At 70.2% G+C, this 57671-nt stretch carries 47 protein-coding genes (1 of these 47 running past the window's edge); 16 read left to right on the top strand and 31 right to left on the bottom strand.

Going from position 1 to position 57671, the window contains the following annotated elements; all coding sequences use genetic code 11:
- Positions 1-1996 carry the 3' portion of a DEAD/DEAH box helicase gene (locus ACIQMX_RS15730; protein WP_402478268.1) on the top strand. The gene continues 197 nt to the left of window position 1, outside the view, so the window shows 1996 of its 2193 coding nt (coding positions 198-2193); its start codon lies off the left edge, out of view; the stop codon is at positions 1994-1996.
- Between the two features lie 73 nt (positions 1997-2069).
- On the opposite strand, the gene ACIQMX_RS15725 is transcribed toward ACIQMX_RS15730, so the two are convergent.
- Positions 2070-3083 (bottom strand): multicopper oxidase domain-containing protein, encoded by a 1014-nt coding sequence (locus ACIQMX_RS15725; RefSeq protein ID WP_363074310.1) that lies wholly within the window; start codon positions 3081-3083, stop codon positions 2070-2072.
- Between the two features lie 199 nt (positions 3084-3282).
- Between ACIQMX_RS15725 and ACIQMX_RS15720 the strand changes: the two genes are divergently transcribed.
- Positions 3283-5775, top strand: a complete 2493-nt coding sequence (locus ACIQMX_RS15720; protein ID WP_402478264.1) for a ThuA domain-containing protein — start codon at positions 3283-3285, stop codon at positions 5773-5775.
- A gap of 74 nt (positions 5776-5849) precedes the next feature.
- Entirely contained in the window at positions 5850-8009 is a 2160-nt protein-coding gene (locus ACIQMX_RS15715) for an OmpL47-type beta-barrel domain-containing protein (RefSeq protein WP_402478490.1), read from the top strand.
- A 15-nt stretch (positions 8010-8024) separates the two neighbouring features.
- On the opposite strand, the gene ACIQMX_RS15710 is transcribed toward ACIQMX_RS15715, so the two are convergent.
- Both ACIQMX_RS15710 and ligD read right to left on the bottom strand, forming a co-directional pair.
- Positions 8025-9128, bottom strand: coding sequence for an ABC transporter permease (locus ACIQMX_RS15710; RefSeq protein ID WP_363074304.1), 1104 nt, complete (start codon positions 9126-9128; stop codon positions 8025-8027).
- On the bottom strand, positions 9125-10135 hold the full coding sequence (gene ligD, locus ACIQMX_RS15705) for a non-homologous end-joining DNA ligase (protein ID WP_363074442.1): 1011 nt from the start codon (positions 10133-10135) through the stop codon (positions 9125-9127). The genes ACIQMX_RS15710 and ligD overlap by 4 nt, the downstream gene beginning before the upstream one ends.
- Before the next feature lie 97 nt (positions 10136-10232).
- On the opposite strand from ligD, the gene ACIQMX_RS15700 reads away from it, so the two are divergent.
- A complete protein-coding gene (locus ACIQMX_RS15700; protein ID WP_402478261.1) occupies positions 10233-11297 on the top strand; it encodes an ATP-dependent DNA ligase in 1065 nt (354 codons plus the stop codon).
- A gap of 19 nt (positions 11298-11316) precedes the next feature.
- Here the strand turns inward: ACIQMX_RS15700 and ACIQMX_RS15695 are convergent, their stop codons facing one another.
- The 17 genes from ACIQMX_RS15695 to ACIQMX_RS15615 form a co-directional block, all read right to left on the bottom strand.
- A complete protein-coding gene (locus tag ACIQMX_RS15695; RefSeq protein ID WP_402478258.1) occupies positions 11317-12573 on the bottom strand; it encodes a lytic murein transglycosylase in 1257 nt (418 codons plus the stop codon).
- A 21-nt stretch (positions 12574-12594) separates the two neighbouring features.
- On the bottom strand, positions 12595-13368 hold the full coding sequence (locus ACIQMX_RS15690; RefSeq protein ID WP_402478255.1) for a hypothetical protein: 774 nt from the start codon (positions 13366-13368) through the stop codon (positions 12595-12597).
- Between the two features lie 39 nt (positions 13369-13407).
- Complete coding sequence (locus ACIQMX_RS15685; protein ID WP_363074441.1) at positions 13408-13905, bottom strand: nuclear transport factor 2 family protein; 498 nt, start codon at positions 13903-13905, stop codon at positions 13408-13410.
- Between the two features lie 90 nt (positions 13906-13995).
- On the bottom strand, positions 13996-14700 hold the full coding sequence (locus ACIQMX_RS15680; RefSeq protein WP_402478252.1) for a hypothetical protein: 705 nt from the start codon (positions 14698-14700) through the stop codon (positions 13996-13998).
- Positions 14697-15218 carry a hypothetical protein gene (locus tag ACIQMX_RS15675; RefSeq protein WP_402478250.1) on the bottom strand — a complete coding sequence of 174 codons (522 nt, stop codon included), beginning with the start codon at positions 15216-15218 and terminating at the stop codon, positions 14697-14699. Before ACIQMX_RS15675 ends, ACIQMX_RS15680 begins: the two co-directional genes overlap by 4 nt.
- The gene (locus ACIQMX_RS15670) at positions 15215-16477 is read right to left on the bottom strand and encodes an MCE family protein (protein WP_402478247.1); all 1263 of its coding nucleotides are present in this window, start codon (positions 16475-16477) and stop codon (positions 15215-15217) included. Before ACIQMX_RS15670 ends, ACIQMX_RS15675 begins: the two co-directional genes overlap by 4 nt.
- Positions 16477-17667, bottom strand: a complete 1191-nt coding sequence (locus ACIQMX_RS15665; protein ID WP_402478244.1) for an MCE family protein — start codon at positions 17665-17667, stop codon at positions 16477-16479. Before ACIQMX_RS15665 ends, ACIQMX_RS15670 begins: the two co-directional genes overlap by 1 nt.
- Positions 17664-18779, bottom strand: a complete 1116-nt coding sequence (locus ACIQMX_RS15660; RefSeq protein WP_363074289.1) for an MCE family protein — start codon at positions 18777-18779, stop codon at positions 17664-17666. The genes ACIQMX_RS15665 and ACIQMX_RS15660 overlap by 4 nt, the downstream gene beginning before the upstream one ends.
- Before the next feature lies 1 nt (position 18780).
- Entirely contained in the window at positions 18781-19800 is a 1020-nt protein-coding gene (locus ACIQMX_RS15655) for an MCE family protein (protein WP_402478241.1), read from the bottom strand.
- The gene (locus ACIQMX_RS15650; RefSeq protein ID WP_363074285.1) at positions 19797-20828 is read right to left on the bottom strand and encodes an MCE family protein; all 1032 of its coding nucleotides are present in this window, start codon (positions 20826-20828) and stop codon (positions 19797-19799) included. Before ACIQMX_RS15650 ends, ACIQMX_RS15655 begins: the two co-directional genes overlap by 4 nt.
- Positions 20825-22150 (bottom strand): MCE family protein, encoded by a 1326-nt coding sequence (locus ACIQMX_RS15645; RefSeq protein WP_402478237.1) that lies wholly within the window; start codon positions 22148-22150, stop codon positions 20825-20827. Before ACIQMX_RS15645 ends, ACIQMX_RS15650 begins: the two co-directional genes overlap by 4 nt.
- On the bottom strand, positions 22150-22953 hold the full coding sequence (locus tag ACIQMX_RS15640; protein ID WP_363074281.1) for an ABC transporter permease: 804 nt from the start codon (positions 22951-22953) through the stop codon (positions 22150-22152). The genes ACIQMX_RS15645 and ACIQMX_RS15640 overlap by 1 nt, the downstream gene beginning before the upstream one ends.
- A 3-nt stretch (positions 22954-22956) precedes the next feature.
- Entirely contained in the window at positions 22957-23823 is an 867-nt protein-coding gene (locus tag ACIQMX_RS15635) for an ABC transporter permease (protein WP_363074279.1), read from the bottom strand.
- On the bottom strand, positions 23820-24818 hold the full coding sequence (locus ACIQMX_RS15630; protein ID WP_363074277.1) for an ATP-binding cassette domain-containing protein: 999 nt from the start codon (positions 24816-24818) through the stop codon (positions 23820-23822). The genes ACIQMX_RS15635 and ACIQMX_RS15630 overlap by 4 nt, the downstream gene beginning before the upstream one ends.
- 703 nt (positions 24819-25521) lie before the next feature.
- Positions 25522-26472: a hypothetical protein gene (locus ACIQMX_RS15625; protein ID WP_402478231.1), complete on the bottom strand. Its 951-nt coding sequence runs from the start codon at positions 26470-26472 to the stop codon at positions 25522-25524.
- 77 nt (positions 26473-26549) lie between these two features.
- On the bottom strand, positions 26550-28058 hold the full coding sequence (locus ACIQMX_RS15620; RefSeq protein ID WP_402478228.1) for a DUF6801 domain-containing protein: 1509 nt from the start codon (positions 28056-28058) through the stop codon (positions 26550-26552).
- Positions 28059-28148: 90 nt separating this feature from the next.
- Positions 28149-28757 carry a hypothetical protein gene (locus tag ACIQMX_RS15615; protein ID WP_402478225.1) on the bottom strand — a complete coding sequence of 203 codons (609 nt, stop codon included), beginning with the start codon at positions 28755-28757 and terminating at the stop codon, positions 28149-28151.
- Positions 28758-29781: 1024 nt separating this feature from the next.
- Here ACIQMX_RS15615 and ACIQMX_RS15610 point away from each other — a divergent pair.
- From ACIQMX_RS15610 to ACIQMX_RS15595, 4 genes are all read left to right on the top strand, one after another.
- Positions 29782-30999 (top strand): helix-turn-helix domain-containing protein, encoded by a 1218-nt coding sequence (locus tag ACIQMX_RS15610; RefSeq protein WP_363074269.1) that lies wholly within the window; start codon positions 29782-29784, stop codon positions 30997-30999.
- Positions 31000-31217: 218 nt separating this feature from the next.
- Complete coding sequence (locus ACIQMX_RS15605) at positions 31218-31481, top strand: hypothetical protein (protein ID WP_219567130.1); 264 nt, start codon at positions 31218-31220, stop codon at positions 31479-31481.
- Between the two features lie 87 nt (positions 31482-31568).
- A complete protein-coding gene (locus ACIQMX_RS15600; protein WP_363074267.1) occupies positions 31569-32042 on the top strand; it encodes an SCP2 sterol-binding domain-containing protein in 474 nt (157 codons plus the stop codon).
- Between the two features lie 5 nt (positions 32043-32047).
- Entirely contained in the window at positions 32048-33262 is a 1215-nt protein-coding gene (locus tag ACIQMX_RS15595; RefSeq protein ID WP_363074265.1) for an acyl-CoA dehydrogenase family protein, read from the top strand.
- Between the two features lie 39 nt (positions 33263-33301).
- Here ACIQMX_RS15595 and ACIQMX_RS15590 read toward each other — a convergent pair whose 3' ends face one another.
- On the bottom strand, positions 33302-34558 hold the full coding sequence (locus ACIQMX_RS15590; RefSeq protein ID WP_402478221.1) for a cytochrome P450: 1257 nt from the start codon (positions 34556-34558) through the stop codon (positions 33302-33304).
- Positions 34559-34636: 78 nt separating this feature from the next.
- On the opposite strand from ACIQMX_RS15590, the gene ACIQMX_RS15585 reads away from it, so the two are divergent.
- On the top strand, positions 34637-35464 hold the full coding sequence (locus ACIQMX_RS15585) for a hypothetical protein (protein WP_402478219.1): 828 nt from the start codon (positions 34637-34639) through the stop codon (positions 35462-35464).
- Between the two features lie 55 nt (positions 35465-35519).
- Positions 35520-37592, top strand: coding sequence for an MDR family MFS transporter (locus ACIQMX_RS15580; protein WP_402478216.1), 2073 nt, complete (start codon positions 35520-35522; stop codon positions 37590-37592).
- Positions 37593-37607: 15 nt separating this feature from the next.
- On the opposite strand, the gene ACIQMX_RS15575 is transcribed toward ACIQMX_RS15580, so the two are convergent.
- On the bottom strand, positions 37608-38048 hold the full coding sequence (locus tag ACIQMX_RS15575) for a YchJ family protein (protein WP_402478213.1): 441 nt from the start codon (positions 38046-38048) through the stop codon (positions 37608-37610).
- A gap of 236 nt (positions 38049-38284) precedes the next feature.
- Here ACIQMX_RS15575 and ACIQMX_RS15570 point away from each other — a divergent pair, with 236 nt between their 5' ends.
- Positions 38285-39370: a M48 family metallopeptidase gene (locus ACIQMX_RS15570; RefSeq protein ID WP_402478210.1), complete on the top strand. Its 1086-nt coding sequence runs from the start codon at positions 38285-38287 to the stop codon at positions 39368-39370.
- A gap of 48 nt (positions 39371-39418) precedes the next feature.
- Here ACIQMX_RS15570 and ACIQMX_RS15565 read toward each other — a convergent pair whose 3' ends face one another.
- The 3 genes from ACIQMX_RS15565 to ACIQMX_RS15555 all read right to left on the bottom strand — a co-directional run bounded on the left by ACIQMX_RS15565 (position 39419) and on the right by ACIQMX_RS15555 (position 41403).
- On the bottom strand, positions 39419-40225 hold the full coding sequence (locus tag ACIQMX_RS15565; protein ID WP_363074253.1) for an SAM-dependent methyltransferase: 807 nt from the start codon (positions 40223-40225) through the stop codon (positions 39419-39421).
- An 81-nt stretch (positions 40226-40306) separates the two neighbouring features.
- Entirely contained in the window at positions 40307-40543 is a 237-nt protein-coding gene (locus ACIQMX_RS15560) for a DUF397 domain-containing protein (protein ID WP_219567121.1), read from the bottom strand.
- On the bottom strand, positions 40543-41403 hold the full coding sequence (locus tag ACIQMX_RS15555) for a helix-turn-helix transcriptional regulator (protein ID WP_363074251.1): 861 nt from the start codon (positions 41401-41403) through the stop codon (positions 40543-40545). The genes ACIQMX_RS15560 and ACIQMX_RS15555 overlap by 1 nt, the downstream gene beginning before the upstream one ends.
- 205 nt (positions 41404-41608) lie before the next feature.
- Here ACIQMX_RS15555 and ACIQMX_RS15550 point away from each other — a divergent pair, with 205 nt between their 5' ends.
- Positions 41609-42067: an ATP-binding protein gene (locus ACIQMX_RS15550; RefSeq protein WP_363074249.1), complete on the top strand. Its 459-nt coding sequence runs from the start codon at positions 41609-41611 to the stop codon at positions 42065-42067.
- Positions 42061-42501: a hypothetical protein gene (locus tag ACIQMX_RS15545; RefSeq protein WP_363074247.1), complete on the top strand. Its 441-nt coding sequence runs from the start codon at positions 42061-42063 to the stop codon at positions 42499-42501. Before ACIQMX_RS15550 ends, ACIQMX_RS15545 begins: the two co-directional genes overlap by 7 nt.
- Positions 42502-42563: 62 nt before the next feature.
- Here ACIQMX_RS15545 and ACIQMX_RS15540 read toward each other — a convergent pair whose 3' ends face one another.
- The 5 genes from ACIQMX_RS15540 to ACIQMX_RS15520 are packed head-to-tail and all read right to left on the bottom strand — an operon-like array spanning position 42564 to position 50176.
- Positions 42564-45257 (bottom strand): carbohydrate-binding protein, encoded by a 2694-nt coding sequence (locus ACIQMX_RS15540; protein WP_402478204.1) that lies wholly within the window; start codon positions 45255-45257, stop codon positions 42564-42566.
- Positions 45254-47023 carry a DUF2264 domain-containing protein gene (locus ACIQMX_RS15535; protein WP_402478201.1) on the bottom strand — a complete coding sequence of 590 codons (1770 nt, stop codon included), beginning with the start codon at positions 47021-47023 and terminating at the stop codon, positions 45254-45256. Before ACIQMX_RS15535 ends, ACIQMX_RS15540 begins: the two co-directional genes overlap by 4 nt.
- Positions 47024-47028: 5 nt before the next feature.
- Entirely contained in the window at positions 47029-47895 is an 867-nt protein-coding gene (locus ACIQMX_RS15530; protein ID WP_402478199.1) for a carbohydrate ABC transporter permease, read from the bottom strand.
- Positions 47896-47921: 26 nt separating this feature from the next.
- Positions 47922-48863 (bottom strand): sugar ABC transporter permease, encoded by a 942-nt coding sequence (locus tag ACIQMX_RS15525; RefSeq protein WP_363078811.1) that lies wholly within the window; start codon positions 48861-48863, stop codon positions 47922-47924.
- 8 nt (positions 48864-48871) lie between these two features.
- Positions 48872-50176, bottom strand: coding sequence for an extracellular solute-binding protein (locus ACIQMX_RS15520; RefSeq protein WP_363078813.1), 1305 nt, complete (start codon positions 50174-50176; stop codon positions 48872-48874).
- Positions 50177-50258: 82 nt separating this feature from the next.
- Here ACIQMX_RS15520 and ACIQMX_RS15515 point away from each other — a divergent pair, with 82 nt between their 5' ends.
- The 3 genes from ACIQMX_RS15515 to ACIQMX_RS15505 all read left to right on the top strand — a co-directional run bounded on the left by ACIQMX_RS15515 (position 50259) and on the right by ACIQMX_RS15505 (position 56151).
- The gene (locus ACIQMX_RS15515; protein WP_402478195.1) at positions 50259-51356 is read left to right on the top strand and encodes a LacI family DNA-binding transcriptional regulator; all 1098 of its coding nucleotides are present in this window, start codon (positions 50259-50261) and stop codon (positions 51354-51356) included.
- A gap of 164 nt (positions 51357-51520) precedes the next feature.
- Positions 51521-52576 carry a hydroxyacid dehydrogenase gene (locus ACIQMX_RS15510; RefSeq protein WP_402478192.1) on the top strand — a complete coding sequence of 352 codons (1056 nt, stop codon included), beginning with the start codon at positions 51521-51523 and terminating at the stop codon, positions 52574-52576.
- Positions 52577-52701: 125 nt separating this feature from the next.
- A complete protein-coding gene (locus tag ACIQMX_RS15505; RefSeq protein ID WP_402478189.1) occupies positions 52702-56151 on the top strand; it encodes a DUF4132 domain-containing protein in 3450 nt (1149 codons plus the stop codon).
- Positions 56152-56186: 35 nt separating this feature from the next.
- Here ACIQMX_RS15505 and ACIQMX_RS15500 read toward each other — a convergent pair whose 3' ends face one another.
- Positions 56187-57527 (bottom strand): 6-phospho-beta-glucosidase, encoded by a 1341-nt coding sequence (locus tag ACIQMX_RS15500; RefSeq protein ID WP_402478186.1) that lies wholly within the window; start codon positions 57525-57527, stop codon positions 56187-56189.
- Positions 57528-57671 lie beyond the last annotated feature (144 nt).

Genomic DNA, 57671 nt, shown 5'->3' with positions numbered 1-57671 from the left:
GTCCCGGCTCAAGGACGTCACCGAGGGCCGGCTGCGCCTCGGCGCGGTCGAGCAGGCCGGGTTCACGACGGTGGAACAGGTGTACGGGGCAGGCCGGTACGAGCTCCGCCAGATTCCCGGCGTCGGTGCGCAGACGGCGGACCAGACCCTGGCCGCCGCGGGTCAGATCGCGCACGCGGTGCGGGACACGGTCGCCCTGCGGATAGACGTGGACGCCCCGGCCGCGGGCACGACGGCCCTGGTCACCGCGTTGTACCGGCTGGTCGAGGCCGGGCCGGACGTGCGGCGGGCCGTGGACGGGGCCCGGCGGCTGGCCACCGGTCTGGAGCCGCTGCTGGCCGCTGCCGGACCGGCCCGGGGCCGGTTGCGGATGGTCTTCACCCGGCGGGAGGCCCGGGCGGGGGTGCTGGAAGCCGTCGCCTCCGTGCGGGCGGCCGTCGCCGATGCGGTGGAGCGCGGACTTCCTCCGCTCTTCGCCCAGGTGTCGGTGGACCTGCTGCGGGATCCCGGGTCCGATGTCGCCGCCTGGGTCGACTTCGAGCTGCGGTCAGCGGAGTACTACAGCCTGCTGGCGGAGATGTCGGGCACGGGCCCCGACCGGGACGCGGCCGAAGGGTTCCTGCCGTCCGGGATCGCCGACCGGGTCCGCGGGCTGCGGCTGGACGACGCCCGGCTGCGGGTCTCGCTGCGCGGTTACCAGTCCTTCGGCGCGCGCTTCGCGCTCGCGCAGAAACGGGTGATCCTCGGGGATGAGATGGGGCTCGGCAAGACCGTCCAGGCCATCGCCGCGCTGGCCCATCTCGCGGCGCGCGGGGAGACGCACTTCCTGGTGGTGTGCCCCGCGAGCGTGCTGATCAACTGGACGCGGGAGGTGCGTGCCCGCTCCACGCTGCGACCGCTGCCGGTGCACGGTCCGGAGCGGCAGGGGGCGTTCGCCGAGTGGCGCGAGAGCGGCGGGGTCGCGCTGACCACCTTCGACGCCCTGCACACGCTGCCCGGCGCGGGCGAGAGCGGGGTGCGGCCCGGCATGCTCGTCGTCGACGAGGCGCACTACGTGAAGAATCCGGCCACCCGCCGCGCCCGCGCCGTGTCCGGCTGGTCGGAGGGGACCGAGCACGTGCTCTTCCTCACCGGCACACCCATGGAGAACCGGGTGGAGGAGTTCCGCAGTCTGGTCCGCCATCTCCAGCCCGAACTGGCGCCGTCCGTCAGCACCACGCACGGCGTCGCCGGCTCGCACGCCTTCCGCCGGGCCGTCGCCCCCGCCTATCTGCGCCGCAACCAGCAGGACGTGCTCACCGAACTCCCCGCGCTCGTGCAGGTCGACGAGTGGGAGGAGTTCAGCGAGGCCGATCAGCAGGCGTACCACGAGGCGGTGGCCGACGGGCATTTCATGCGGATGCGCCGGGCCGCGTACGCGTGCCCGGCCACGTCCGCGAAGCTGAACCGGCTGCGCGAACTCGTCGCGGAAGCCGAGGACAACGGCCTGAAGGTCGTCGTGTTCTCCTACTTCCGCGAGGTGCTGGACACGGTCCGCCAGTCCCTCGGGGAAGGCGTGTTCGGCCCGCTGTCCGGAAGCGTGCCGGCCCCGCGGCGCCAGCGGCTGATCGACGGTTTCGCCGCGGCCGACGGTCACGCGGTGCTGCTCAGCCAGATCCAGGCGGGCGGGATCGGGCTGAACATGCAGGCCGCCTCGGTCGTCATCCTCTGCGAACCGCAGATCAAGCCAACGATGGAGCACCAGGCCGTGGCCCGGGCGCACCGGATGGGCCAGATACGCACGGTCCAGGTGCACCGGCTCCTCGCGGCGGACAGCGTCGACCAGCGGATGCTGGACATCCTGGCCCGCAAGGAGCGGTTGTTCGACGCGTACGCACGGCGCAGCGACGTCGCCGAGACGACGCCGGACGCCGTGGACGTGTCGGACGGTTCGCTGGCCCGCCGCATCGTCGAGGAGGAACAGCAGCGCCTCGCCGCGGCGGCGGACAGCCCTTAGGGCCTCTTGTCCGGATCATGCCGGGCTCGCGGGGCCGGGCGCCGTGACCCCGGCCGTGATCCTCTGCCGGCGCCTAGTGGCCTTCGTGCGCCGACTCCTTCGCCGAGGCTTTCGCCTCCGGCGCCGACGGCATGGCGTGTCCGTCGTGCCCCGGCACCGTCCCGTCCGCCTTGGCGACCAGCAGCATTCCGGCCATGCCCATGTCGGAGTGGCTCTGCACATGGCAGTGGTACATCCAGGCCCCGGCGCCCACGTGCTCACCCGCGATGACCTGGAAGCCGAAGGAGTCCGCAGGCCCGACGATCTTCGTGTCGATGACCCGGCTGGGGTCGTCGGGCCCGGTGAGCAGGCCCGTGCGGTTGTCCGCCCAGCGGTGACCGTGGATGTGGAAGGTGTGGTAGTACTCGCCGTGCGTGATCATGACGACTTCGAGCCGGTCCCCCACCGTGGCCTCGAAGTCGGGGCTCTTGTCGGCGGGCTGGTTGTTGATCGTCATGTCGTTGAAGACGATCGTGATGGTCTTGTCGGGCAGGATGTCGCCCTTGCGCCGGACGATCACCGGCCCGTACAGCCCCTTGCGGATGCCACCCGTGCCGTGATCCGTCCCGACGACGTGGTCGTGGTAGTGCCAGTAGCCCGCGCTGCCCGGCTGCCAGGTGCCGTCCTTGCGCCGGCCCGGGGCGTGGGTGCGCCAGGTGTACGTACGGGTCTCGCCCGGTTCGACGATGCTCCGGTTCATCCGGGTGCCGTCGCTCGCGATGTCGTAGTCGACGCCGTGCGCGTGGAGGCTGGCCGCCACGTCCATGGTGTTCTCGAACTCGATGTGCAGGGTGTCGCCCTCGTTGATCTCGATCAGCGGTCCGGGGACCGACGCCTTGCCCTTCTCGAACCCGTAGCCCATCCGGCCGTCCGCCAGTTTCTCCGCGTACAGCTTGAGATGGCGGACCACGCCGCCGGCGGGCGCCGTCCGGGGTGGGTTCTCCGCCGAGGTGGCCTCGATCGCGCCGAGGGACAACGATGTCACCCCGGTCGCAGCCGCCACCCCACCGCCCATCAGAACCCGCCGGTTGAAGCTCCTTCGGTTCATGTCGAACTCCCCACTGTGGGATGGATGTTGCGGAGATCGGGCCACACGGTAGCCCGGGGAGCTTCGTTTATCCACACTAAGGACAAAGTTGGTGTCATTGCTGCCATAGCTATTGGCGAGTCGCGAAAAGAGGTCTAGCTTCATGCGCTGTTGCAGTGACCGAAGCTGTTGCAGCGACCAAAGAGGGGTGGGTGACCACATGCAGCGCACACCACATCACAGGTCCGGATCACGACGCGGGCTTGCGGCGGCCGTGGCGGCCGGCGCATTGACCGCGTCCCTGCTCGGCGGCAACGCCGCCAGCGCCGGAACGAATCCCGGCGCGCCGGAGTCCATGGCGACAACGTTGTCCCTGCCGTCGCCACCGGGCGGCGCCAACGTCAAGGTGCTCGTCTTCCACGCCTCCGCCACCGAGGAGTCCCCGACGGTCGACGCCGGGATCGCGGCGATCGAGAAGATCGGGCTCAGCGGGCCGGAGGCGGGCAGATTCAGGACGGTGGCCACCGACGACGCCTCCGTCTTCACCAACGGCAAGCAGCTCGGGAAGTACAACGCCGTCGTCTTCCTGACGGGTGGCGGCGATGTGCTGGACCCGGAGCAGGAGGCCGGTCTCGAGGCGTACATGGAGGCCGGCGGAGGCTTCCTCGGCATCCATGACGCGGCGCGCACCGAGCCGTACTCGGACTGGTTCACCGGACTGGTCGGAGCGCGTCCGGCGGCCGGCAGCCCGACCTCCGTACAGCGTGCGACGGTGGAGATCGGCGACCGGCAGCATCCGGCGACGAAGAACCTGCCGCTGGAGTGGAAGCGTCCGGACAAGTGGCTGAACTGGAAGGACAATCCGTCCGGGGACGTCCACACCGTGGCCCGGGTCCGGGAGATCACGTACAAGCCGGGCACGAGCGCCAACGGCTGGGACCACCCGGTCTCCTGGTGCCGCGACTACGACGGCGGCCGGTCCTTCTACACCGCCATGGGCGGCACCGTCGACAGCTTCGCCGAGGCGGACTTCCGCGACCACCTGCGCGGCGCGCTCGACTGGACGACCCGGATCTCGCAGGCCGACTGCAAGGCGACGATCACCTCCAACTACACGGCGGAGCGGGTCACTCAGCCCAACCAGCCCGGCAAGAACGACCAGATCGGCGAGCCGCACGGCCTGGTGACCGCCCCCGACGGGCGCGTCCTGTACATCGGCCGGGGCGGCGCGGACAGCAGCGTCCCGATCGTCACCGACTGGGCCGACCCGAACGTCGGCAAGGGTCTGGGCCAGATCCACGTCTACGACCCGAAGACCAGGAAGGTCACTCTCGCCGGTGAGCTGACGGTCTTCGGCAACAAGGGCGGCGGCGACGAGACGGTCAAGGTCGAGGAGGGTCTGCTCGGCATCGAGCTCGACCCGGACTTCGAGAAGAACGGCTGGGTGTATCTGCACTACACGCCCCACGACAAGCTCGACCGCGACAAGCAGATGGCGGTCCGCCAGGTCTCCCGTTTCACCCTCGACCTGACCACGGACAAGCTGGATCTGTCCTCCGAGAAGGTGCTGCTCCAGTGGCCGGTCCAGGTCCACAGCTGCTGCCACGCCGGCGGCGGCATGGCGTGGGACTCCAAGGGCAACCTGTACATCGCGACCGGTGACAACAACTCCTCCGGTTTCAGCGACGGTTACTCGGGCAACAACCCGCAGCCCAACTACAAGGGCGTCTCGTTCGCCGACGCCCGCCGGACCGCGGGCAACACGAACAACCTCAACGGGAAGATCCTGCGGATCCACCCCGAGGACGACGGCACGTACACGCTGCCGGCCGGCAACCTCTTCACGGGCAAGGAGCCGGACGAGGGCGGCGGCAAGACCCGCGGCGAGATCTATGTGATGGGCGTGCGCAACCCGGCCCGGATCTCGGTCGACAAGTCGACCGACACGCTGTACGCGGGCTGGGTCGGTCCCGACGCGGGCGCCCCGAGCACCACCTGGGGTCCGGCCAAGTACGACACGTTCGCCGCGATCACCCAGGCGGGCAACCACGGCTGGCCGTACTGCATGGGCAACAAGCAGCCCTACCGGGACCGCAATCTGCCCGATCCCACCAAGCCGCTCGGCTGGTACGACTGCGACCACCCCAGGAACGAGTCGCCGAACAACGACGGTCTCGTGAAGCTGCCGCCGGTCACCTCCAACACCATCTGGTACTCGCCCCAGGGCGGTGGCGTGGACTACCCCCGCGACGCCAACGGCATCCCGAGCTACAAGGTCGAGGACCAGAAGGAACTCCTGCCCTGGCTCAAGGGCGGCGGCCAGGCCACCATGAACGGCCCGGTCTACCGGTACGACGCGGCGAGCACCAGCGCCGACAAGTGGCCGTCGTACTGGGACGGCAAGTGGTTCGTCGGTGACTTCTACGACGACACCCAGCCGCGGCACGCCGTGCTCACCGACCCGAGGACGGTCGGCAAGGGCGGTCTGCCCACGCACGCCGAGTCGCTCAAGAAGATCATCCCGGTGGGCTCGGACGGCATCCGCAATCTGATGGACTGGAAGTTCGCCCCGGACGGTTCGCTGTACGTCCTGGACTACGGGCGCGGCTTCTTCACCTCCGACTCCAAGTCCGCGCTGTGGCGTGTGACGTACAAGGGCGGCGGAGCGACCCCGGCCGTCAAGGACCTGGCCAGGAAGGCGGCAGTGCAGTGAGCCACCGTTCGATCTTCTCCCGAAGGCGGCTGAGGCCCGCGAGGCTGTGGCTCGCGCTGCTGGGGTCGTTCCTGATGGTGCTGGGGCTGACGTCGACGGCGGCGTACGGCCGTACGGCGGCGCCGGCGGACGCGGCGGCCGACCAGGTGCTGACCTGGACGGCGGGCAACCCCATCGACCACTACCTCTCGGCACCGAAGACGGCGGTGGCCGGCAAGGCGACCATCGTCTTCGAGAACAGTGAGGCGACCGGCAACACCACGGGTATGCCGCACACGCTGACCTTCAGCGTGTCGGACCCGGAGTTCAACAACGACGTCCCGCTGAACCTGCTGGCCAACCCGGGCGACGACCAGGGCGGCAAGCAGACGGCGGAGGTCACCCTCTCCCCCGGCCGGTACTTCTACCACTGCACGATGCCGGGGCACGAGGCGATGCAGGGCATCCTGACCGTGACCGAAGGGGGCGGCGGTGAGGACACCACCGCGCCCGAGACCTCGGCGAAGGTCGACGGCGACAAGAACGCCGACGGCGCGTACATCGGCCAGGCCACCGTCACCCTCGCCGCCACCGACGAGGGTTCGGGCGTCGACACCGTCGAGTACGCGGTCGGGGCGGACGGCGCCTGGCAGCCGTACACCGTGCCGGTCGTCGTGAACGAGGTCGGCTCGCACGCCATCCGGTACCGCGCCACCGACAAGGCGGGCAACGCGGCCGCGGAGAAGACGGCCGAGTTCGCGGTCGCCGCTCCGCCGACGGACGACACGACGGCACCCGAGACCTCGGCGACCGTGTCCGGGGAGAAGGACGACCAGGGCCGGTACCTGGGCATGGCGACCGTCACCGTCACCGCGTCCGACACGGGTTCGGGCGTCAACACCATCGAGTACGCGGTCGGGGCGGACGGTGCCTGGCAGGCGTACGCCGGTCCCGTGATGGTCCACGCGGTGGGGGCGCAGAAGGTCCGCTACCGCGCCACCGACAGGGCGGGCAACGCGGCCGCGGAGAAGGCGGTGGACTTCACCGTCGTCGAGCCGCCGACCGAGGACACGACGGCACCCGAGACGTCCGCGAAGGCCGAGGGCGACAAGAACTCGGACGGCGCCTACCTCACCAGTGCCAAGGTGACGGTCACCGCGACCGACGCCGGCAGCGGGGTGGACAAGATCGAGTACTCGCTGGACGGCGGCCCGTACCTCGCGTACACGGCCACCGTCATCGTCGACCGGATCGGCTACCACACGGTCGCCCATCGGGCCACGGACAAGGCGGGCAACACGTCCGAGGCGCGGCAGGTGTCGTTCACCGTCGCCCGGAGCGGCGGCGTACCGGCGCCCAACTGCCCGGAGTTCGACGAGCGGCTCACCGTCATCGTGGGCACCGTCGACACCGGGGTCCCCAACCGCATCACCGGGAACCGCTGCACCATCAACGAGCTGATCGAGGACGAGAAGGACTGGTCGTCGCACGCGCTGTTCCTCAAGCACGTCGACAAGGTCCTCGACAAGCTGCTCGCCGCCGGGGTGATCGACGCCCGCGAGCACAAGAAGATCTACCGGGCGGCCAAGCAGTCCGGCATCGGCAAGCCGGGCCAGGACGAGGGCTACACCAAGCTCTTCGACGGCACGGCCGCCTCGCTCGCCAAGTGGCAGCAGGTGGGTGGCGGGCAGTTCGCGCTCAACGAGGCGGACAGCGCGATCACCAGTTCCACCACGGTGGACGGCATGGGCATGCTGTGGTTCCCGGGCCGCCAGTACGGGGACTTCTCGCTGAAGCTCCAGTGGCGGGACGACGCCCCCGGCACGGGCAACGCCAACGGCGGCGTGTTCGTACGCTTCCCGAACGTCCACGACAATCCGGAGGAGCCGAATCCGGAGTGGGTCGCCATCAAGTACGGCCATGAGATCCAGGTCAACGACCGGCCGGACGGCGACATGTACAAGACGGGTTCCGTGTACGGGTTCGACCGGGTGGGTCTCGCGGGTGCCGGGGTCACGCCCAAGGGGACCTGGAACGACTACGAGATCCGGGTGGTGGACCAGCACTACTCGATCTACCGCAACGGTGTCCTGCTCAACGAGTTCGACAACACCGGCGGCCAGCTCTTCGAGCCGCCCCGGGGTGACGACCCGGGTACCGACGGCCGGCGGTACGCCTCCGGTTACATCGGGCTCCAGGTCCACAGCACCTCGGACGTGATCTCCTACCGGGACATCCGGATCAAGGAGCTGTAGCCGTACCGTTCGGCATCAGGTGGCCGCGGCCGCATGCTCGGGCATGCGGTCGCGGCCTCCGGGGTGCCGGTGGCGCCACACCCAGAAAACCGTGATGGAGACCAGGCACCAGACCGCGAGCACCAGGAAGGGAAAGAGCTTCTGGTGGCCCTGGTAGTAGACGGCGGTGTGCTGCGCGTTGACGGAGGCGCCCGGCGGCAGCCAGCGTCCGATGTGCCCGAGCAGGGAGGGCAGCAGCGGCCAGGACACGGCCCCGCCGGAGGACGGGTTGCCCAGCAGTACCATCACGCCCCAGGTCGGGAGCATGGCCCAGCGCCCCATCAGGGTGTTGAACATGGTGAAGACCATGCCCGAGGTGAACATCGTGAACGCCAGGATCAGCCAGGACTCGGCGAAGGGCAGATCGACGGCGCCCAGCAGCCAGTCCACCACCGCCGCGATGGCGAAGGCGCCCAGCAGCGAGTAGGCGACGGTGAACGCGATCCGCTCCAGGGGGATCAGGCTCCTGGCGTGCACGCTCAGCTGGATGGAGCCGACGAAGCCCACGATCACGGCGGCGAGCGAGATGTAGAAGAGCGCGAGCCCTCGGGGGTCGCCCTTCTGGAGCGGCTTGACGTCCACGACGGCGACCGGGATACCCAGCCGGTCCCCCACCTTCACAGCGGATTCGGCGAGCAGCTGGGCGACGGCGGCGCCGGAGGCGCTCGCCACGTCGAGCTCCACCCCGCGGCTGCCCGAGCGCACGATCGTGAAGACCTCCTGCTCCTCCAGCGCCTCACGCGCCGCGGCCGGCGTCCGGTAGACGTGGATGACGAGCGAGGCGTCGAGGGCCTGGTCCATCGCGGCGACGAACTCCTTGCCGCGGGCCGTGTCCGGCTGGCTGACCACGGCGGCCGGAATCCGGTGGGGGGTCGGATTGGCCATCGCATACGTGTACGAGCCGGCGAAGAGCCCCGCGGCCGCGGCGAGGATGAACAGCAGGACCGTCGCCGGGAAGTAGGGCGACTCCTTGAACGCCGCCCACTTCTCGCCCCTGGTCAGCGGCCTGCCGTGCGCCCCGTGGGGCGCCCCGTGAGGTCCCTCGGGCCGCGCCTCGGGCTCCTGGCCGGATGTGCTCATGCGCCACTGCCCTCGTCGTGGCGGGCGCGGCTGGGCTGCACGCGTTTCGGTTCGCCCGGCATCTTCGGGTACTCCGGCGGGTAGGGCAGGTCGCCCGGGCCGCCGTCGCTCTCGTGGCGGTCGGCGAGCTCCAGCAGCGAGTCGAGCCGGAAGGCCTCCTGGTCCATGTCCTCGTGCACGTCGCCCAGTTCCGCGTAGCGCACGGGCATGGTCCGGATGTCGAAGTCGCGCGGCTCGGCGTCGTCGATCTCGTCCCAGCGCAGCGGCGCGGAGACCGGGGCGTGCGGGCGGGGGCGTACCGAGTAGGCGGAGGCGATCGTGCGGTCCCTGGCCGTCTGGTTGTAGTCGACGAAGATCCGCTCCCCGCGCTCCTCCTTCCACCAGGCGGTCGTCACCCGGTCGGGCATCCGGCTCTCCAGCTCGCGTCCCACCGCGATGGCCGCCCGCCGGACCTCGGTGAACGTCCAGCGGGCCTCGATGGGCACGAAGACGTGGATGCCCCGGCCGCCGGACGTCTTGGGCCAGCCGCGAAGTCCGTGCTCGTCCAGGACCGCACGCAGCTCGTGGGCGGCCCGGACGGCGTCGGAGTAGTCGGTGCCGGGCTGCGGGTCCAGGTCGATGCGCAGCTCGTCGGGGTGGTCGGTGTCTCCGCCGCGGACCGGCCAGGGATGGAAGGTGAGCGTCCCCAGGTTGGCGGCCCAGACGACGGCGGCGATCTCGGTGGGGCACATCTCGCGGGCGGACCGGCCGCTGGGAAAGGAGATCTCGGTCGTGGGGATCCATTCGGGAAGGTTCTTCGGGGCGCGCTTCTGGTAGAAGAACTCGCCCTCGACCCCGTCCACGAAGCGCTGGAGCGTGGTGGGCCGGTTGCGCAGGGCACGCAGGATCCCGGGTCCCACGGCCAGGAAGTACTCGGCCACGTCCCGCTTCGTGTAGCCCTTCTCCGGGAAGTAGATCTTGTCCGGATTGGACAGCCGTACGGCCCGTCCCGCCGCTTCCAGCTCCACCGCTTTGCCCGCTGCTGCCATGTCGGCCACGGTAGGCGGGGCACACATATGCCGCATATCGGAAGACTCCGGTCGCCACACGGTTCAGAATCGGGACATGGACCTGCCGGTGATGCCGCCCGTGAAGCCGATGCTCGCGAAGTCCGTGAAGCGGATCCCGCCCGGCATGAGCTACGAGGCGAAGTGGGACGGCTTCCGGGCGATCGTGCACCGGGACGGCGACGAGGTGGTGATCGGCAGCCGTACCGGCAAGCCTCTGACCCGCTACTTCCCCGAAGTGGTCGCCGCGGTCCGGGAGAATCTTCCGCCGCGCTGTGTCGTCGACGGCGAGATCGTGGTGGCGTACGACGGCCGGCTGGACTTCGACCGGCTGAGCGAGCGCATCCACCCCGCCGACTCCCGGGTACGGCTGCTGGCCGGGCAGACCCCGGCGAGCCTGGTCGTCTTCGATCTCCTCGCGCTGGGCGACGACTCGCTCCTGGGCACCCTGCAGTCGGACCGGCGGACGGTGCTGGAGGCCGCGCTCGCCGATGCCTCACCACCGGTCCATCTCGCTCCGTCGACCACCGATCCGGCCGTGGCGCAGGAGTGGTTCGAGCAGTACGAGGGCGCGGGCCTGGACGGGGTCGTCGCCAAGCCGCTCGATCTGCCGTACCGGCCGGACACCCGCGCCATGTACAAGATCAAGCACGAGCGCACCGCGGACTGCGTGGTGGCGGGGTACCGCTTCCACAAGAGCGGCCCGGTCGTCGGCTCACTGCTGCTCGGGCTCCACGACGACCAGGGCACTCTGCAGCACGTGGGCGTCTGCGCGGCCTTCCCGATGAAGCGCCGCGCCGAGCTGGTCACCGAGCTGGAGCCCCTGGTGACCGATGTCGCAGGGCATCCGTGGGGTTCGTGGGCGGACGCCGAGGCGCACGCGGGCTCCCGGATGCCCGGCGCCCCGAGCCGCTGGTCGGGGAAGAAGGACATGTCCTGGGTGGCGCTGCGTCCGGAGCGGGTCTGCGAGGTGGCGTACGACCACATGGAGGGCGACCGGTTCCGGCACACGACCCAGTTCCGCCGGTGGCGGCCGGACCGCACCCCCGACAGCTGCACCTACGCGCAGCTGGAAGAGGTGGTGCGGTACGACCTGGCCGAGGTGCTGTCGGCGGGCGGCTGAGGCCACCGCACGCCGGTGCTCAGTCCGCGGTCGGTGGCACCGATGCCGTGGAGCACGGCTCCTCGGTGTCCGTCGGATCGGGCTCGGGCGTCTGTGTGGGGTCCGTCGTCTCCGTCGGGTCCGGGGACGCCGGGTCCGTCGGGCAGCCGGGCTCGCCGGGGTCGGGCGGCGTGGTGCCGGGGTCGGGCGTGGCGCCCGGGTCGGGAGTCGTCGTCGGGCCGGGGTCGGGGGATCCGGTGTCGGTGGGGTCGGGCGTGGTGCCCGGATCCGGGGAACCGCCGGGGTCCGGGGAGCCCGTGTCGCCCGGCGACGGGCTCGTGCCCGGGCCGACGGTGCCCGGCGCGGTGGGGCGCGTGGAGTGGCTGGGCTGTGGGCCGATCTCGATGCCGCCACCACTGTCGCCGTCGCCGCCCCCGCCCGGCCCGCCGACGGGACGCCTGGCCTCGTTCGGGCTGCCGGCGCCGGGGCTCCTGGGCACCGTTCCCTGGCCGTCGGGCACCACGTGGACGCCGTTGCGGTAGAACGACAGCCACAGGAGCACGGTGCGCAGATAGGTGTCCGAGTGGTTGTAGCTGAGGATCGCCCGGTCCAGGTCGGCGCGCACCGCCAGATCGCGGGTTCCGGCGCAGAGATAGGCTCCGGCGGCCAGGGAAGCGTCGTAGATGTTGCCCGGGTCCCTGCGTCCGTCGCCGTTGCCGTCCTTCGCCCAGTTCGCCCAGGTCGACGGGATGAACTGCATCGGGCCGACCGCCCGGTCGTAGGTCCTGTCCCCGTCGTACGCGCCGCCGTCCGTGTCGGGGATGTTCGCGAACCCGGCGCCGTTGAGCACCGGTCCCAGGATCGGGGAGAGCGTCGTGCCGTGGCGGTCGACCCGTCCGCCGGCCGCGTGCCCGGACTCGACCTTGCCGATCGCCGCCAGTAACTGCCACGGCAGCCGGCAGCCCGGGTCACTGCTCCTCAGCGAGCTCTCCGCCTTGCGGTACGCGGCGAGCACCGTGGAAGGGATTCCCGCCTCGGCCCAGGACTGGACGGCGGCCTTGCTCTGCTTGACGCCGGGCTCGGGCGGCTCGGGGCTCTTCAGGGGCGGGAGTTCGGTGTGGTAGGAGTCGTCGTTGGTCACCTGCGACCACGTGACCTCGTCCGTCTCCGTGTTCTGCCGCTGCGCCTCGTCGTGCGCGACGAGCCCCGGTGCCTGGGACGCGGTGAGCGCTGCCATCGCGGCGACGGCGGCTGCGGTGCCGCCGATTCCGCGGCGCATGGTGCCGTTGAACCTCATGCGTGCTCTCCTCTCCCCGGATCACCGGGTGAACGTATCGATGGCCGATATCCGCCAGCTGCCGCCCCGGCGCACAGCGTCCACGGTGAACATGGCCGCGGCGTAGGTGGTCTCCTGCGACTTGCCCGTACGGGTGTTGCTCTGGTCGGCGAAGATGATCAGCCGGGCGCGGTCGCCGTCGAGCAGCTCCACCCCGCTCTCGGTGACGGTCGTGGTGAGCACGAGCTTCTGCTTCGGCGCCTGCGCCCGTACCTCGGCGAGCATGTCCTCGTGCTGCTGAACGGCCTTGCCCGTCAGGTACTTCTTCACCGCGGCGTCGGCCTTGGCGGGCGAGGCGTAGTTGTACGAGAACACCGCGCCGACTGCCTCGGTGACCTGCCCCTTCACCTCGCTGGTGCGGGCGATGTCGGTGAGCGCGGTGTTCTGCCGGCTCGGTTCGTCGTTCAGGGCGGCGGCCGAGGTGAACGCCCAGGCCGCGAAGGCGCCGAGGAGGACGGTGAGGGCGCAGAGCACGGCGGGCAGGGTGATGCGGAGACGGTCGCGGGGACGGGGCGGCCGGCCGGAGGCCGGATCCTTCTCCTCCTCCTGCTCCTTCGTCTCCTCGTCCGCCTCCGGCTTCTGCTCCTTCTTCTCCTCGTCCGCCTCCGACTCCTGCTGCTCCGGTTCGTCCGGTGATTGCCCCGCGGGCGTCTCGGGGTCGACGGGCTTGCGTGCGGTCGTGGGCGTGGCGGTGCGTTCGGCGGCGACGGTGGCCAGGCGGCGCTGCCGGTTGACGAGGTGACGGGTCGTCGACATGTCCGGGGTCCTCTCGGTGCGGGGTGGGAGTCGGTGGCGTCAGCCGGCGGTGTTGCCGACGGGTGCCTGGCCGAGGGCGCTGAGCTTCCACCCTTCGGGGGTGCGCGTGAGCTGGCCCAGCATCCGGCTCTCCTTGACCGCCGGCTTGCCCTGGGGCGCGGTCACGGTCACCCGAAGCGCCACCATCACGCCCGCCTTGCCGGCCCGGTCGTCGAGCTCGGTGACCGCACCGGACAGCACCTTGGCCGTGCTGACGGTCTTCGCCTCCTGGATCTGCTTCACGAACCCGTCCCGTCCGTCGACGAGTTGCTGGTGCAGGTCCCCGGTGGTGGAGTCCTCCCAGCTGTCGAGCCCCTTGGCGAGCTGCTCGTGATCGAGCGTGTTCATGTTCTGCACGGCCTGCTCACCGGCGGCCAGCGCGTCGTCGCGGACCTGGGCGTACGCCGCCGAGTCGTCGTGCGCCGCCTGGTACCGGGCCACTCCGCCCCAGCCCGCGGCGCCGGCCGCTGCGACGGTCAGCACGATCGCTGCCGCCACCAGCGGGTTCCTCGTCATCCGTACCCGTGCCATCGCTGCCTCTCCCTGCCGTGCCTGTTGCCGTGTCGTGCGGTCGTGCGGGCGGGTGCGCTAGCGGGCGTCGATCTCCACGATCGTCCACCGGCCTTCCCGGAGTTGCGCCGTGACGGAGAGCTGCGCCGCCGCGGTGCTCGGCGCCTTGCCCTGGCGCTCGTACACCTGGTCCATGAAGACCAGGAGGTGCGCGCTGTCGTCGGTCAGCCGGGTCACCCCGGCCCGTACGACATGGGTGGTGAGGGTCAGCTTCTGGTCGGCGGCCTGTTTCTCGACCTGGCCGAAGAGCGCCGCGTACTGCTGGAGGGCCTTGCCCGCCAGCAGTTGCTGCGCGGACGCCTTGGTCGCGGCGGTGTCGCCGGGTCCGTAGGAGAAGACCTTGCCGAGGGCGTTGGTGACGTCTCCGGCGACCTGCGTGGTCCTCGCGCTGTCCGTCAGCGCCTTGTTGGAGCCCGCGGGGGTGTCGCGGAGCTGCCGGCCCGCGACGTAGAGCGCACCACCGGCGGCGAGCAGGACGACGACGAGCACTCCGGCCAGCACGCGGGGCCACCGCCGGCCGGACCCGGTTCCCGTCGGGTCACCCCCGGAGGAACCCGAACCCGAGCCCGCATCCGCACCCGCACCTGAACCGGCATCGGTGTCCGTGCCGGTGCCGGTCTCGCTCGCGCCCGCAGCGGGTCCGGGCACGACGGCTTCCCCGTCGGCCTCGACGTCCGTCTCGTCGGTCACGACGTCCGTCGTGCTCCCGCTGCCCGGCTTCATGCGCCGCCTCCTGTGCCGAGCGCCGTGAGCGCCTTGATCTTCCAGCCGTTCCCGGTCCGGACGAGCGTGGCCTCGAAGCGTTTGCGCTCGGTGCCGGCCCTTCCGGTACGCGGGGTGACCGCGACGTCGACGGTGGCGATCATCAAAGCGGTGCCCGTCCGTTCGTCGACTTCGGTGAGCGCCGCGTCGGTGACCTTTCCGCGCGCCGTGGTGCCGGACTTCCTCAGCTCGGCGGCGTCCTTCTCGCGGGTGCGCTTGAGCTGGTCGTGCAGCGGGCCGGTGGACGCGTCCAGCCAGGCGGCGAGACCGGCGTCGACGCTCGCGCCGTCCTTGCCGTCGAGGCTGTTGAGCCGGGCCAGGTCCACCCTGCCGTCGGCCAGCGCGGCGTCCCGGCTCTTGGCGTACGCCAGGTCGTCGTCGCCCCGCGCCTGCGCGTACGACCAGCCACCGAGGCCGCAGACCAGCGCGGCGACGAGCAGCACGGCCCAGCCGCTGAATGTGCGGGTACGGGAGGTCATGCGCCGCCCTCCCGTCCCAGGCCCAGCAGTCCGGCCATTCCGTCGGCTGCGGGGGCGTCGTCCGCCACCACGCCGAGCACTCCGGGCAGCCGGTCGCCCGTGCCGTCACCGAGGAGCAGCGTGCCGGGCTTCGCGGGTGCGGGCAGGGCGCCGCCCTTCGGGGCGTTCGCGGCGCCGCGGACGTTGATCCCGGTGCCGGGCGACGAAGTGCACCGGGCCTTGGCGTTGAGCGCGGGCGCGGGTGCGAGATCGAGCCCGTTGCGGTACTTCGTGGCGCCGTAGCCGGCGGTGCACGGCAGGGGTTCGAAGAAGGTGACCGACATGCCGAACCGGGCGCCGTCCCCGTCGACCGCGCTGGCACCGGCGGCCGCGACGGCCGGGAGCTTCACCAGGAGTTCCTCCAGGCCGCGCTGGCGGGTGACGGCGACGTCCGAGGTGGTGAGGAGGTTGGCGACGACGACTCCGAAGTTCGGGTCGAGGTCGCGCAGCAGCCCGCTGATCTGTCCGGTCGCGTCGGGTGCGGCGGCGATCAGTCTGCGCAGGTCGGTGTCCGAGCCCTTCAGCTGGGCGGCCAGTTCCTTCGCGCCGGAGGCGAAGCCCTTGAGCGCCTCGCCCTGTTCGGCCTGGGTGCGCAGTACGGTCTCGCCGTCGGCCATCAGCTTGGTGTTGACAGGCAGTGCCTCGTCGGCCGCCTCGACGAATTCGCTGCCGGTGTCCAGGAGGACCTGGAGGTCGTCGCCGCGTCCGGAGAACGCGGTGCCGAACTCGTCGACCACGGTGCGCAGCGACTCCAGGTCGACCGAGGAGGCCAGGTCGTTGACGCTGGTGAGGACATTGGTGACCGGCGCCGGGACGGTGGTCTCGGCCTGGTCGATGACCGAGCCGTTGGCGAGGTAGGGGCCCTCGGTACGGGTCGGCCGCAGGTCGACGTACTGCTCACCGACCGCGGAGAGGCTGGCCACGACGGCTTGCAGGTCGTCGGGGATGGAGGGCGCGGACTTCTTGATGCGCAGTTCGGCCTCCACGCCGTCGTCGGTGAGCTCGATGGGGCCGACGCGACCCACGGACACGCCGCGGTAGGTGACGTTGGAGTGGGTGAACAGGCCTCCGGTGCGCGGGAGTTGCATCTTCACGGTGTAGTAGTCGCGCATGCCGACGTAATGGCCGAGGTCGGCGTACCGCACGCCCAGATGGCCGAGCACCAGCACCGCGATGATCAGGAAGGCGATGTTCTTCAGCCGGATGGCGAGAGTGATCATCAGCTGCTCCCCTCGCTGGCCGGAGTCTCGTTGGCCGGATTCGCAGGGGCAGAGGTCGCGGGCGCCGAGGTCGCGGGCAGCGGCAGCGGCAGTCCGGCACCGGCGACCGCCTTCGCCCCGGCCGGGGGCTGCGCCTCCTCCGGTTGCAACGCCGGAATGATCTGTGTGCCGGGTGCGGCCGTCATGTCCAGATACACGTTGAGGTAGTCGCCCTTCACGCCGCGCAGCACCTCGTCCGTGAACGGGTAGGTGAGCAGCACCTGGAGCGAGTCGGGCAGGTCGTCGCCGGAGTCGGCCAGGGCCCTGAGGGTGGGGGCGATGGCCTTCAGGTCGGCGATCGTGTCCGCCTTGCTCTTGTTGATGGTGGTGACGGCGACGGTGGAGAGCGTGTCCAGGGACCGCAGCATCGTCAGGAGCGAGCCGCGCTGCTTCTCCAGGACCTTCATCCCGGGGCTGAGTCCGGTGAGGACCTTTCCGACGTCCTGCTTGCGGGTGGCGAGCGTGGTGGAGAGCCGGTTGACGCCGTCGAGCGCCGCTGTGATGTCGCCGCGGTGGTTGTCGAGGTTGGTGACGAGTGTGTCGACCCTGCGGAGCATGGACCGGACCTGCGGTTCCTGACCGGTGAGCGCCTTGTTGAGTTCGGTGGTGATGGTCTTCAGCTGGTTGATGCCGCCTCCGTTGAGGAGCATCGACAGGGCGCCGAAGACCTCCTCGACCTCCGGGTTCCGGTTGGTCCGGGTGAGCGGTATCCGGTCGCCCGAGGCGAGGGTTCCCACGGCGTTGCCGCTCGCGGGGGGCGAGAGCTGGATGTACTTCTCGCCCAGCAGGCTCGACTGCTCCAGGTGCGCGTAGGCGTTGGCGGGCAGTCTGATCTTCCCGTTGACCTTCATCGTGACCCGGGCCTGCCAGGTGTCCGGGGCCAGGGAGATCTTGGTGACGCGGCCGACGGCGACGTCGTTGACCTTCACCGAGGACTGCGGGGCGAGGCTGAGTACGTCCCCGAAGTCCGCCGTGATCTCGTACGGATGGTCGCCGAGGTCCGCGCCGCCGGGCAGCGGCACGTCCTCGATGCCCGAGAAGCCCGGGGCGCCGCATCCGGTGACGAGGAGCGTGCAGCAGAGGCCGAACGCGATCAGGGTGGATGCGCCCGTGGTCGCGAGGGCGCCGGGTCTGCGCAGGGTCCGGCTCACTGGTTCGCCCCCTTCTTGTCGTTCCTGCTGTCCCGCGTCGTGCCGTAGACGGTGCCCACGGCCGGCAGAGGCAGCGAGGGCAGCGCCTGCTGCTGTTCCGCGTCGACCGGCGAAAGCCCTTCGAGGGCGCTGGACGCGGCCAGCAGCGGACCGCCCATGCTGAGCTCGTTGAGGTTGGTCCGGCCGTTGAGTGTGCGGTGGGCCGGGTCGTACGCGTTCAGGACGTTGCCCGCCGACAGCGGCAGCGTGTCGAGCGATTCGGCCAGTGAGGCCCGCTGGTCGACGAGCGTCTGCGTGATCGGCATCAGGGCGTCGACGTTCTCCTTGAGCGCGCCCCGGTTGTCCTTGATGAACGTCTTGACCTGGCCGAGGGCGGTGCCGAGTTCCTTGAGCGCGGCCCCGAGGTTCTTCTTGTCGTCCGCCAGGAAGCCGGTGACGGAGTTCAGCTGGTCCTCGGCCGTCCGCACGTTGCTGTCGTTGTCCTTCAGCATGGTGGTGAACGTCTGGAGGTAGGACAGCGTGTCGAAGAGGTTCCCGCTGCTCCTGTCGAGGGTCTTCGTCGCCTTGCCGAACTGCTCGATGGAGTCGCCGATGTCCTTGCCGTTGCCCTTGAGGTTCTTGGCGCCGGTGTCCAGCAGCCCGGCGAAAGCCCCCTCCGCGTTCGCCCCGTCCGGGCCGAGCGCGGCGGAGATCTCGGTGATGGACTCGTAGAGCTGGTCCACCTCGACCGGTGTGGCGTTCTTCCCGGCGGGCAGTTCGGCTCCGTCGGCGAGGACCGCTCCCCCGGTGTACGCGGGGGCGAGCTGTACGTACCGGTCGGCGACGAGGCTGGGGGCGACGACGACGGCGTGCACGTCCTCGGGGACCTGGATGCCCTTGTCGACCCGCAGGACGACCTTGACGTCCTTTCCTCGTGGTTCGACCGACTCGACGGTGCCGACCTGGACACCGAGGATCCGCAGGTCGGATCCGGCGTAGATGCCGGTCGCCCGGTCGAAGTACGCGGTGACGGTCGTCGTGCCCTCTTCCTCCATGGCCATCACACCGGTGGTGGCCGCGACGGCCACGACCGCGAGGCCGGCCCCGATGCCGATGATGCGGGTGAGTCTCATCTCAGCTCCCGCCTTCCTGCTTGGGAGGCATGCATCCGGTCGCCGGCGGGGTGTTGGCGGGCAGGTAGTTCTTCGGGACGACGCCGCAGACGTAGTTGTCGAACCAGCGGCCGTTGCCGAGGGTGTTGCCGACGAGCCTGTTGTACGAGCCGGAGAGCGCGAGCACCTTGTCGAGGCTCTTGCGGTTCTTGTTCAGCACCGCGGTGACCCGGCCCAGCGCCTTGAGCGTGGGCTTCAGCTGCTTGTTGTTGTCGGTGACGAGCCCCGTGAGCTGGATGCTCAGGTCGCGGGTGCCGGTGAGCAGCAGGTGGATGGAGTCGCGGCGGGCCTGGATCTCGCCGAGGAGCAGGTTGCCGTCCTCCAGGAGGGTCTCGAAGCTGCTCTTCTTGTTGGCGAGGGTCTTGGTGAGCTGCTTGCTGCCCTTGAGGAGGGTCGCCAGCTGGGCGTCACGCTCGGACACGGTCCTGGAAAGGGCGGAGAGTCCCTTGGCGGCACTCTTCACGTTCGGCGGGGAGTCCTTGAACGTGGCGGAGATCGTCTCGAAGCTCTTGGCGAGCTGCGCGGTGTCGATCTCCTCGATGGTCTCGCCGAGCCCGTTGAAGGCCTGCGTGACGTCGTACGGGGAGGTGGTGCGGCCGGCCGTGATGCGCTCGTCCGGGTTCTGCGGCGATTCGCCGAGCGGGTCCACGGCGAGGTACTTGTCGCCGAGCAGCGTCTTGATGGCGATGCCGACGGTGCTGGCGTTGCCGATCCAGGCGTCCTTGACCTTGAAGGTGACCTTGACCTTGGCGCCTTCGAGGGAGACACCGGTGACCTTGCCGACCTTCACTCCGGCGATCCGCACCTCGTCGCCCTCGTCGAGCCCGGCGGACTCGGTGAAGTCGGCGCTGTACGTGGTGCCGTCGCCGATGAAGGGCAGGGAGTCGGCGCGGTAGGCCCCGTATCCCAGGAGGGCGAGCACGAGCAGTCCGACGATGCTGACGGCGACGGGGTTGCGGTCGCGTACGGGCTTGATTCTCATGACAGGCACCTCGGCTGGGTGATCTCGATGCCGGTGGGCGGGGTGCTGCCGTCGCTCGTCGTCACTCCGCCGACCTTGGCTTCGCAGAGGTAGAGGTTGAGCCACGAGCCGTACGAGGCGAGGCGGCTGATGGCCTCCATCTTGGCCGGGGTCCTGTCCAGGAAGTTCTCGATCTTCGGAGAGTTGTCGGCGAGCCGGTCGGAGAGCCGGCCGAGCTGCTTGATGTCCTCCTTGAGCGGCTTGCGCCCGTCCTTGAACAGGTCGGCCGTGACGGTGGTGAGCGCGCCCATCGCCGTGACGGCCTCGCCGAGCGGCTTGCGGTCGCCCGAGAATCCGGTGACGAGCGCCTGGAGGGTGTCGACCAGGTCGTTGAAGCCGGCCTCGCGGTCGTTGACGGTCTTGAGGACCGTGTTGAGGTTCTTGATCACCTCGCCGATCACCTTGTCCTTGGCCGCGACTGTGCCGGTCAGCGATCCGACGTGCTGCAGGATGCTGTCGACGGTGCCGCCCTCGCCCTGGAGCACCTGGACGATGGAGCCTGCCAGCTGGTTGACGTCGGGCGGGGAGAGCCCTTCGAAGAGCGGCTGGAAGCCGTTGAAGAGCTGGGTGAGGTCGAGGGCCGGGGTGGTGCGGGAGAGCGGGATGGTGGCGCCCGCGGTGAAGCTCTTGCCGACGGGGCCCGCACCCTGGTCGAGGTCGATGTATCGCTGGCCGACCATGTTGAGGTACTTGATCGACGCGGTCACCGACGCCGGCAGTCTGCGGCTCTTCTCCACGTTGAAGCGGACCTCGGCGAGGCGCCGGTCGGCCACCTCGACGGACTCGACCTGTCCGACCTTGACGCCGGCGATCCGGACGCTGTCGCCGACGATGAGGCCGGTCGCGTCGGTGAACCGGGCCCGGTACGAACGGGTTTCTCCGACACCGGTGTTGGCGATGGACAGCCCCAGCACCGTGGTGGCGAGGACCGTCACCAGAATGAAGACGATCGATTTCGCGAGCGGTCCCGCGAGGGAGCGGCGCTTCACTTGAGCTTCACCTCCACACCGCGGAAGGCCGGCCCGATGAGCACGCTGCTCCACTCGGGCAGGGCCTGCGGCCGGACTTTCAGTGAGGGAGCGACCAGTTCGTTGACGAGCCGGCTCTCCTGCGGGGAGTTGGGCATGCCGAGGGATGCCCCGGCCGCCGGTGCTTCTTCGGGGGCGGCCGTCTCCGGATCCGCCGTGCCGCTGTTGTCCACGGTGGTCCGGGCGTCGGCGGTCGGCACGGTGTCTCCGACATAGGGGACGGAGTAGCAGTGCGGTCCGCCGGTCGCGTTGTAGACCGGGGTGTCCTTGCCCGCCACGTACTTCCCCTTCGAGGGCACGGCCTTGATCGTGACGTGGAGCCCCGGCCGGTCGGTTCCCTTGCCGAGTGCCTTGTCCATGGCCGGCACGAACCCGGCGATGGTGCGCAGCGTGCAGGGGAACTCCGAGGAGTACTTCGCGAGGGTCTCCAGCGTCGGCCTGCCGGAGGTCGCGAGCCGGATGAGGTTGTTCTTGTTCTTCTCCAGGAACGCGGTGAGGTCCCTGGCGGATGCGGTGGTGGAGCCGTACAGGTCGGCGAGTTCTGCCTGCTGTTCTGCGACGGTTCCGCTGGTGACGGTGAAGTCGGTGAGCGCGTCCAGGACGTCGGGGGCGGCGTCCGCGTACAGCGCGCTCACCTTGACGAGCTGCTTGATGTCCTCGTTGAGCGTGGGGAGTTGCGGGTTGAACTTCTTCAGGTGGGCGTCGAGGGTGACGAGGGTGTCGCCGAGCTTCTCGCCGCGGCCCTGAAGTGCCTGGGAGACCGCGTTGAGGGTGGCGGAGAGCTTCTCCGGCTTCACCGCGGTCAGCAGCGGGAGGACGTTGTCGAGGACCTCTTCTAGTTCGAGCGCGTTGCTGGAGCGGTCCTGCGGGATGACGGCGCCGGCCCGCAGCGACTGCGCGGACGGAACGGCGGGCGGCACGAGGGCCACGAACCGTTCGCCGAACAGCGTGGTCGGCAGCATCTGCGCGGTGACGTCGGCCGGAATCCGGTCGAGCTTGTCCGGCTTGATCGCCAGGGTGAGACGGGCGCCTTCGCCGTCGGCCGCGATGGTGCGGACCTGCCCGATGACGACGCCGCGCAGCTTCACGTCGGCGTTGTCGTGCATCTCGTTGCCCACACTCGACGTCTGTACGGTGACGGTCGCGTCGTGGACGAAGTCCTTCTCGTACACGGAGACCGAGACCCAGATGAGTACGGCGGGCACGAGGAAGAACGCGACCCCGGCGGTTCTGCGGCCGGCGGTCCTCGCGGCCCTGGTGCTCCTTGTGGTCCGGGATGTCATCAGCCGGCCACCTTCACGGTCGTCGTGGCGCCCCAGATGGCGAGCGAGAGGAAGAAGTCGGTGACGCTGATCAGCACGATCGCGTTGCGCACCGAGCGGCCGACGGCCACGCCCACTCCGGCCGGTCCGCCGGTGGCGTGGTAGCCGTAGTAGCAGTGCGCGAGGATCACCATCACGCTGAAGATCAGCACCTTGAGCACCGACAGCAGGACGTCCTGCGGCGAGAGGAAGAGATTGAAGTAGTGGTCGTACGTGCCCGCGGACTGCCCGTTGAACAGGACGGTGACGTAGCGGGAGGCGACGTACGAGGAGAGCAGCCCGATCGCGTACAGCGGGATGATGGCGACGACCCCGGCGATGATGCGGGTGGTGACGAGGTAGGGCATGGAGCGCACCCCCATCGACTCCAGACCGTCGATCTCCTCGTTGATCCGCATGGCTCCGAGCTGTGCGGTGAAGCCGGCGCCGACGGTCGCGGAGAGAGCGAGGCCGGCGACGAGCGGGGCGATCTCACGGGTGTTGAAGTACGCGGAGATGAAGCCGGTGAAGGCGGCGGTGCCGATCTGGTTGAGGGCGGCGTACCCCTGGAGTCCGACGACGGTGCCGGTGGCCAGGGTCATCGCGATCATGACGCCGATGGTGCCGCCGACGACACCGAGTCCGCCGCTGCCGAAGGCGACTTCGGCGAGGAGCCGCTGCACTTCCCTGAGGTAGCGGCGCAGGGTCCGGGGGATCCAGACCAGGGCCCTTACGTAGAAGGTGAGCTGGTCACCCGACCGGTCCAGCCAGCTGAGCATCGACATCGGTCAGCTCCCCTTCGCGGGGACGATCTGGAGATAGATCGCCGTGAGGACCATGTTCACGAAGAACAGCAGCATGAAGGTGATGACGACGGACTGGTTGACCGCGTCGCCCACGCCCTTCGGTCCGCCGCGCGGGTTCAGTCCGCGGTAGGCGGCGACGATGCCGGCGATGAAGCCGAAGATCAGTGCCTTGATCTCGCTGACGTAGAGGTCCGGCAGCTGGGCCAGGGCGGAGAAGCTGGAGAGATAGGCGCCCGGGGTGCCGTCCTGCATGATCACGTTGAAGAAGTAGCCGCCGAGGGTGCCGACGACGGAGACGAGACCGTTCAGCAGGACGGCGACCAGCATGGTGGCCAGCACGCGCGGGACGACGAGGCGCTGCACGGGCGAGACGCCCATGACCTCCATCGCGTCGAGCTCCTCGCGGATCTTGCGCGAGCCGAGGTCGGCGCAGATCGCCGAGCCCGCCGCCCCGGAGACCAGCAGCGCCACGATGATCGGGCTGGCCTGCTGGATGACCGCGAGGACGCTGGCGCCGCCGGTGAACGACTGGGCGCCGAGCTGCTGGGTGAGCGAGCCGACCTGGAGGGCGATGACCGCGCCGAACGGGATGGAGACGAGGGCGGCGGGCAGGATCGTGACGCTGGCGACGAACCAGAACTGCTCGATGAACTCGCGCACCTGGAAGGGCCGTCGGAAGGTCTCGCGGCACACGGTCCCGGCCAGCGCGAACAGCCGGCCGGTCTCACGCAACGGGGCCAGCGCCTTGCTGGGACGCGGCGCCTCGGGCGCCTTCTGCGGGACCGGGGCGGGGGCCGGGGGCCGGTCCCCCGGCTGCCCCGGGGGTATCACCGGCATGGGGGCCGTCATGGGCGCCCACCGCCCGCGGCTGCCGGGCCGTAGCTGTTGAGGATGGCGGTACGGGCCGCCTCCGGCAGCTGCCCCATCATCGACATGACCCGCTCCCGGCGGCGCAGGGCGCCCTGGCGCACGGGCAGACCCGGAGAGGGCTCCAGCTGCGGGACGACGGTGCGCGGGGCGTTGGCCGAACTGATGCCCTGCCCGTAACCGTTGAGTTCCTCGGCGGCCAGGGTGGCGGCGTCCTTCTCCTCGGACATCCCGATGGGGCCTTCGCGCCGCCCCGCGAGGAACTGGGAGACGACGGGCAGATCGCTGGTGAGCAGCACCTCGCGCGGCCCGAAGGTGACGAGGTTGCGGCAGAAGAGCATGCCCATGTTGTCCGGGACGGTGGAGGCGATGTCCAGGTTGTGGGTGACGATCAGCATCGTCGCGTCGATCTGCGCGTTGAGGTCGATCAGCAGTTGCGAGATGAAGGCGGTGCGGACCGGGTCGAGTCCGGAGTCGGGTTCGTCGCAGAGGATGATCTGCGGGTCCAGCACGAGTGCGCGGGCCAGGCCGGCACGCTTGCGCATGCCGCCGGATATCTCACCGGGCAGTTTGTCCTCGGCGCCGAGGAGACCCACGATGTCGATCCGCTCCATGACGATCCGGCGGATCTCCGATTCCCGCTTGCGTGTGTGTTCACGCAGCGGGAAGGCGATGTTGTCGAAGAGGGACATCGACCCGAAGAGCGCACCGTCCTGGAACATGAGACCGAACAGCTTCCGGGTCTCCATGATCTTGCGCTCGGGGCTGTTCACCATGTCGACGCCGTTGATGAGCACCCGCCCGTGCTCGGGCTTGAGCAGGCCGATGATGGATTTGAGGAAGACGGTCTTTCCGGTGCCGGAAGGACCGAGCATCACGCTCACTTCGCCGGCGGGCAGGGTGAGGCTGACGTCCTGCCAGATGTTCTGCTTACCGAAGGATTTCGTAAGGCCTTCAACGACTACTTCGATTCCCATCGGCCCTCCCTCGACGTATCGGTGAACGAAGTCATCTGTCAGCGCTCCGGCTCTGAGAAATCCAATGGCGGCTCGTCACACATGCACCAGGAGGCGCACGTTATGTCCGTCGAAACCGCCAGGACAAGCCGTTGAACAGCGGAGATCGACGAACCATGTGCTCGATGTGGATCACTTGTCACCGAGTGACAAACCCGCTCACGGGCTTTGTCGGAATCTGCGCAAGATCTCCGGTGTGCGGATCGGGACCCCGGGTCCGTGGGGGCTGGAGCCATGGGGACCCGACAGTGGGAGCGCCGCCCCCAGGACAGAGACTTCGGAGGCTGACGCATTCCCGGCGCGGAATTCTGGTCAAGGGGGGCAGGACCTGGACTCCGCAGGCGTCGAACGAACAGCCGCGGACAGGTTTCCGTGCTGCTCACCTGGGACGCTACGGGTCGGTAACCTTCCTTCGCAATAGCGGTTCCCGAACTTTCTGCACGGCACTTCGCACGACGGGAATTCTTGTCCCCGAGTGAGTATTCGGCGCGCGAAACCTATACGAAGATGAGCCTCCCGGTCCTCGCGCGAAGTGGCCCCCGCACATGCCGCGACATGCCAAAGCCCGCCCCGACCAGGAAATCTCCTGATCGGGGCGGGCAGGGGCCTGTGCACCGGGAACACGCACGGAGTGACAAGGACGGATGCGTCGTCCCGGCCGGCGCTACTTCGCCGCGGAGTGCCAGTACTGGGAGAGCACCTTGCCCGCGTTGGGCAGGACGAGCCCGGGGGCGGTGAGCGCGGCGCTGTACGTCGAGGCGTTGTTGAGCGTGAGGTGGTTGTCACCCGAGAGGGACGGCAGCCCCTCCTTCAGGTTCACCGCCCAGCTGAGGACTCCGCCCAGACCGCAGCCCGTGGCCTTGGGCGCGGCAAAGGTGGTGTCCTGCTGGGTGTTCCCCGTCAGGGCGAACCTCAGCATGGCGCCGCCGGTCGCGTTGCGTGTGCCGTCACCGTCGAAGCGCTGAATGGCGACGGCGGGTGCCGTGGCGTTCTGCGGGCGCAGGATCACCGGCGAGGCGGTGCTCCCTATGTAGCAGTTGGAGCCGAGGAGCGAGTTCTCCAGGTGGATTCGCACCGGCAGCTTCACGATCGGCTGACCGACGCTCAGACCGGCCGGGAGGTTGAACTCCGTGGGCGCGCCCGCCGATTCCACCGTTGCCGTCACCCTGTTCAGGGCGACGCTGGTTATCTGGCCGCAGACCGCGCTGACGACGGGGATGTCGCTGGGGCACATGAGTCCCAGCAGCCCGCCGGGAATCTCCGTCGGCGCGCTCACGAGCGCCCCGCCAGCAGGCGGAATCACCTTGAAGGTCCCGGCCGCGGTGTCCTGGATGACGCCGAACTGCATGTCGTTGGAGCCGGTGGTCGCCTCCGTCGTGCCCAGCTTGAACTCACCGCTGGGTGAGTACGAGGAGACACAGGAGGCGACGAAGTCCTGGCCGTCCGCCGCAAGCATGGCGGGATCGTCGACGGGACAGCGGGAGAAGGGCGCCCAGTCCCCGTTGAGGTTCGCGGCGGCGGCGGAGGCGGGCAGCGGAGTCAGTGGAATCGCGATCACCGCAGCGGCGGCGGCGGCGAACAGTCCGTTACGCCACTTCTTCGGGACAGCTCTCATTACTCCCTCAATTCATGGTGGTCCGAGCGAATGGGATGATCTCGTGCCGGCATGGAGAGCGGCGGACGGCCGCGGCTTCAGCGTTGCGGCTTGGGAACCCGCACCGGCTGGCCGTCCTCCGTGCACACGTTCGGGTCGTGCTGCGCGGCCGCGCAGGGCGCCGCCTGGATCTGTTTCACGTCACCGGGGACTCCGGAGATGGAGGCGGTGAACAGGTCGTCGAGGTCCTCGCCCACACCGCATCCCGAGAAGGGCGGAATGGTGACCTTGCCGGCGAGAGCGCCGCCCGTGACCAGCGTGTAACCGGTCTGGACCCCGTCCTTCAGCAGCATCTCCCCCCGCAGCGGGAGCGCGAAGGGCTTCGCCGTACGGCAGTTGGGACCCACGTCCAGCGGGACGCCGTTCACCTTCACGTCGTACAGACGGAGCTGGAGCTGCATGTCGATGGTCGTCGTGCCCACGCTGTTGCCGGGGCTGAGGATCGTCAGGTCGGAGTGGATGTTGGGCAGCGGCTTTCCGTCGGGGCCGGCGGCCGGAGGGATCTGGGTCATCTCCATGGTCGCGGTCGTCGGCATGAAGCCGAAGGTCAGGAACGTGCCGGTGGCGGGGGGCAGTTTCGGCTGCCCCTGATAGTCCAGCATCGCCGTCGACTCCTGGAACACATGCAGATGACCGTCCTGGAACTTGATGGACGTCGCTCCCTGGTGGATCTGCGTGCAGGCGACGGGGAAGAGAGTGGCGCTCTTGAGCTTGGCGACGTTCGCGTACCCGGTGACATAGGCGTTCAGGCTGAGCTGGTCCTCCGCGTCACCCACACAGCGCGGCGCCTTGCCGTCCTGGAGGGTCGGCTCGGCCGCATCGCCCACCTCGGGCTTCACGCCGCCGTTGCGGGCGACGCCGCCGGCCGGCGCCTTGCCTTCCCGGGACCCGGAGGGCTCGGGCGAGGACCATCGGGGGCCCGCGCCGACCGGCACGGAGACGAGGGACAGGTCCTGGTCCGGCGCCGGAGTGCAGGTCAGCTGTACGGCCGGCGGCTCGGCCGATGCACCGTCCGATGCCGGCGGGGTGATCGACGCGGTGAGCTTCGCCGCGGTGAAGGTGAGGTCACCGGAGGCTCCGGCGGTCACCGTGGGGACCTCACCCGCGGAGGAGAAGGTGAGCTCCTCCGATTCCGGGACGGCCACCGGGTTCTCGGCGGTTCCGGCCCATGTGGTGACGGCGGTCCGGTCGCCCTGCGCCACGTCGACGGTCAGCTGCGTCTTCGCCCTGGAACCTGCCGCTCCGGCATCCGGCAGATCGGCCAGCGCCTCCCCGTCCAGCGTCAGCTCGGTTCTCACGTTCCTCAGCTGCACGGGCTGGTCGACCGTCGCCTTCTCCGGAACCGTGGCGGACACCCGGACCGTGACCGGCTTGGAGCCCGAAGGGAAGTCACAGCCGTACGTCAACTCGGACTGGACCTCGCGGTCGCCGCCGGCCGATGCCTGCGCACCCGGAATCATTCCGGCCATGAGGACCGCGGCCAGAACGGCTCCGCCCCGTGCTGCCAGGTGCCCACGGCTCCGCCCCGTCGTACCGCGCATCATCATCCCTCGTGATTCCCTTCTGTCGGGGCCGCAGACCGCACGGCGGGAATCCCGCCGTGCGGTCTGCCGAGCTCTCGGTTACCCGGCGGCCCGTCAGGTTCCGATGATGCTCGTGATTCCGGTGACGGAGTAGTCACCGGTGAAGGTCGGGTGGTCGCCGACGGCCACGATCCCGGCACATCCCGCGGTGGCCGTCGAGACGGTCAGCACACGCGTCGAGTTGGAGACGGCGAGCTTCTTCGTGCTGTTGGTGAACTTGGCGTTGACCTCACCGGTGACGTTGAAGGTGCAGGTGAGGACGGTGAGCTTGGCCTGGATGTTCTTGATGTAGCCGGTCGTCACGCCGGAGGTGTAGTCCTGCGCCACGAGCTGCCAGGCCGGCGAGGTGGTGGCGACGGGCGTCACCGGGCCGAGTGCGCTGGTGCAGGGGCTGGCCGTGGTCCCGAAGGTGGCCGAGGTGATGCTTCCGACCGTGGCGGGGTTGCCCGTGGCGCTGGCCGCGGAACCGGCCGCGCCCGCGGTGGGACAGGTGAGCGGCAGGCCGTTCACCGACAGGACCGTGTTCGTCGACACGGCCGTGAAGGCCCCGCCCGTGACGGTCCACGTGGTGGCGGCGAAAGCCATCGCCTGGGTGGCAGTGAGTACGACAGCCGCAGAAGCAACGCCGGTTGCGACGGCGATCTTCTTGAGGGTATTACGCACAGTTAGTTCCTCCGATTCGACAATGCGGGTTGCACTGCTTGCGGGGACGCGCTTCACGGCTGCCCAAGGGGCACGAAGCACGGCTATGAACCACTTCTCCGAAGGGGAGACGTACACTCTCGGCCACACACAATCTGTGACAGGCCGTGACGTTACTTGCGGGAAACTTGGAGCACAATCCCGCCAGCCGAAATTGCTCGGACCGAGTTCTTTTCTCGTACCCGGCTTACTAACTCCCCCAGGTGTACTTGTCACTTGCTGCGCAAAATCGCAGCAGGGCCGGGGCACGGGCGAGGTACCGGCCCGCCGCCGGACAGCAGCGCCGGCACCGGTTCCCCGTGACGCGCCCTCGCGGCAGACTCGGCCGCCGGTGACCGCGCGGCGACAGCGCCCCCGCCAGCGGAGATCACCTGGAGCCGCCCGGCGAGGCCCGGGCTCCACTCCTTACGGCCTCCCCTCTCGACGGAACGCTCTTCGCCGCCCGGGGTCCGACGCGGGCGGACGAATGCCCGGCACGGAGCGAGCAGGATTCCGTCGCCGGATATCTCCACCGGATTTCCTGTCCCGAGTCGGGGACCGGACCTTGTCAGTTCCTGAGCAGGTGAATTCGCGTTGCCGTAAGCCCGATTCCGCCACCCACGAACGGATTGCGTCGAGAGCGGGCGAGGCGGCAGCCCCGAGGTTTCCGCGTCGTCGGCCGCTCGCCGGCGGAGGGCGGCCTCGGCGAAGGGCGCACGGCGCCTGCCCCGAACAGGCGGACATCGGTTGCCACCCCTCTCACCCGCTCAGGATCGAACGGCCGAAAATATTGTCCGGAAGTGAGCACTCCCGCCCTACCTGCACCGGAGCGCCACGACAAGGCCAAGTTGTGTGGCCCTTGCACTTCGATCTTGCACAAGTGGTGGGCACGGCCACTGACTTGGTCTATCTTCATCGCGAACTTGGTACGCACCTGTCGGTTCGTGGGAGCGCTTTCCCCCACTGCCTCACCCCCACCGGGCGCCGGAGAGCGAGGGGACACGTCATGCCGAGAGTCATTTCGCCACTGGACACAGGGGACCCGCTGGGACCGCTTCCCCAGGAATTCGCCGCCATCATGCGGCCCGAACTGCCGAGCCTCATCAAGGAGATAGGCGTCGAGGTCACCCGGGCCTATCCGGAGTACGCCCGCCTGCTCAGCGGCCCCAACGGCCAGGCCATTCGGGTCGGCGTCGAGCAGAGCCTCGCCTCGTTCGTGGATCTGGTCGCCGAACCGTCCACGTCGACCTCGTTGCGCGACGACATGTGCCGTCGCTTCGGGCGGTTCGAGGCCTACGAGGGCCGCACCATGGAAACGCTCCAGGGCGCGTACCGGCTCGGCGCCCGTGTCGCGCTGCGGCGGGTGAAGAAGGTCGGCCGGAGTTACAGCTTCTCGCCGACCCTGATGCTCAGCTTCGCCGACGCCCTCTTCACCTACATCGACGAGCTCGAGTCCCTCTCGCGTGAGGGGTTCCTCGAAGTGCAGTCGCAGAGCGGCGAACAGACCGAAGCCATGCGCAGGCGCCTGCTGCACCTCATCCTGGCCGGGCGCCCCGTCCCCCGCTCCGCCATCGCCGAACTGTGCGAGCAGACGGGGTGGACACTCCCCGAGGAGGTCACCCTCGTCGCGACGCGCGCGCCCGCGGGGCTCGACCGGGTGAGCGCCGACCGCGACATCCTGGTCGATCTCAGCGATCCCCAGCCGCATTTACTCATCCCGGGACCGCTCGACGACGCACGAAGAACCATGCTCGACCAGACACTGCTCGGCACCCGTGCGGCGATCGGGCTCACCGTTCCCACCGCCCTGGCCGCGGACTCGATCCGCTGGGCCAGGAGGGTCCTCGAACTCGTCGACGCGGGCGTCATCGACGACGCACCGGTCATCCTGTGCGAGGACCACCTCATCACCCTGTGGCTGCTCTCCGATCCGGTCCTCCTGGACCAGCTCGCCCAACGCGAACTCGCGCCCATCTCGGGCATCAGCGCCACCCGGAGGGAGCGGCTGATCGAGACGCTGCGCATCTGGCTCGACACCCGGGGCACCGCCGCCCACATGGGCGAACTGCTGGACGTGCATCCCCAGACGGTCCGTTACCGCATGCGCAACCTGGAGTCCATTTTCGGTGAGCAGTTGATCGACCCCGAGAGCAGGTTCTCCACCGAGGCGGTTCTGCGAGCACTTCAGCTGCGGGCCCGCACCGGGGACTCCACCACTCCGTAGTCCGCACACAGAACGGCTTCCGGCCGGATCACGGCCTTCACTGCGCGTCAACTTACTTACGAGTAAAGGGAAATACCCGGTCACTCCCAAACGGTTGCCACACGGAGACGTTCTCAACGAGAAACCTGGAACTGCGTCCCGTACATATGGAGGAGTCGGCCGCCCACCCGGCGGCCGCGACGCCCGACCTCCTGGCCACCATTCGAGAGGGAACCCCCATGACCGCCTCACACCTGCTCGTCCCCGTACCGATCCCGGACCGCATCGCGGCGCTGATCGGCTCCTGCATCCCGGCGCACATCCTGGAGGCGGAGTTCGACGCCGAGTGCGCCGCGCGCGAGGTCCGCAGCTTCCGCGGCCCGCGGCTCGACATCGAGGACCAGGCCGACCGGGAGCAGGCCCTCTCCGAGCTGGCCCGCGCCAACAAGGTGCTCGCCGCCCACCACCCCCGGCTGGCGGTGCGCCCCGGCAGCTCCTGGTGACCTCCCCGCAGCGCCTCCGCCTTGCGGAGGCGGCGCCATGCGCTTACCTTACTCGGAAGTAAGTTTACTCCAGAGTAAGGAACTGGCGTGGCCGACAACAGCAGCGGCAACCTCACCGACGAACTGACCGCACTCGACTTCGCGGCCGTCTCCCCGCAGGAGTTCGCGCGCATCGTGAAGGGCCTGTCCGCCAAGCAGCTCGGCGAGGTCATGCACGGCGAGCTGCGCGCCCGGGTGCTCGGCGAGGTCTTCGGCCGGATGAAGCAGCAGTTCCGCCCGGAGGCGGCGGGACAGCTCAAGGCGCTGATCCGCTGGAAGATCACCGGTGACTCCGACACGGTCTACGAGACCGCGATCGCGGACGGCGCCTGCACGATCAGCGAGGGCCGCTCCGGCACCGAGCCGCGCACGACGCTGGTGATGGCGGACGCCGAGTTCCTCAAACTGGTCTCCGGCAACGGCAACCCCGTGACGATGTTCATGATGCGCAAGCTGAAGGTGGCCGGCGACGTCGGCCTCGCCTCCGGCCTCACCCGCTACTTCGACATCCCGAAGGCCTGAGGCCGATGAGCTACTTCTCCCTCGCTCTCACCGAGGAACAGCAGGATCTGCGCAACTGGGTGCACGGCTTCGCCGCCCAGGTGGTGCGCCCGGCGGCCGCCGAATGGGACGCCCGCGAGGAGACGCCCTGGCCCGTCATCCAGGAAGCGGCCCGTATCGGGTTGTACGGATTCGAGTCGCTGGCCGACATGTACGGCGACCCCTCGGGCCTCTCGCTCCAGATAGCCAACGAGGAGCTGTTCTGGGGCGACGCCGGAATCGGCATGGCACTCTTCGGCACCTCCCTCGCCGTCGCCGGCATCTTCGCCTCCGGCACCCCCGACCAGCTCGCCGAGTGGGTGCCCCAGTGCTACGGCGACGAGGACGACCCGAAGGTGGCGGCGTTCTGCGTCTCCGAACCGCAGGCCGGCTCCGATGTCTCCGCCATGGCCACGAAGGCGCGTTACGACGAGGCCAAGGACGAATGGGTGCTCTCCGGCCAGAAGGCGTGGATCACCAACGGCGGGATCGCCGGGGTCCATGTCGTCGTCGCCTCGGTCGACCCCTCGCTCGGAGCCCGCGGACAGGCGGCGTTCATCGTGCCGCCCGCCACCAAGGGTCTGGAGGCGAGCCGCACCATCAAGAAGCTGGGCCTGCGCGCCTCGCACACGGCGGACGTCTTCCTCGACGACGTCCGGGTGCCCGGACACTGTCTGCTCGGGGGCAAGGAGAAGCTGGACGCCCGCCTCGCCCGTGCCCGCGAGGGCGGCAACGCCAAGGGCCAGGCGGCGATGGCGACCTTCGAGGTCAGCCGCCCGACCGTCGCCGCCCAGGCGCTGGGCATCGCACGCGCGGCGTACGAGTACGCACTGGAGTACGCCGGACAGCGCGAGGCGTTCGGCCGGCCCGTCATCGAGAACCAGTCGATCGCGTTCGCGCTGGCCGACATCCGTACGGAGATCGAGTCCGTACGGCTGCTGATCTGGCAGGCCGCCTGGATGGCCCGCAACGACCGGACCTTCGACGCCGGACAGGGCTCCATGTCCAAGCTGCGCGCGGGTGAACTCGCCGTCGCCGCGACGGAGAAGGCCGTCCAGATCCTCGGGGGCGCCGGGTACAGCCGCGAACATCCGGTGGAGCGGATGTACCGCGACGCCAAGATCTACACGATCTTCGAGGGAACCAGCGAGATCCAGCGCCTGGTCATCGCGCGGGCGATCTCGGGTCGGCACATCCGCTGACGCGGGGTCATGGGCCGACGACCGGGCACCGACGCGCGGTCAGGGCCCGGCGACCGGGGTGAACCGCACCGGCAGCGACGCCGGTCCGCGGGTGAACACGCCCTGCTCGGACGGGATGAACCCGTCGGCGAGCCGCACATCGGGCATCGCGTCGAGCAGCATGTTCACCCCGGTCCGCACCTCGGCCCTGGCCAGCAGCGCGCCCACGCAGAAGTGCCGGCCGAGGGCGAACGCCAGATGGTCGGCGGCTGCGGAGAACGCCGTGGTGCTGGTCAGGTCGGTGCGGAAGAGGTCGAAGCGGTCCGGGTCGCGGTACCGGGCCGCGTCCCGGTTGGCCGAGCCGATCAGACAGGTGACGGTCGACCCGGCCGGCACCCGGCCGCCGCCGAGCTCCACGTCGACGGCCGTCTGCCGCATGATCATGTGCACCGGCGGGGTGAGGCGCAGCGTCTCGGCGAAGGCCCGGTCGATGAGGCTGCGGTCCTCCCGTACGGCGGCGAGCTGCTCGGGGTGGGTGAGCAGATTGGCGAAGATCGAGGCGATGGCCTTGTCGGTGGTCTCGCCACCGGCGGCGAGCAGCAGGCTGCAGAACGCCTTCATGTCCTCGTCGCTCATCCGGACGCCGTCGACCTCGGCCGCGCAGAGCGCGGAGAGCAGGTCGTCGCCGGGTGACTTCCGGCGTTCCTGGATGACCGGGATCATGTACTCGGCGAATTCCTGCCGGGTCCGGTCGCCGGCCGCCGCCACCTCCGGGTCGCCCGCGAGGTTGCCGAGGAAGGCGATGACGGTGGTGTACCAGCCGTGGAAGCGGTCGTGGTCGGCCTGGTCCAGGCCGAGCATGTCGGCGATGACGAGGACGGGGAAGCGGGTCGCGAACGCGTCGACGAGGTCGGCCTCGCCGGTGTGCCGGAAGGTGTCGATCAGCTCGCGTGCGTTGCGCTCGATGACCGGGAGGAACTTCTCCTGGAGGTCGGTGCCCCGGAAGGCCGGGGCGACCAGGGCCCTGCGCACGGAGTGCTCGCGGCCGCTGAGCTGGAGGATGGTCCTGCCGTGGACGGGCTCGATCTGCCAGTCGTAGTTGTCGGTGGTGAACTCCCCCGCCTTGTCCTTGAAGACCCGCTCGACGTCCTCGTACCGGGAGACGACGTAACTGTTCGTGGCCTCGTGCAGGATCAGCGGGTGGCTCTCACGCATGATCCGGTAGGCCCCGTAGGGATCGGCGGCGAAGGCGGGCGAGAGAATGTCGGGCACGGGTGGTGCTTGCGAGGCGAGTGACTCTTGTGGGGCAGATGTCATGACGCTCCAGGGTCGTTGACGGGCAACGCCGCCCAGGTTATTGACCCACCGTCCGACCTGACACCCCCTGGGGGAACCATGCCCGCCGGCCCGCGCCCGTCCGTTCTCTTCGTCACCGATCTCGCCTACGAAGCGCGTGGACGCCGCTACTGCGACGAGGACATCCATCTGACGGCCCGGCTCCGCGAGGACTTCGACGTCGCTCTCTGCCATCCCCGCGACGCCGCCGCGCTGCTGGAGGGCTTCGACGCCGTCGTCGTACGCAACAGCGGCCCGGTGCTGCACTACCAGGAGGCGTACGACGCGTTCTGCGCCCGGGCCCGGGAGCTGGGCACGCGGGTCTACAACCCGCTGACGGGCCGCGGCGACATGGCGGGCAAGCAGTATCTGGTCGATCTGAGCCGGGCCGGGTATCCGGTGATCCCGACGGTGGACCGGGCGGCGGATCTGGGGCTGCTCCCCGAGGCCGAGGGCTACGTCATCAAGCCGAAGCTGGGCGCGGACTCGGTCGGGCTGCGGTTCGTCCGTACCCCTGAACTGCCGCCCGAGGCGGACGGTACGCAGCTGGTCCAGCCGCGGATCGACTTCCGCTACGAGGTGTCCTTCTACTTCGTCGACCACGACTTCCAGTACGCGCTGAACGCACCGCACCCGGAGCAGCGGTGGGTGCTGGAGCCGTACGGGGCGAGCGCGGCGGATCTGGCGTTCGCGCGCGCGTTCGTCGACTGGAACACCCTCGACCACGGTATACAGCGGGTCGACGCGTGCCGGACCGCCGAGGGCGAGCTGCTGCTGGTCGAGCTGGAGGACCTCAATCCGTATCTCTCGCTGGACCGGGTGGGTGAACCGGTGCGGGAGGCGTTCGTCGCGCGGATGAAGGCGTCGCTGAAGGACCTGCTGGGCTGACACGTCCGGCCGTCCCCCGCATGCGGGTGACAGGGGGCGGTGTGAGGGTGCAAGGGTGACCACTGCCAGCGAGACCGCCCCCGCCGCGCAGGTTGCCGGCGCACCGCCCCTGCTCGATCCGCGCCGCCGGAACATCGTCTTCGCGACGATCGTGCTGGGAATCCTGCTGGCCGCTCTCGACCAGACGATCGTCGGCACCGCGCTGCCCACGATCGTCTCGGACCTCGGGGGCGCCGCCCATATGTCGTGGGTGGTGACCGCGTATCTCCTGGCGGAGACCGTGGCGACGGTCCTGGTCGGGAAGTTCGGCGACCTGTTCGGCCGGAAGATCGTCTTCCAGCTCTCGGCGATCATCTTCATCACCGGTTCGTTCCTCTGCGGTCTCGCGACCAACATGACACTGCTGATCGTGTGGCGCGGCCTCCAGGGCATCGGCGCGGGCGGTCTCATGGTCACGTCGATGGCGCTGATCGCCGATGTGATCCCGCTGCGCGACCGCGGCAAGTACCAGGGTGCGATCGGTGCCGTCTTCGGTGTCTCGACCGTCATCGGACCGCTGCTGGGCGGCCTCTTCACCGACCATCTGACCTGGCGCTGGGCGTTCTACGTCAACGTCCCGATCGCGATCGTCGTGGTCATCGCGGCGGCCCGCACCATCCCGTCCGTGAAGGCGGCGGGCCGGCCGGTCATCGACTACCTGGGCATCACGATGGTCACGGTCGGGGCGAGCTCGCTGATCCTGGCGACGAGCTGGGGCGGCAACGAGTACGCCTGGGGCTCCCCTGTCATCATCGGCCTGTTCGTGCTCGGTCTGGCCGCCCTGGCCGCGTTCTGCTTCGTCGAGTTCCGGGCGAAGGAACCGATGCTGCCGATGCGGCTGTTCAACAACCCGGTCTTCACGGTCTGCTCGATCCTCAGCTTCATCGTGGGCTTCGCGATGCTCGGCGCGATGATCTATCTGCCGACGTATCTGCAGTATGTGGACGGGGACTCGGCGACGCTGTCGGGGGTCCGGACGCTGCCGATGGTCGTGGGTCTGCTGGCCGCCTCGATCTTCAGCGGCAACGTGGTCAGCAAGACCGGCCGGTACCGCGTCTTCCCCATCGTGGGCACGCTGATCATGGCGGCCGGTCTGTTCCTGCTCTCCCGGATGGGCCCGGAGAGCGGGGTGTGGCTGGAGTCGCTGTACATGCTGGTGCTCGGGATCGGCATCGGTCTGTCCATGCAGGTGCTGACGATCGCGGTGCAGAACACGGTCGACTACGCGGACCTGGGTACGGCGACCTCGGGCGTGACCTTCTTCCGTACGCTCGGCAGTTCCTTCGGTACGGCGGTCTTCGGGACCATCTACGCGAACTCGCTCGGCCCGAACCTCGAGGACGGGGTCGCGGCGGCGGTGCGGGCGGGTGGCGATCCCGCCGTGGTGGCGAAGGCCTCGCAGAGCCCGGAGAGGCTGCACGCACTGACCGATGCCCAGTCGGCCCCGCTGGCGCAGGCGTATGCCGACACCCTGCACACGGTGTTCCTGTGGACGGTTCCGGTCGCGGTGCTCGGCTTCGTCGTCGCGCTGTTCCTGAAAGAGGTGAAGCTGCGGGACACGGCGCGGGCCGGCTCGACGGACATGGGCGAGGGGTTCGCCTCCCCGAGCGCCGGGGACTCCGCCCGGCTGCTGGAGTTCTCGGTGGCCAAGATCCTGCGCCGGGTGGACCCGGACACGGCCCGGCGGATCGTGGCCGCGTCCGACACCCGGCTCGACATGGCGGGGGCCTGGGCGGTCATGCAGGTCGAGCTGTTCACCCGGATGGTCGGCCACGCGGGGCTCCGGCTGATCGCGGACCGGCACCGGATCCCGCCGGAGGTCCTGGTGCCCGTCTTCGACCGGATGATCGAGGAGGGTTACCTCACCGGGGACGGCCGTCTGTTCACGCACACCGAGGCGGGCAGCCGGGAGGCCAGGACCATCAACGACGCCTGGTCCCGCTGGCTCACCGAACAGCTGGGCGACCAGCGGGAGCAGGCGGACGACGCCCGGCTGCGTGCCGCGGTCGACGTGATCGCGAAGCGGCTGCTGGCGGAGGACCTCACACAGGAACTCGCGCCTGTGGCCCCGGCGGGCGCACCGGTCTGACCCGCGCGTGAGGGTTCAGTCGGCGAAGACGGCGGACTCGTAGACCCAGGCGCCCCCGTACCGGACGAAGCGGCTCTTCTCGTGGAGCGAATCGCGGTGGCCGCCGTCCGTCCAGTGCGCGCGGAAGGTGACCGTTCCCGTGGTGTGGAAGGCGCTGCCCTCCGTCGTCCCCAGGATCTCCAGGCCCTCCCAGCGCTGTGCCGGATCGAGGTCGAGGACGGCCGGCCGGTGGTCCGGGTGCCAGGTGCGCAGCAGGTACGCGGCGTCCCGGACGACGAAGGCCGCGTACCGCGAGCGCATCAGTGCCTCGCACGTCGGCGCCGCCGCTCCGGCGTGGAACCGCCCGCAGCACTCGGCGTAGGCGGCGGGCAGCCCGCAGGGGCACGGCGAGGCGGCTGTGACCTGGGGGACGGGCGCGGCGGCGGGGCGCCGTGGGCGTGTGGTGCGTCGGGACATGGGTCCATTGTGTCCTGCGGCGGCGCCGGGCCGTGTGCCGGGCGTCATCGGCCAGACCCCCGGAGCGGGCTCGGATCGCTTGTTCCTTGCCGCCCGATGCGGATCGGACCGGCGTATGTTCGAGCGGGAACAGTCGTTCAATGCCGGGGGGCCACGTGACATCCGACCGAAGCAGCCGATCTTCGAGCACGACGAGTGTCAGGTTCGCGACAGCAGCCGCGTACGCGGTGGCGGGGGTGGTCCATCTCGTCACGGCCGGGCTGTTCCTCACCGGCCTGCGCTTGACCGTTCTCGGTTTCCGCACGTTCTTCCAGCCGTGGATCGGCGTGTTGCTGCTGGGCATGGCCGTTCCGTTGCGTCCGCGGTCCGGGCGACTGGATCCCGACGCGCCGACCGTGCGGGAGGCCGATGCACCGGCCCTGTTCGCCCTGGTGCACCGCACGGCGGACATCGCCGGGGTACGACGCGTCGACGCGGTCCAGTTCACCGCGGACTTCTCCGTGAGCGTCATCCACTACGGCCTTCGCCGCAGGCGCTGCCTCGTCCTGGGCCTCCCGCTCTGGGCCGCGTACCCGCCTCAGCAGCGTGTCGCCGCCGTGGCTCAGGCGCTGGGCGCGAGCGCCACCCGCGACGTCCGGGACGGCGCGTTCGTCGGCTCGGCCCTCAGGTCGCTGACAGCCGGGTCGCAGGCTGTGCAGGAAGGCGAGCCCTCCGCCACGCCGCCGCGCATCAGCCCCGTCGCCCTGGGCGCCGCCGCCGTGGCAGACGGAACGCGACGCTTCGACGCGCGGTCGAGGAAGAGTGAATGGCTGCTGTGGATTCCTCGCACGGCACTGGCCGCGACGGCCCGCCTGCTGCTGTGGCTCACGGAACCGGCCGCCCGGCGTGCGCTCTTCGCGGCGGACGACGCGTCGGCCCGTGCCGCTTCCTCACAGGCCGCTCTCGCCGCACTGCGTGACAGGCGCCTCGCCCGTGCCGTCGGCGTCGAGATGCACCGGCTGGCCATCGAGAAGCGCACCCTGGCCAAGGCCCTCACCCCTGCGGCCCCGCACGAGGATCTCTGGGACGTGCTCAACGCGCACGCCGCACGTCTGCGTGCCCAGGACGTGCCCCAGCCCTCCGGGCCGGACGCTCCGGGGGGCGGGCCCGGCTCCACCGGCAGCGGCTCGTACGCCCTGCGCGTCGAGCGGCTCGTCCGGGCCCCGCGGTGTCCCGCGACGATCACGCTCGACGGGCCCGGCCTGGCCCGCATCCGGGACGAGCTGCGCGGGCCGCGGCAGACGGTGGCGCAACAGGTGCTGCGTGACGGCGTACAGCTGTAGGAAGCCGCGCGGGTGGGGCGCTGTCCTCGCTCCGCTTCCGGCCACCGCTCAGCCCTTTCGGGCCACGCCCGCGTAGCCCGGGATCGGTTCGTCACCCGGGACGTCGATGACCTCGCCCAGCTCCGGGTGCCAGTCGGCGGAGAGCGAGACGCCGGGGTCGACGAGTTCCAGGCCGTGGAAGAAGGCGGTGAGTTCGGCGCGGCTGCGCGGGCGCAGGGTCATGCCCCGGGCCCTGTACATGGCGGCGGCCTCGGCCGCGCCCTTCGGGTCGAAGTCGCCGGTGGTCTGGGAGAGGATGAGGTAGCTGCCGGGGGCCAGTTGGTCGACCAGGCGGTCGACCAGCTCCGCTGCGCCGTCCTCGTCGTCCAGGAAGTGCAGCAGGGCCAGCAGGGACAGGGCGATCGGCCGGTCGAAGTCGAGGATCTTGCCGGCCGCTTCCAGGATGACCTCGGGCCTGCGGGCGTCGGCCTGGATGTACTCGGTGGCGCCTTCCGGGGTGGAGCGCAGCAGGGCCGCCGCGTGGGCCAGGACGATCGGATCGTTGTCGCAGTAGACGACGCGCGCGTCCGGTGCGGTCCGCTGGGCGATCTGATGGAGGTTGGGTTCGGTCGGTATCCCGGCGCCGATGTCGAGGAACTGCCGGATGCCGTTCTCCGCCAGCCAGCGGGTGGCCCGGTGCATGAACGCCCGGTTGACGCGGGCCATGTCACGGCCGCGCGCGTCCACCGCGAGGAGCTGCCGGGCCATCTGCTCGTCGATCGGATAGTTGTCCTTGCCGCCGAGGAACCAGTCGTACATCCGTGCGGGATGTGGCTTGCTGGTGTCGATCTCGACGGGGGGCTCGTGCCCGGTCATAGCGCGCTCCTTGAATCCGTGGTCGGCGAACGGAGAAACAGAGTCGGTGCGCGGCGACCGGGAACCGCCCGCACGATGAGGTCAGGTCAGGAGGAAGTCTGCCTGACCGGCCTTGGCTCCCTGTATGAAAGCGGCAATCTCGCGGTGGGAGTAGATGAGGGCCGGACCGTCGGGGTCCGCGGACTGGCGCATGGCGATTCTCCCGTCGGAGAGCTTCATCGCCTCGACGCAGTTGCCGCCGTTGCCACCGCTCCACGGCTTGTACCAGCCCTCGGAGCCGAGATCGGCGGCCGGCATGCCGTTGTATATGGGGGTCATCACAGCTCCTTGCGGAAGTCCCGGAGGATTTCCTTCGTGCGTTGTGCAGTCGCGGCCTGGGCCGCCATGCGGTCCATGACCTCGAGGTAGGAGGCCACCTCGGGGCGCGCGTCGAAGTAGACGGCCCCGGTCAGGTACTCGCTGAAGACCATGTCGGGCAGTTCGGGGACGGCGAACCGGAAGAGGACGAACGGCCCGTAGGTGCCCGGGTGATGGCCGGTGGAGAACTCGGCGATCTGGAGGGTCACGTTGGGCAGCTCGGTCGCCTCCAGCAGCCGGTCGGTCTGGGCGCGCATGGCCTCCGGGCTGCCCACCGGACGGCGCAGCACCGTCTCGTCCATGACCACCCACAGCCTCGGGGCGTCCGGCCGGGTCAGCAGGGACTGCCGCTCCATCCGCAGCGCCACATGGCGTTCGATGTCCTCGGGCCTGGTCTGGCCGACTGCTCCGGTGCGCATCACCGAGCGCGCGTAGTCCTCGGTCTGCAGGAGTCCGGGGACGAAGTGCGGCTCGTACATGCGCAGGAGGCTCGCGGCGCCCTCCAGGCTGACGTACATGCTGAACCAGTCGGGCAGCACGTCGTGGAAGCGCTGCCACCAGCCCGGCTTGTTGGCCTCCTCGGTGAGGTCGACGAACGCGTCGGTCTCCTCCTCGGCGATCCCGTAGGCCCTCAGGAGCGACTGCACGTAGGGAACCTTGAGAGCGACCTCTGCGGTCTCCATCCTGCGGATCGTCGCCGGGGCGACGCGGAGCACCTTGGCTGCCTGGTCACGGCTCAGGCCGACACGCTCCCGCAGATCCTGCAGGCGCTTGCCGAGAACGACCTGACCCACGGTCGGGGCGGACCGCGGTTCGCTCACTTCAGACCTCCCCATGCGCTGTTTGGCAGAAGTGTGCCATGCGCGTGCCACCAAGAACACTGCCACTCTGAATTTTTCAGAGTGCCTCTTGCCAAGTGTTCGCGACAGGGGGAGAGTTGGTGAGTGAACCAGTTCACTCGTCATGCCCGCCCTCTTCCAGGAAGATCGCGAAGCGTGACACAGCCCCCACTGTGAGGATTCGGTCGTGGCACCTGGCAGTGCGCTCATCCCCCGGCTCATGGACCTCAGCCCCGGGACGGAAGCGCTCCGGTACTGCTTCGCGCTGCCCGCGCAGCCCGAATCGGTCGCCGGTGCCCGGCAGCTGACCCGGGCCCGGCTGGATGCGTGGCGGCTCGACGACGACGCCCACGACGCGGCGGTCCTCATCGTGTCGGAACTGGTCACCAACGCGGTGGTTCACACCGCCAGCGCACGCGTCGTGTGCGAGTTGCGCTGCCTCGGGACCCGGCTGCGCATAGCCGTACAGGACCAGGGACACCAGCCCGGCGGGCCGAGACTGGGCGCGGGCGCCGACGACGAGCACGGACGCGGCCTGCTGCTCGTCGACGCGATGTGCAGCGCCTGGGGATCCCGCGACGCCGGGAACGGCTCGGGCCGCATCGTCTGGGCGGAACTGCCGCACAGCTCGGAGCACTCATGCTGAAGAACGCCATGTCCCATCTGCTCGGAGCCAGGCGCTCCCGTGAACCCGGCTGCGCCCCCGGTGCGGCCCTGGTGCAACTGCCGCTGCCGGCCGCCCTCTCGGCGAGCCTGGGCTGTGACGCGGTGGGCGTGCCCGCGCGGTACGGCTTCCGCCTGATGTCCCATCTTCCGCGTACGGGCTGCGTCTTCGCGGACGCGGACCGCTGGTGGTGGATCGTGCCGTCCGGCTCCGACCTCGATCTGGACTGGCCCGCGCAGGCCGCGTACGCACGCGGGGCACACGTCCCGGCCGTACGGCCCCGGCTGATTCACCAGCCCGACAGCCGTACGCCGTACACCCCGCCCATTCCGCTGTTCCTCATGGTCTGCCAGGTGACGGGCGTGACGCCTTCGTGGGCGCCCACGGGCGGTCCGAGCGTCGTCCCCGCTCCCTGAGCACGGTTGCGTACGGGTGGGGGCCGGGGCGTCGGACGACGCCCCGGCCCCCACCCGTGTGCTCACTTGCGGAAGGTCAGCCAGTCGACGGCTGCCGTCCTCTGGCCGCCGACCGCCACGACATACACGTCGTGCGTACCGGTGACGGGGTGCAGCAGCTTCGCCGACTGCTCCTGCCAGGTGTCCGCGCCACCGGTGGCCCGCACCGGCAGCACCCCCACGATCCGTCCCTTCGGGCTGTCCAGGCGTACCTGGAGCACACCGCTCACGCCCCGGCCCGGAGCCGCGACGCGGACGGTCATCCGGTCCGTACCCGCCCCGAACCGGACCTTGCGGAAGCCGAAGCGGTCGCCTGATCCCAGGAACCCCGTGGCGGCGTCGCCCCGGCTGACGCCCCTGATGTCGGTGGCCTGTTCGGCCTGGAGCGTCGCGGCGGCGTCGGGGCCGTCCGCGTACAGCCGGATCTCGTTCACCGCCCACGCGGTGTCACCGGGCGCGGTGAGCGTGATCCGCAGATAGCGGACCGTTTCCGGTGCGAAGACGGCGTCCTGGGTGAAGGAGCGGCCGCTGACCTCGGCGACCGGCGCTCCCCACTTCACGCCGTCGGTGCTGGTGGAGACGGTGAAGCCGGACGGGTGCCCGGTGGCGTCGAGACCGGCGTCCAGGGCGAGCCTGCCGACGGTCTTGGGTGCGCCGAGGTCGACGGTGAGCGACTGGCCCGGCGTCTGGAGCCCGGTCGTCGTCCACTGGGTCGTCTGAACGCCGTCGACTGCCGCCGTCGCGTCGGTGCCGTCGGACGCCACCGCCCTCCAGCCGTCGTTGCGGACGCGGGAGACACAGCCGTCCAGGTTGCAGCCCGCGGACCAGATCGCGTCGCCGAACTCGTAGGCGCCCTGGTCGGGACCGGCGCCGCGCACCCCGGTGGTCACTCCGTCAACGGTCTCCCCCGCGTCGATGGCGGGCGAGCCGTCACGCAGCCAGAGCTCGCCGTTGCGGGTGTCGGTGTAGCCCGGGTCCGTGGGCGGCAGCAGGTTGCTGCGCACGACGGGGCCCGGGTCGCCGGGTCCGGAGATCTCCGTCTTGGTCATCCCGACGATGTTGCTGACGTAGGTGCCGGTGGCGTCGGTGGCACCGCTGAGCCGGACCGAGGCGCCCGTGATGCCCGGCCCGTACGAGGAGTGGTGATCGCGGTTGCCGAGACTGACGCCGCTGTGGCCGTTGAAGAAGGTGCCGCGGGTGCCGGTGTTGTACGCGACGTTGTGATGGAGCAGGAAGTGGCCGGAGGAGTTGTCGATGTAGTAGCCGACCTGGCCGTCGTCGTCGTGGACGATGTTGTGGTCGACGCTCGTGCCGGTGGCGTCCAGGTTGCAGCAGACGTAGAACGGGCTGCCGTCGCGGGAGGTCCGCATCGCCTCGGACAGGTCGTTGTAGGCGATGGTGTTGTTGTGGAACGGCACGCCGTTGAGCTGCCACGACACGTCGATGCTGCCCCGGCCGGTGCGGCGCACGGTGTTGTGGGTGACCGTGTGGCCGCTGCCGTTGATCTCGATGCCGGGGGTGTAGCTGCCCATCCAGCCGACGTCGTGGACGTAGGTGTTGGTGACGGTGTTGCCGCTGCCGCGGACGAGGACACCGGTGCCGGCGGAGTAGCCGATATCGCTGTCGCGCAGGGTGTTGCCGGTGCCGAGGATCTGGATGCCCGAGTCCAGGATCCGGGAGACGACGATGTGGCCCTCGCCCGGTTCGATGGCGAGTTCGTCGTCGGCGGGCATCGGGAGCGTCGCGTACTCGGAGATGTAACGGGCGTTCAGGTCCTCGACGAGGATCCCGGTGCTGTCGTCGCCGGTGCGCAGCGAGGTGCCCCACAGGCCGAGGCCCCGGACGGTGACATACGAGCTGCCGGTGAGGTCGATGCCCCAGGAGCGGTGCTTGGCGGTGACGGTGTGGCCGCTCATGCCGCCCTTCGGCGGAACGAGGTAGAGGGTCCGGGCCGCCTTGTCGTAGTACCACTCGCCCGGCTGGTCGAGGGTCGCCCTGGCGCCCACGAGGTAGTAGTTGCGGTAGTTCTTGTCGCCCATGCAGAGCGGGTCGCAGCGGTAGTTGCCGCCCTTGAAGTCGAGGGCGCCGGCGGTGGTGGACGTGACCGTTCCGGTCTGCTGGCTCCATGGGTTGGAGCCGGCCCACAGGTGGACGGTGGCTCCGGTGAAGTCTCCGGCCGGCAGGTCGGGGTCGTCGATGTGCTGGTCGGTGGAGGTCTTCTCGGCGACGGCCCAGGTCGGGTTGAGCGGGTCGGTACCGGAGTTGGGCCAGCGGCCCTCCATGGCGCGCTCGCCGTCGAGGAAGAGGGCGTTCTCGCTCGCGTCGAGCGGGAGGTCCGTCTTCACGGCGACGAGGCCGTCGCCGGCGTCCTTCCAGCCGCTGAGGGTCTCGGTGCCGTCGACCGTGACCGCGCCGTCGCCGTACGCGGCGAAGGTGATGGGCGCGTCCGCACGGCCTGCGGGCGGGGTGATCTGCTCGCGGTAGGTGCCCCGGTGGATCAAGCAGCTGTCGCCCGGACGGACGAGTTCGGCGCAGCGCGAGATGGTGCGCAGCGGGCGCTGTGCGCTGCCGGCCGACCGGTCGGATCCCCAGGTGGCGACCTCGTACGTCCGGCCGTGGGGGGCTGCGGTGGCCGCCGCCGGCAGGGCGAGTGGCAGCGCGATCAGTGCGGCAGCCGCGGCGGCCACCAGGGATGTCGGACTGAGAGCCGGTCTCATGTACAGCCTCCGGTGTTCGGTGGTGCGGGTGGGCGTTTCCATGCGGTCTCGCCGTCCGGCCCCGGCGGGGCGCCGAGGACGGCGCACCTCAGCCAGTGCTCGCCCGGGGGGAGTTCGCCGGTGAGCATGGGCAGCGTGGTGCGGCGGGCGAGCACATTGGTGCCGGGCAGGGCGTCGACGTTCCTCCCGGTGCGGCGGCCGTCGGTGTCGATCAGGCCGGTGAGTCCGGCGGGGCCGGTGACGCGGGCACGGGCCGGGCCCGCCTGGCGGAGGGGTCCGGACGGGGCTGCGGTGTCACGGTCCACGGCGAAGGCGCCCTCGGCGGTCCACAGCGGACGCGCGGTGCGCACGCGGTGGACGCGTGTGTGCCAGGGCGGGGCGGCGGTGAGCCAGGTGGTGACCTCGACGTCGGGCCAGGGGTGCCAGGTGGAGGCCACGGTGTCGTCGGTGACCCGGTGGCCACCCGGCTCCTCCCGTACCCGGTAGTGGACGCCGCCGTCGTCGCTGAGGGCCAGCATCGAGTCGTGGGCCCCCTGCTCCAGGCCGACGGGGCCGGCGGGCAGGCTGAACCCGAAGCGCGAGGAGTAGGCGAACTTGGCGTACTTCTCCGCCGCGTGCCGGACCCAGGCGTGGTGCTGCCGTCCGGCCAGCAGCGTGACGTCTCCGGCCGAGCGCATCAGGACGGCGCCCGCGTGCGGCTGGGGCGACACGGCGGGCAGGGCGGGGGCGCGGCGTTCGGCGGCGGTCCAGAAGGGGTGGACCGCGGGCAGCGCGAGGGGCAGGAAGGTCTTCAGGGCCCAGTACGGCGAGCCGGGGGCGTTGTACTGCTCGGCGAGGGCGGGCTGCGGGTAGGCGTACCCGATGGACAGGATTCCGCCCGGTGCGGCGTCGGGGCGCTGCTGCCACCAGCGCAGATGGCGCATCAGGTGGCCCTTGACGACGCCCCACGGAAGGGCTTCGACGCCGGCGTACGGGAGCGCGGACCAGAAGGCGGCCTGGGCGAACCGGTAGGTGAGGGAGCGGCCGTAGGCGACGGCGGCGCCGTCGTCGGCGAACCAGTGCTGGAAGTCCTGGGCGAACAGCGCTGCCCGCATCCGGAAGCGCACGGCCCGTTCCGGATCGCGGTGGCCGGCGAGTTCCGCGTACAGCAGCCCGTAGAAGTGCATCGCCCACGGCACGTAGTAGTCGCGGCGTTCGGTGGGTCCGTCGGAGTACCAGCCGTCGCCGCGGGCGAAGGTCTCCAGCCGGTCCAGGCAGGCGGTGACGCGTGCGCGGTCGTACGGAACGCCGACGCGGTCGAGACCGAGGCCGATCAGGACGGGGAAGAACAGCCAGTTGTTGTCGGTGACCGGGCAGGCCATGCCGGAGACCAGCCAGTGGGCGGCCCGCTCGCGTTCCGGCCGGCTCAGGGGTTCCCAGAGGCGGTCGGGGGCGAGCGCGAGGGCGAAGCCGATGGCAGCCATCTCGACGATGCGCTGGTCGTGCGGTCCGGGCGGGCCCCAGTACTCGGGATGGTCCGGATCCGTGCCGGCTGCCAGGCCGCGTACCCAGTAATCCCAGTGCGCGAACGATCCGCCACCCGCGGCGAGCGGGGCCAGGCCCCACAAGGGGCGGGCGAACGCCTCCAGTTCGGCGGCCGGGTCGTCGTGGATGGCGGTGTTGACGCCGAGGCGCAGCCGGGCGCGGCCCGGGCTGAAGTGCGGCAGGAGGGGTTCGGTGAGGGTGCGGACGTAGTCCTGCAACAGTGAGCGGCTGTCGTCGGTCATGTGCGTCAGCCCTTCTCCGCGCCGGCGAGCAGTCCCGTACGCAGGAAGCGCTGGGCGAACAGGAAGGCGACGAGGGTGGGCACACAGGCGACGAGTCCGGCGAGGGCGGCCTCGGGCTGGTGGATGTCGAGGTCGCTGAAACCGCTGGAGGCGTTGACGGCGCCGGTCGACTGGAGCAGGGACATCAGGCCGAGCTGGAGGGTGAAGGTGCGGTCGTCGGCGAGCATCACGAACGGCAGGAAGAAGTCGGTCCAGGTGCGGGTGAAGGAGAAGAAGGCGATCAGGCCGATGGCGGGCTTGGCGAGCGGGATTCCGATGGACCAGAAGAGCCGGAGCTCTCCCGCCCCGTCGACCCGCCCGGCGTCCAGCAGGCTGTCCGGGAGGTTGGCGGCGAAGTGCAGATAGGCGAGGTAGACGCCGAACGGGTAGAAGGAGAGCGGCAGGATCACCGAGGCGGGGGTGCCGGTGAGGCCGAAGGCGTTCATCTCCAGGTAGAGCGGGAGGACGAGCGCGGCCGGCGGCAGGATCATGCAGACGATGGAGAGCGTCAGCAGCAGCTTGCGCCCGCCGAAGTCGTGCTTGGCCAGGACGTATCCGGCGGGCACGCAGAGCAGCAGTGACAGGGCGACGCTTGCCGCGGTGTAGAAGACGGAGTTGCCGATCCACAGCGTGATCTGGCCGTCGTTGTAGCTCATCAGGTGGTCCCAGGCGCCGCCCACGTTGCCCAGTGAGCCGAACCCGAGCGAGGCCCCGGTGGTGAGGTCGTCGGCGGTACGGGTCGGGGCCAGGACCAGCCACAGGAGCGGCAGTCCGAAGAAGACGGCGGCGCCGAGGAGGAACAGCAGCCGTGCGGAGCGGGATACGGCGTTCATCGGGCTCGGACGCCTCTCACGTGTGATCACCGGTGATCCGTTTCGTACATGCGGGTGCGGCTGATGACGATCCAGGCGGCCAGCAGACCGACCGCGAGCATGGCCAGGGAGAGGGCGGCGGCCTTGCCGAAGTCCCCTTCCTGGGTCGCGTAGTTGTACGCGAGCTGGTTGACGGACCAGGTGGGGCTGATCTGTCCGGGGGCGCCTGTGGTCAGCACGGTCGGTTCGACGAAGACCTGGCTGCCGGCGGCGAAGCTGGAGATGAGGACGAAGGCGACGTAGCTGCGGACCATGGGCAGCTTGATGTGCCAGGTCGTGCGCCAGGTGGAGGCGCCGTCGACCTGGGCGGCCTCCATGACGTCCTTGGGCAGGGCGTTCAGCGCTCCGTACAGGACGATGATCCAGCCGCCCGCGTGGACGGCGACGCCCATCACGGTCAGGACGGCGATCAGGTTCTGCCCGGACAGGGCGTCGGTGGCGCTGGTGATGTCGAACAGGTCGAGGACCGGGCTGAACGGGCTGGCGTCGGGGCTGACCATGAACAGCCAGAGCAGCGCTGCGGCGGATCCGGTGACCGCGCCCGGCAGGTAGTAGACGAACTGCATCGTCGAGGAGAACCTGCCCGGCTTCACGTGCAGGGTCAGCGCGAGGGAGAGCACCAGCAGGACGAGGACCGGCAGCCACAGCAGGAGGTACATCCCCACGTGCGCGGCCGAGTCGACGAGCCGGTAGTCGTCGAAGACCCCGGTCCAGTTGCGCAGCCCGGCGAACGAGCCGTCGTGCGTGAACGACGTCCAGAGCGCGTAGCCGGCGGGCGCGACGCCGAAGAGGACGAGGAAGAGCGTGTAGGGGCCGATCAGGCCCCAGGCGGCGAGGGACCGTGCCCGCTTCATGGGGCTCCGCTGCGGCGCGACGGTACTCGCGGGGGTGGTGGCGGCCGTCGGGGGCCGCCGGCTGGTGAGCGTCATGGGGCGGCTCATTCGACGGTGTAGTTGCTGGTCTTCGCGGCCTGCTTCAGCCGCTCCTGCCAGCTGCCGAGTGAGTCCTTCAGCGACTTCCCGTCGCCTGCGGCGGCGCCGAAGGTGTCGTTGAAGCTGCTCTGCCATTCGGCCTCGTAGCGGACGGCGCCGAATCCGGGGCGGAGGTTGGCGGCGGCCTCGGTGAGGACCGGGACGGGGTTCGTGGCGTAGTAGGTGTCCTTCGCCTTCGCCCTGCCCCACTCGGTGGCGGCTGCCGTGAAGGCGGGGTACGTGGGCTGCTTGGCCTGAAGGGGTACGTCGGTGGTCAGCCAGGTCACCAGGTCGGTGGCCGCCTTCGACCGCTTGCCGGCGTGCTTCGACACGACGAACGCGCCGCCGCCCACCTGGCCGGCGGCGGACTTGGACTCGCCCTTCCAGACGGGCATCTGCGCGGCCGCGATCCGGCCGTCGGGCACCTTGAAGGACGGCTTGAACATGAAGTCGCCGAACCAGGCCGGGCCGGGCAGCATCAGGATCTTGTCGTCGGCGCCGAGCTTCGCGAAGGACGGCTCGGTCGGCACCACGTTGGTGACGGCCTTCTTCTCGGTGAGCGGCTGCAGGACGTCGGCGACCCGGGAGCAGGTGTCGTCCGCCGTGTCGATGCGGACCTTGGTCAGGCTGAGGGTGTCGCGGGTGGGGCAGCCGCTGGAACCGAAGTAGAGCCCGGCCCCGTACTTGCCGGCTACGGAGCCCACGATGGTGCCGGGGTGCTCGGCCGCCGCCTTCAGGCCAACCTTCTGGTAGTCCTCCCAGGTGGTGGGCACCTGGTAGCCGTACTTCTTCATCAGCTCGGCGTCGTACCAGAGGATGCCGGGCGCGATGTCGTTGCGCAGGCAGTACGTCTTGCCGTCGAAGGTGCACGTGTCGAGCGCGCCGGGCGCGAAGCCCGCCAGGGTCTCCTTCGGCACGGCGGAGTCGAGCGGGGCCGCGTAGTCGAAGGGCTCGGCGGCCAGGGTGGCCGTTTCGGACGGATTGGCGAGGAAGACCACGTCCGGCCAGCCGCGCTTGGTGCGGTTGGCGAGGGAGATCTTGGTGGGCACGTATCCGGCATCCGGCGGAATCGTGACCACGCGGATCTTCTGGGCGGGGTGCGCCTTGGCATACTCCTTGGCAGCGGCGGTACGGGTGTTGTCGACCCAGACGAGCAGCTCGTCGCTGTCTCCGCCCGAGCCGCCGCTGCCCGAGCCGCAGGCGGTGAGCAGCAGCGCGCCGCACACCGAAAGCGCCGCACGCGTCTTTGCGCCGGTACTCCATCGGTTCATCGAAGACCACCTCTGTGCCCGAAAGTGAAGTTGCGATAGTTTTCGCAACAACGGATCGATCGAAACGTAGGAGATACATCGGATGACGTCAACGGCTGGGGACGATTCGACGCGGAGTACTTTGGCGGAGATTGCCGGAGAGGCCGGAGTTTCGGTCTCCACCGTGTCCAAAGTCCTGCATGACAGATCCGATGTGTCATCGAAGACCCGGGCGAAGGTGCAGAGGCTGCTCGAGCAGTACGGGTACCTCGCACGGAACAGTCCGCCGACCTCCCAACTCCGGGGCGGGCTCATCGAGTTCGTCATCAATGAACTGGACAGCCCCTGGGCCGTCGAGCTCATCCGGGGCGCCGAGGAGGCGCTGCACGGGGTCGGCATGGGCATGGTGGTGTCGGCGACACACGGCCGCACGAAGCTCGCCCGGCAGTGGCTGGACTCGCTGGCCACCCGTCCGACCCGGGGCGCGATCCTGGTGGTGCCCGAACTGACCGCCGAACAGCACGAGGAACTGCGCCGGCTCGCCGTCCCGTTCGCCCTGGTCGCCCCGATAGAGGAACCGGCGCCGGGCGTGCCCTGGGTGGGCGCCACCAACTGGCCGGGCGGATTCGCCGCCACCCGGCACCTGATCGAACTGGGCCACCGGCGCGTCGCGATCATCAGCGGACCGGCCCGCCGGCTCACGTCGCGGGCACGCGTCGGCGGCTACCGCTCGGCCCTGGAGGAGGCCGGCCTGCCCTTCGACGAGGAACTGGTGCGGTACGGGGACTTCACCCACGGCCTGGCCCACCAGCACGCCCTGGACCTGCTGCGACTCCCGGACCGGCCGACGGCGGTCTTCGCCGGGAGCGACCACCAGGCGCTGGGGACCTACCGGGCGGCGGCCTCGCTCGGACTGCGGATCCCGGAGGACCTGAGCGTGGTCGGCTTCGACGACCTCCCGTTCGCGGACTGGGTCACACCGCGGCTGACGACGGTGCGCACGCCGCTCGCCGAGATGACCGCGCTGGCCGCCCGGATGGTCCTGCAGCTCATCGCCGGTGACCAGCCGGAGACCACGCGGGTCGAGGTCGCCACGGAGCTGATCGTGCGGGAGAGCACGTGTCCGCCGGAGGCGGCGGAGGGCGGGGCGGGATCCGAGGGCTCCGGGAACCCCCGGGCGGAAGGCGGCGCGACGGGGTAGGCGGGCGTCCGGATTTACCGAGCCCGGTTTTCGTGTTTTCGCAGATTTTCGAAATCGAAGCTTCATCTGCCGGTGATCCAGCGATGATCACCGGCCTGCTCGCAGCTTCGCTCGCCGGTGATCAAACCATGTCAGCCGGCCTCCTCGTCGATCGGAGTACGTCCGTGGCGCATGCCCGTCCCCCTGCGCTTCTCGCCCTCGACCCACGCCATGTTCCGGAGCTGTTCCCTCCGGAGGTACTGGCCCGGCTGACGGGACTCGTCGAACTCGGGCGGCCATCCGCCGCCGGGCAGGCCCACCGCGACGGGCCGCTGGTCGCCGCGCGGTTCGACGACCCCGCGGACACGGCGGTGCGGCAGGCGCTGGCCCGCGCCGAGGTGCTGATCACCGGCTGGGGCTGCCCACCGGTCGACGCGACCGTGCTGGCCGCCGCACCGAGGCTGCGGGCCGTCGTGCACACCGCCGGAAGCGTCAAGTCGCTGGTGACGGAGGCCTGCTGGGAGCGGGGCATCGCCGTCTCGTCGGGCGCGGACACCAACGGCGTGCCGGTCGCCGAATTCACCCTGGCGGCAGTCCTGTTCGCCGGAAAGGGGGTGTTCGCCGCCCGGGAACGGATGCGGGCCGAACGCGGCGCTCTCTCACCCTTCGAGCTCGGCAGCGGGATCGGCAACTTCGGGCGCCGGGTCGGCATCATCGGCGCCTCGCGGATCGGCCGCCGGGTGATCGAGCTGTTGCGCCCGTTCGATCTGGAGGTGTGGCTCAGCGATCCGTACGTCGACGCGGCGGCCGCGCGCTCTCTCGGGGTACGCCCGGCGGGCCTCGACGAACTCCTCGCGAGCTGCGAGGTGGTCAGCCTGCACGCACCCACCCTTCCCGAGACGTACAGGATGCTCGACCGTGAACGGCTCGCCCTGCTCCCGGACGGTGCGGTGCTCATCAACACCGCGCGCGGGGCGCTGATCGACACCGCGGCGCTGACGGACGAGGTGGCGAGCGGCCGGATCACTGCCGTACTCGACGTCACCGATCCGGAGCCCCTCCCGCCGGACGACCGGTTGCTGGACCTGCCGGGTGCCTTTCTGACCCCGCATCTGGCGGGCTCGCTCGGCAACGAGCTCGAACGGCTGGGGAGTGCGGCGGTGGACGAGGTGGAACGTCTGGCCGCCGGGGCTCCGTTCGCCCGCGCCGTACGCAGGGCGGACCTCGCGCGCAGCGGCTGACCTGCGCTTCCGCCCGATCCCGCCACCGGTCACGCTGCGTTGTCAGTGGCCCGTCCTACTGTGGAACCACTGATCGAGAAGCCCGGGGCAACGCGGGTCGAACGGGTGGGAAGGGGGGCGGACCTGTGCGTCGCTCCGAGTACGTCGAGGGCAGTGCGCCTGTGTTCCGTGACACCGCAGCGGGTGGGGCGGACAGGGCGGGCGGGCCGAACGGGACGGGTGGTGCGGACCGTGATCCCGCGGCACTGCCCGACGAGGACACGTTCGTGCTGCCGCCCGGCTGGCAGCGCTCACTCCATCCCCGGCGCGGTGGTGTGGTCCGTACCCCCGCCCGGGTCCAGCAGCGGGGCCTGGAGGCCGTCGAGGCCCGGACGGCCGAGGAGAAGGCGTGGATCCAGGAGTTCCTGGACGCGCCGGGCAGCGATGCTCAGCTCGTCGAACTGACGCGGCTGCACCTGGCCGGCAGTCGTTCACCGGCCGGCGCGGCGGCCGTGGCCGCCATCGTCGGGCTTGTCTCGCCGCACGCCGGATCCTGGGCCGACAGCTGGGTGCGGCTGGGCGGACTCCCCTTCGCGGCCCGTGCCGTGGTGGAACTGTTCCTGACCGAGGCGCACTGGATGCAGACCGGATCCAAGCGCTGCGACCCCTGGCTGGAATCGCGCACCCGCACCCCGCAGTACTACTGGACGGAGTCATGGCGTCCGGCCGCCGACCGGGTGCGGTCGTTGCTCGCCGCGGCGGAGGAGGAGACCTACCGGGCCACGGTCGAGGCGCTCGCCCGGTGCCGTACCGACACCTACCGGAAGATCGCCACGGCCTATCTGGCGCCGAGCGAGACCGACTGGGTCGCCGGGCTCTGCACGGATCCCGCGGTCACCGCCCACCAGGACAACGCCGTACTCACCCTGGTGCACTGCTCCCTCAACTCCGCCGACCAGGCCCAGGCCTTCGCGCACAAGCCCGTCATCGGCCACAGCAATGCCCTGATCGCGACCGCGGCTGAGGGGATCGGCGCCGCCGTCGTCCCGCTGCTCGGCGAGGAGCTGCGCCGCGCCCACTCCCCCGCGAACCGTGTCAAGCAGGTCGCCAACGCCCTCGTGGAGTTCCCGGCCGACGAGGCGTTCCTCCTCCTGCTCGGCCACGCGGACAACAAGTATGTCCGCCCCGCACTCATGGAGGCGATGGGCCGCTATCCGGTCCGGGCGCTGCGCCTGCTCACCGCGGAGCTCCGTCGTCACAGCGGTACGGGACCGAGCACCACACGTCAGTTGCTGGTGGGTCACGTCGCCGCTCACCGCGCCGTGGTGAAACAGGCCCTGCCGGCCCTCCCCGGCGACCTGGCGGAGATCGTCGAGCCGCTCCTCGACCCGGCGAACCGGCTGGACGACGCGCCTGTCGACGCCCTGCCGGCCGTGCTGACGGCCCCGCCGTGGACCCGGCAGCGGAGCGGGACGAAGCCCACGGTCGTGCCGGGGCTGACGGCCGTCAGCGAGCCTGCGCTGGAGTGGCTGCCCGGCGAACAGGAGCAGTGGACGGCCACCACGAGCTGGTACACCCGGCGGGACGACAAGGGCGACTGGGAACAGGACATCGCCGCGTTGCGCCACGGCCCGGGCGCACACGACCTCCGGCCGGCGTGGGTCTACGTGCACGGACCCGAGGACCTGGTCACGCCGCTGCTCGCCGCCTGGGACCCGACGGACCTCTGGGACGGTGCGGACACCCTGAAGCCGGTCGCCGCCCGCTTCGGTCTCACCGCTCTGCCGCTGCTGCTGCGCGTCGTGCCCCGGCAGCCGAGTTCCCTCGCACCGCTGCTGCTTCCGTTCGTCGACGTGTCGGTGGCCCGGCACATGGCCGACTGGTCCGTGCGGCTCAAGTCGACTGCGGCAACCGCCCGTTCGTGGTTCGAACGACACGGGGTGCGGGCTGCCGCGCTCCTGGTGCCCGACGCCGTCGGCAGGGCCGGCAGGGTACGGCGCGCCGCCGAGCAGGCTCTGGTCCAGATCGCCGCGCTGCACGGCAACGCCGTGGTGCGCGGTGCGGCCGAGGCATACGGTTCACAGGCCGCCGACACGGTGGCCGAGCTGCTCACGGCCGATCCGCTGGAGCGGGCACTGCCCACCGTCCTGCCGGCGGTGCCGGGTTGGGCAGATCCGGCGCTGCTGCCGCAGATCACCGTCACATCGGGCGGCGCCCTGCCGAACGAGTCGGTTCGCCATGTGCTGACCATGCTGGCGATGTCCGTGCCCGGTGAGCCGTACCCGGGCCTCGGCGCTGTCACGCGGACGGCGGACGGCGCCTCGCTGGCCGAGTTCGCGTGGGCTCTCTTCGAGCAGTGGCGGCTCGCCGCCCTTCCCGCTCAGGAGTCGTGGGCGCTGCACGCTCTCGGCCCGCTCGGTGACGACGGGACAGTGCGTCGGCTGACACCGGTGATCCGGTCCTGGCCCGGCGAGGGTGCCCATCACCGCGCGGTCGAGGGCCTCGACGTGCTGGCGGCGATCGGCAGCGATGTCGCGCTGCTCCATCTGCACGGCATCTCCCAGCGGGTGAGGTTCAAGGCCCTGAAGGTCCGGGCCGCGGAGAAGATCGCCGAGGTGGCCGCAGGTCTCGGGCTCACGGGAGAGCAGCTCTCCGACCGGCTGGTTCCCGACTTCGGTCTGGACCCGGACGGCTCCACGGTCATCGACTACGGGACCAGGACCTTCACGGTGGGCTTCGACGAGCAATTGCGCCCGTACGTCCAGGACAGCGACGGCAAGCACCGCAAGGATCTCCCCAAGCCGGGCGTGCGTGACGACGCCGAACTGGCGCCGGCCGAGCGCAAACGGTTCCTGGCTCTGAAGAAGGACGTGCGGACGGTCGCCTCCGACCACATACGCCGGCTGGAGGCCGCGATGGTGACGGGCCGGTCCTGGACGGCGCGGGAGTTCGGCGAACTGTTCGTCGGCCATCCGCTGCTGGGGCACCTGGTCCGACGTCTGGTGTGGCTGAGTGAGGAGGAGGGGTCGGCCACCGCGTTCCGGGTGAGGGAGGACCGCACGTTCACCGATGCCGGCGGCAAGACCTTCGCCCTTTCCGGGGAAGCGGCCGTGCGGCTGCCCCATCCCCTGTACCTGGGAACGGAGTTGGCCGCCTGGTCGGAGCTGTTCGCGGCCCGCGGGATCCCGCAGCCGTTTCCCCAGCTGGCCCGTGCCGTGTGCGCACCGACCGAGGAGGAGGCCGGCAGCCACCGTCTGACCCGCTTCGAGGGCCTCCGGGTGCCGACGGGCCGGATCCTCGGCCTGGAGCGCCGCGGCTGGCAGCGCGGGGTACCGCAGGACGCGGGGGTGGAGCGCTGGATCTCCAAGCGGATCGGCGACGACCGCCATCTGGTGGTCGCCCTGGACACGGGCATCGCGGTCGGGGCCGTCGACATGTTCCCCGACCAGACCCTGGAAACCGTCTGGCTCGACAAGCGACCCGGCGACTACGGGATGCGCGCCCGCCATGCGCTGCGTTTCGGTGACCTGGACATGGTCACCGTCTCCGAACTGCTCGCCGACCTGGCAGACCTGACCGAGGGGTCTGCGTCATGACCGTACGGGGCCGGGCGTCCACCCGGCCGGATGCGTCAGCGCAGGTACGAGAGCCCCGGGTGCACCTTCGCATAGCCGTCGACCAGGCGGCGCGCCACCGAGACCGAGTCCACCAGTGGGTGCAGTGCGAAGGCGCGGACCGCGTCGGCGCGTGAGCCGCTCGCTGCCGCGTCGAGCACCGCGCGTTCGACGGCCTTCACCGCGGTGACCAGGCCGACGGCGTGGTACGGGAGCGGATCGACGGCGAGGGGGCGGGCGCCGTTCGCGTCGACGAGGCAGGGGGCCTCGATCACGGCATCCGCGTCGAGCACCGCGAGCGTGGTCCGGTTGCGGACGTTGAGGATCAGGGAAGTCCGTTCGTTGCGGGCGACGGCCCGCATCAGGGCGAGCGCTACCTGCTCGTAGCCACCGGAGTCCAGATCGCTCTCGTCCCGCTCCCCCGCCCCCGCGACCTCCCGGTTCTCCGACATGTACGTCGCCTCGCGCTCGGCGCGGGTCCGGTCCCAGGTCGCCAGGGCCGGCGTGGCCGGGTCCTTCATCCGCCCGTAGAAGCCCTCCTGCTGTTCACGGAGGTAGGCGCCGCGGGTCTGCTCGGCGTCCTGGTAGGCGCGGACCGCCTCGCGGTTGAAGTAGTAGTAGTGCAGGTACTCGTTGGGGATGGCGCCCAGGGAGCACAGCCAGTCGGCGCCGAAGAGCCGGCCCTCCTCGAACGAGCCGAGCAGCTCCGGGTCGGCGAGCAGGCGCGGGAGTTCGTCGCGGCCCTCGACGTACAGCCCGCGCACCCAGCCGAGGTGGTTGAGGCCGACGTAGTCGATCCGGGCCCGGTCGGGGTCGGCGCCGAGCACGCGCGCGATGCGGCGGCCGAGGCCTACGGGCGAGTCGCAGATGCCGATGACGCGGTCGCCGAGGTGGTGCGACATGGCTTCGGTGACCAGGCCCGCGGGGTTCGTGAAGTTGATGACCCAGGCGTGCGGGGCGAGCCGGGCGATGCGGCGGGCCAGATCGACGGCGACCGGTACGGTGCGCAGTCCGTAGGCGATACCGCCGGCGCCGACCGTCTCCTGGCCGAGTACGCCCTCGTCGAGCGCGACGCGTTCGTCGGCGGCCCGCCCGGCGAGGCCGCCGACCCGGATCGCCGAGAAGACGAAGTCGGCGCCGCGCAGCGCCTCGTCCAGTTCGGTGGTGGCGACGACGGCGGGTGCGTCAGGGACGCCCTCGGCCTGCTCGGTGAGGACCCGTGCCATGGCGGTGAGCCGGTCGGCATCGGTGTCGTAGAGGGTGACGGCCGAGACGCGGCCCTCGGCGTGGTCGGCGAGCAGCGCCCCGTAGACCAGTGGAACCCGGAATCCGCCGCCGCCCAGAATTGTCAGCTTCACGCTTCCGCATGGTACGTGGGGTGCGGGAACGAGTCGCGGGGGGCCCGCCCGGGGGGGGGGGGGCGGGGCCCCCCGCGGCGCGCCGGGCCGGGCCGGCCCCCCCCCCGGCGCCCACACCCCCCCCCCCGCCCCGGCCGGGGGGCG

The sequence above is a fragment of the Streptomyces sp. NPDC091416 genome (genome assembly GCF_044756845.1).
In the GTDB taxonomy this organism is placed as follows: Bacteria; Actinomycetota; Actinomycetes; order Streptomycetales; family Streptomycetaceae; genus Streptomyces.
Note: the sequence above shows the minus strand (reverse complement) of the source record. Positions and strands in the feature narration are given on the sequence as shown.

What these genes read in the sequence shown, in the direction of transcription:
- ACIQMX_RS15635 (WP_363074279.1), bottom strand. Translation starts at nt 23,823, where the DNA reads ATGACGGCCCCCATGCCGGTGATACCCCCGGGGCAGCCGGGGGACCGG.
- ACIQMX_RS15660 (WP_363074289.1), bottom strand. Translation starts at nt 18,779, where the DNA reads ATGAGACTCACCCGCATCATCGGCATCGGGGCCGGCCTCGCGGTCGTG.
- ACIQMX_RS15540 (WP_402478204.1), bottom strand. Translation starts at nt 45,257, where the DNA reads ATGAGACCGGCTCTCAGTCCGACATCCCTGGTGGCCGCCGCGGCTGCC.
- ACIQMX_RS15520 (WP_363078813.1), bottom strand. Translation starts at nt 50,176, where the DNA reads ATGAACCGATGGAGTACCGGCGCAAAGACGCGTGCGGCGCTTTCGGTG.
- ACIQMX_RS15590 (WP_402478221.1), bottom strand. Translation starts at nt 34,558, where the DNA reads ATGACATCTGCCCCACAAGAGTCACTCGCCTCGCAAGCACCACCCGTG.
- ACIQMX_RS15645 (WP_402478237.1), bottom strand. Translation starts at nt 22,150, where the DNA reads ATGACATCCCGGACCACAAGGAGCACCAGGGCCGCGAGGACCGCCGGC.
- ACIQMX_RS15515 (WP_402478195.1), top strand. Translation starts at nt 50,259, where the DNA reads ATGACGTCAACGGCTGGGGACGATTCGACGCGGAGTACTTTGGCGGAG.
- ACIQMX_RS15610 (WP_363074269.1), top strand. Translation starts at nt 29,782, where the DNA reads ATGCCGAGAGTCATTTCGCCACTGGACACAGGGGACCCGCTGGGACCG.
- ACIQMX_RS15655 (WP_402478241.1), bottom strand. Translation starts at nt 19,800, where the DNA reads ATGAGAATCAAGCCCGTACGCGACCGCAACCCCGTCGCCGTCAGCATC.
- ACIQMX_RS15585 (WP_402478219.1), top strand. Translation starts at nt 34,637, where the DNA reads ATGCCCGCCGGCCCGCGCCCGTCCGTTCTCTTCGTCACCGATCTCGCC.
- ACIQMX_RS15560 (WP_219567121.1), bottom strand. Translation starts at nt 40,543, where the DNA reads ATGACCCCCATATACAACGGCATGCCGGCCGCCGATCTCGGCTCCGAG.
- ACIQMX_RS15545 (WP_363074247.1), top strand. Translation starts at nt 42,061, where the DNA reads ATGCTGAAGAACGCCATGTCCCATCTGCTCGGAGCCAGGCGCTCCCGT.
- ACIQMX_RS15725 (WP_363074310.1), bottom strand. Translation starts at nt 3,083, where the DNA reads ATGAACCGAAGGAGCTTCAACCGGCGGGTTCTGATGGGCGGTGGGGTG.
- ACIQMX_RS15700 (WP_402478261.1), top strand. Translation starts at nt 10,233, where the DNA reads ATGGACCTGCCGGTGATGCCGCCCGTGAAGCCGATGCTCGCGAAGTCC.
- ACIQMX_RS15530 (WP_402478199.1), bottom strand. Translation starts at nt 47,895, where the DNA reads ATGAACGCCGTATCCCGCTCCGCACGGCTGCTGTTCCTCCTCGGCGCC.
- ACIQMX_RS15565 (WP_363074253.1), bottom strand. Translation starts at nt 40,225, where the DNA reads ATGACCGGGCACGAGCCCCCCGTCGAGATCGACACCAGCAAGCCACAT.
- ACIQMX_RS15680 (WP_402478252.1), bottom strand. Translation starts at nt 14,700, where the DNA reads ATGAAGCCGGGCAGCGGGAGCACGACGGACGTCGTGACCGACGAGACG.
- ACIQMX_RS15625 (WP_402478231.1), bottom strand. Translation starts at nt 26,472, where the DNA reads ATGAGAGCTGTCCCGAAGAAGTGGCGTAACGGACTGTTCGCCGCCGCC.
- ACIQMX_RS15720 (WP_402478264.1), top strand. Translation starts at nt 3,283, where the DNA reads ATGCAGCGCACACCACATCACAGGTCCGGATCACGACGCGGGCTTGCG.
- ACIQMX_RS15605 (WP_219567130.1), top strand. Translation starts at nt 31,218, where the DNA reads ATGACCGCCTCACACCTGCTCGTCCCCGTACCGATCCCGGACCGCATC.
- ACIQMX_RS15695 (WP_402478258.1), bottom strand. Translation starts at nt 12,573, where the DNA reads ATGAGGTTCAACGGCACCATGCGCCGCGGAATCGGCGGCACCGCAGCC.
- ACIQMX_RS15675 (WP_402478250.1), bottom strand. Translation starts at nt 15,218, where the DNA reads ATGACCTCCCGTACCCGCACATTCAGCGGCTGGGCCGTGCTGCTCGTC.
- ACIQMX_RS15715 (WP_402478490.1), top strand. Translation starts at nt 5,850, where the DNA reads ATGGTGCTGGGGCTGACGTCGACGGCGGCGTACGGCCGTACGGCGGCG.
- ACIQMX_RS15575 (WP_402478213.1), bottom strand. Translation starts at nt 38,048, where the DNA reads ATGTCCCGACGCACCACACGCCCACGGCGCCCCGCCGCCGCGCCCGTC.
- ACIQMX_RS15710 (WP_363074304.1), bottom strand. Translation starts at nt 9,128, where the DNA reads ATGAGCACATCCGGCCAGGAGCCCGAGGCGCGGCCCGAGGGACCTCAC.
- ACIQMX_RS15640 (WP_363074281.1), bottom strand. Translation starts at nt 22,953, where the DNA reads ATGTCGATGCTCAGCTGGCTGGACCGGTCGGGTGACCAGCTCACCTTC.
- ACIQMX_RS15670 (WP_402478247.1), bottom strand. Translation starts at nt 16,477, where the DNA reads ATGATCACTCTCGCCATCCGGCTGAAGAACATCGCCTTCCTGATCATC.
- ACIQMX_RS15620 (WP_402478228.1), bottom strand. Translation starts at nt 28,058, where the DNA reads ATGATGATGCGCGGTACGACGGGGCGGAGCCGTGGGCACCTGGCAGCA.
- ACIQMX_RS15525 (WP_363078811.1), bottom strand. Translation starts at nt 48,863, where the DNA reads ATGACGCTCACCAGCCGGCGGCCCCCGACGGCCGCCACCACCCCCGCG.
- ACIQMX_RS15630 (WP_363074277.1), bottom strand. Translation starts at nt 24,818, where the DNA reads ATGGGAATCGAAGTAGTCGTTGAAGGCCTTACGAAATCCTTCGGTAAG.
- ACIQMX_RS15535 (WP_402478201.1), bottom strand. Translation starts at nt 47,023, where the DNA reads ATGACCGACGACAGCCGCTCACTGTTGCAGGACTACGTCCGCACCCTC.
- ACIQMX_RS15595 (WP_363074265.1), top strand. Translation starts at nt 32,048, where the DNA reads ATGAGCTACTTCTCCCTCGCTCTCACCGAGGAACAGCAGGATCTGCGC.
- ACIQMX_RS15690 (WP_402478255.1), bottom strand. Translation starts at nt 13,368, where the DNA reads ATGTCGACGACCCGTCACCTCGTCAACCGGCAGCGCCGCCTGGCCACC.